A 54,021-nucleotide genomic window follows, 5' to 3' on the forward strand; every position below is an offset into this window, starting at 1 on the left:
TGACAGAGAAGAAATCTGGTACAATCGCGAACGCAGTGAAGAGCTGTTTTGGGAAATGATGGACGAAGTGCACGAAGAAGAAGAATTTGCCGTTGAAGGCCCCCTTTGGATTCAAGTGCAGGCCCTTGACAAGGGATTGGAAATCATTGTGACGAAAGCTCAGCTTTCCAAAGACGGCCAAAAGCTTGAACTGCCGATTCCTGAAGATAAAAAGCATGACCCAGCAGAGGAGACGCTCGACGCATTGCTGGAAGATTTTCATAAAGAAGAACAAACCGAGGAGCAGAAACTTCAGTTTGTGTTAAGGTTTAACGATTTTGAGGATGTCATCTCATTATCAAAAGTGACCATCAGCGGCTGTCAAACGTCTTTATATACTCACGAAAACCGCTATTATTTATTCGTGGATTTCAACGAAATGCCTGATAAAGAGATTGAAAATCAGCTGAGCATTTTGCTTGAATACGCATCAGAATCTAAGATGACGATTCATATGCTGAAGGAGTACGGAACGCTGATTACAGCGGATCATGCTCTTGATACGATAAACAAATACTTTTCATAAAAAAAGCCGATTTCTTTTCGAAATCGGTTTTTTTGTGTTATAAAATCCTTTTTTCTCAAGAAGAAAAGGAGACGGTGCAAAATGCGTGGAATAGTTACGGTACAGAAAGGAGAGAGACAATGTGTTCAGCGCGATGATCGAAGGAGGTCATCTGATTTGTTTGGCAGATGGATACAAAGCTGATGAACTCAAACGAATAAGAAAGGAACATGTATTTTATTGCCCGGCCTGCCGCCAGCAGCTTGATCTCAAAGTCGGCGATATCAGGCTCCATCATTTTGCACATAAGCCGGATTCGGTGTGCCCTGTCCCCCATGAACCGGAAAGCCGTTATCATTTAAAAGGAAAACAGCTTCTTTACGAGTGGTTTAAGAAAGAGGGACTAAGCCCCGTTGTCGAACCGTATTTGAAACAGATCAGACAGAGGCCTGATTTGCTCGTGGACGGAGGGGAGCGCAAAATTGCCGTGGAGTTTCAGTGCGCCAATCTCAATAATACGGAGTATCGGCAACGATCGGCCGGTTTTCTGTCATTGGGCATTGACCCGTTTTGGATCATTGGCGGGAATCGGTTAAAGCGTTTATCAAACGGCTTTTTTCAGCTTTCCGGCTTCCATTGGCAGTTCAGCAAAGGAGATGTGATGCCCCCCAGGCTCGTATTTTTTTGCCCCGACCAAAAAGCCTTTCTCATCCTTGAGCATTTGATTCCGTTTTTGACAAATAAGACGTCTGCATCCATGCGGTTTCTTCCCCTGCAGCAAACAAAGCTGTACGGATTGATATCTTTAAAAAGTCGTTCTCCTCTTCAGTTTAATGGCTGGAAAAGGAACGTCCTCAGCTTTCGGACTATACCCCGGCGCTTTTTATCTAAAGAGTCAAAACAGATAGCTGCTCTGTTTTATGAAAGATTTCACATCCCACTTCCTCTTTTCCCGTCAGAAGTATTTCTCCCCGTATCTTCAGGCTATATTTTTGTCCAACCCGTTTATGTGTGGCAAGGCTACCTGTATTTGTTTTTCATGAAGCGCCCTTCCTTTCGCCTCCAATCAGCCGTCGCATATACGAATCAGCTGATCCGGAGCAATCGCCTGAAGCTGAGGTGGAATAAGCGTGAGAAAGCGGCGGACGCCGTCGGTGAATATGTCCGGTTATTGCATGAAAAAGGTTTTTTCATTAAAGAAAAAGACGTGTATTTTCCGCGCTGGCCGGCGCCTGCCGAGCAGCGGCTTGAGGAGCTGCTGAAGAGGGATGCCCGCTATTTTTCCGAATGATCATCAAGCCTTTCGTTCAATCTAAAGAAAGGAAGGTGGTGGCCGGTCTGTTTCGGATCAAAAGATTTGCATTTTGTTTTTTGTTTGCGGCATCCAGCACGTTTTTTTTCGCAAATGATTTGACAAAAGGCGGTGAAAAAACAGAAGATAAACACAACACAAGTTTATTGTACACCAATGGACTTGAAGCAAAGAAAGCGAGGGGATTTACAGTGGCTGAAGAAAATCAAACGAAAAAACTGCCTGCAAGAGATGAGGTGAAGCAAGAAGACACGTGGAGACTTGAGGATATCTTTTCATCCGATGAAGCTTGGAACAAGGAATTTCAAGCGGTCAAAGAGCTGCTGCCTAAGCTTTCCGAATTCAAGGGAAAGCTCGGTCATTCCGCCGACGATCTATATGAAGCATTGACATATCAGGACAAAGTCATGGAAAGGCTCGGCAAGCTGTATACTTACGCCCATATGCGCTATGATCAGGACACCGGCAATTCGTTTTATCAAGGGTTAAATGACAAAGCGTCCAACCTTTATACACAGGCTGCCAGTGCGACGGCCTACATGGTGCCGGAAATTTTATCGATACAGGAGGATAAGCTCCAGCAGTTCCTTTTGGAAAAAGAGGAACTGAAGCTCTACTCGCATGCGCTTGAAGAAATCAACAAAGAACGGCCTCATGTGCTGAGCGAAGAGGAAGAAGGGCTGCTTGCCGAGGCATCGGATGTTCTGTCATCGCCGTCCACAACATTCGGCATGCTCAATAACGCCGATATGGAATTTCCGGAAATTACCGATGAAGACGGAGAAAAGCGCCAGCTGACTCACGGGAACTACATCACCTTTTTGGAAAGCGAGAACCGCGACGTCCGCCGTGAAGCTTTCAAGGCGGTATATGATACGTACGGCCGTTTTAAAAACACGCTTGCATCGACTCTCAGCGGCGCTGTCAAAAAAGATAATTTTTATGCGAAGGTAAAGCACTATAAATCGGCGAGAGAAGCTGCGCTGTCGCGCAACAGCATTCCGGAAGAGGTCTATGATAATCTCGTCGAAACGATTAATAAATACTTGCCGCTTCTTCACCGCTATGTGGAGCTCAGAAAACAAGTGCTCGAACTGGATGAAGTTCACATGTATGACCTGTACACGCCGCTTGTAAAAGATGCCGGCATGAAAGTTACGTATGAACAAGCGAAAGATTACATGCTGAAAGGGCTCGCTCCTTTAGGGGAGGAATACTCGTCCATCCTGAAGGAAGGCTTGAACAACCGCTGGGTCGATGTTTACGAAAACAAAGGAAAGCGGAGCGGGGCTTACTCATCAGGAACATACGGAACAAATCCGTACATTTTGATGAACTGGCAGGACAACGTCAACAACCTGTTTACGCTTGTCCATGAATTCGGCCATTCCGTCCACAGTTATTATACGAGAAAGCATCAGCCGTATCCGTACGGGAACTACAGCATTTTCGTCGCTGAAGTCGCATCAACGACAAATGAAGCCCTTTTAGGGGACTACCTGCTGAACACAGTCGACGACGAAAAGCAGCGGCTGTATATTTTAAACCACATGCTTGAAGGCTTTAAAGGAACAGTTTTCAGACAGACGATGTTCGCCGAATTCGAACATGCGATTCATGTCAAAGCCCAGGAAGGCGAACCGCTGACTCCTGAGCTGCTGACAAGCATCTATTACGATTTGAACAAAAAGTACTTCGGAGAAAACATTGAAATCGATAAAGAAATCGGTCTTGAATGGGCAAGGATTCCTCATTTCTACTACAATTATTACGTATATCAATACGCGACAGGCTACAGCGCCGCACAGGCCCTGAGCCAGCAGATTTTAAAAGAAGGGAAGCCGGCTGTTGACCGCTATATCGAATTCTTAAAAGCCGGAAGCTCCGATTATCCGATTGAAGTACTGAAAAAAGCGGGTGTCGACATGACATCCTCAGAACCGATTGAAGCTGCATGCAAGAAGTTTGAAGAGCAGCTGAATGAAATGGAAGAGCTTCTCTTGAAATAACGAATAACTTTAGGGCTGCCGCCAAAACCGGCGGCCTTTTTCCAACAGGCGTCTAAAACCCTTTAAACGTTTTGCGGTGATTGAAGCGGCTGATCGTGTAAAGGATCGATATGAACAGCAGGGGAGACGTAATGTAGAGAGGGAGCATCTGCATCAAGCCTAAAATATTCAATAAGAAAAAAATAAAAATCAGTATTACCCCTATCACGATATGGAGCATAAAACCCCTCCTATAGACTGATAAATTTTTGAGAAGCAGAAAAACGCAAAAAGCAGTTCGAAACATCGTGAAAACCCGCGTTCTGACGCCATTTTTTCACATATGGACGGTCCTGTTTTCATCATATGTAGGACATCTACTTTTTATGTTTTGTGACAAATATGTGAAAAGTAATAAAATCAGTTGTCAAAAGTCGACATGATTTGATATTATAAAGATGTGAAATTGATCACAAACAAACATTTACCCCTTTGTTTGACCGTGAAAAATTTCTCCCATCCCCTTTGTTGTCGTTAAGACATAATAGAAACCGCGCTTATCCCGGCGCGGTTTCTTAATGCCTTTCGAAAGAACGTATGTTTGTGTTTTGGCCATAAAATAAACACGGGCAAGCCCGTGCTATTTTTATCATTTACAGAGCGGTCCGGCCCCGGCGTCTTCGTTTACAAAACGCCAAAACATGCCGTGCTTTGCCTCAACCCTTTTGACCTTTCCGGCAAAAGCGAGTTTTTTCATTTCGCGTTCCACTTGTTCGAGCGTCCAATCGTAAACCACGGCGATTTCTTTGTCGGCGACAAATTGAAAATATTCGACAAATATTTCAAGCGGCGGGGTTTGCGATGGCTTCGGCTCATCTCCAAGCATTTCGAAAAGTACTTCTTCGTAAATGTCATATGAATAATGTCCGGTTACTTTCAAGCCTTCTCCTTCGCGAACGCTGTTGAAAAAGGTGAGCGTCGGAACCGACGTGACTTCCATTTCGGCGGCGATTTTCATGTCGCATTGCAAGGCTTTCACCGCGCTTTGGGAATGAAGATCTTTTTTAAATTCCTCTGCATCGAGCTGCGTGCTTTCGGCGATATTGAACAGCACCTCTTCATCGGTAATATCCTGTTTGCTGAGGAATAGGCGCTCCTGCATGCTTCTTAAAAACTGCAATCCGGCTTTTCTTCCCTGAAGCTCCGCCGCTTTCAGCGCCAATGACGCCAGATATGGAGCGGAGAGGGGGTTTTCAAGCCAGAGGGTCCCGTCACAGGACATGCCCGACTTGCTTGCGATCTTTTCCCATGCTTCTGCGAGAAGGTGCTTTTTGCGTTTCTGAACATTTAACGCCGTAATGCTGCATACGGCGATGATGCGCAATGTAAAAAAACGTCCGTAGCGGATTTTTAATTTTTTGATAGCAGGCTCCAGAGCCCAGCATTCCGGGGATAAAGGATCGACAAACATATAGATTTCCATCGGCTTTTGCGGATGTCCATGGCAATGGGAGAAAAATTGGTCACGTTGATTAAGTGTCAATGCGAACCATCCTCCATTTTAGGCTGGTTTACCATATGCCTGGCTGTCAACGTCAATCTCTCGAAAAGAAAGTCCCTGATATCGCCCTGCAAACCGACATGATCCATTGCCTCTTTCATACACGACAGCCAGGCATCCGCCCGTTCCGGAGTGATCGGAAACGGAAGGTGCCGTGCTCTCAGCATCGGATGTCCGTGCTCTTCCGTATAAAGCGGCGGGCCGCCCAAATATTGCGTTAAAAATTGTTTTTGTTTTCTCGCCGTTTCCGTTAAATCGTCCGGAAATATGGGGTGTAACAGCGGATGCCGTCTCACGCGCTCATAAAAAGTATCAACAAGTTGCGATAGAAGTTCTTCTCCAATCGCTTCATAAGGTGCGTTAAACGATTGTCCCATGTTGACTACTCCTTCTAATATGGCTAATAGGAAAAAAAGACGGTTCCTATTGCAAAAAAATATTTATGTTGTTCATCATTTATTATTTCACGATTGTATATACTTATTTTAGCAACCCTCAGCTCATTCTACAAACAAACCGACTCAGAGCGCATGAGGGAATCATTGTTTTTGTACCAAATATCATATCATAACCGCTTGTTAAATGTGTATTATTTAAACGGGGAGGATAAATTTGAAAGTTTTAAGAAGCTATAAAAAACCGGAAAGGAATCCTTTCCGGCTTATGCGTAGTAATTTGCAGTGATGTTTTTTACATAATTTTGCGTTTCTTTGAATGGAGGAATGCCGCCGTACTTTTGGACGTTTCCGGGACCGGCGTTGTACGCCGCCAGTGCGAGAGAAACGTTTCCGCTGTAGCGGTCAAGCATTTGCTTTAAATATTTTGTTCCGGCTTCAACATTTTGTACGGGATCCAAGGCGTTTGTAACCCCGAGCGATTTTGCGGTTGAAGGCATGAGCTGCATCAAGCCCATGGCGCCGGCCGGACTGACGGCCTTCTGCTGATAGCCGGATTCCTGTTTAATGACCGAGTGAATCAGCTTTTCATCTACGCCGTATTTTTCAGCGGCTTTTTTGATGATGTCATCGATATTTTTGTTCTGTCCGCCGAAAGACACCGAACTGGTGCTTGCTGATGGCGATGGGTCGCTTACTGTTTTGTCCGAGGTCAAAGCCTGGGAAGTCCCGATTTGAGCCGAAGGAATCGATTCCGCATGTACAGCCGGAACCGTTCCTGTCCCTGTCTGCAAAGTTCCGGCATTTGTTAAGTATTGATTTAAAATCGAACTGAAATCAAAGCCCGTATCTTCTGAACCGCTGTCAGACGCTTGATAAAACGACCGTAATGCCTGAAGTTCCAAAAGGGCGGTCAAATTGTTGATGTTCATTATGTTCCCACCTTAATTATTTTTCACTTTTTGCTCATAAAAACGGACGATTTTGTTTTTCGTATCGCGTTTCGGGATGCCGAATGTTTTCAAAAGTTTTGCGAAATCAAGCTTTCCCTGTTCATAGTCTGCGACTTCGAATTCAATTTCGTAGTCCTCTACTTGTAAGTATCGGCTGTGATCTAAAACAATTAAGCCCTCAGGCAGTTTTTTTTCTGCTCGGTCTGTCGTAAGCGTCCCGAAATACCCGAGATCTCCCGGTTCGATGCCGAGATCTTGCAGACGGTCGAATACGTGCCCTTTCGGAATGTGAAAATGCTCAAAGTCCGGTTTTGACGGCAGTGTCTGGTGGGTTTCCGTCAATCCAACAGGCGCCGGCTCTTTCAGCGTTAACACGTGCCGGCCCTGCTTTTCGCGAATTCTTAAAGCAGCTCCCTTTTCTTTCAGCGAAAAGGCCGCTGTATCGTAATAATGATTATGCTGCGCGACAAATTGATCCTGAGTGAATTGATAATATGATTTTAATTGCTCGAATTCTTCTTTTGTCAGCATGTTTTTAAATTCTATTTCAAGTTCCTGGCTCATCTTTTCGTTTTCATCCTCTCAGCCGCTAAAAAATCATTTTTCTTATTATCTCTTGGGCATGAACGTTTATCAATATCGAACTTGATATGATAAAATAAATCTGTACTTTTATCGCAAAGGAGAACATTATGCAGAACAGAATTGAGATAACAGAAGCAGATCTCTTGGATGACCGGCTCGTATTGACCAGCGGAATCAAGGATGAAGAGAAGCGGAAACCGACCGGACGCATGCTTGCGGACTCTGATTATTTTGCATTTGTATACATACTGGAACAAGGCGATTCTTTTCAATACGCCATTTTAAATGAAAGCATATGGCCCGATATGAAATCGGCCCTTGATCGACATATTCCCGTGTTTTTGAATATCGGAAAGGAAGAGCTGGAGCTTGAGGGGTTCCATGCAGAGCTACAGTATCTGATCGATAATATTAAAGATAATGCAAATTATGGCGAAGAAATGGAAGAGAGAGTGAAACGGGCATTCCTCTAGAAAAAAGGCGATGAAATTGGGGGAAGGTTTATGGATGAAAAACAATGGGAGCGTTTTTTAGCACCGTACAGGCAGGCTGTTGAAGAGCTGAAAGTAAAGCTGAAAGGGATCAGGGCGCTTTACGAATACGAAGAAGAGCATTCGCCCATAGAGTTTGTGACGGGAAGGGTGAAGCCTGTTCCGAGTATTTTGGAAAAGGCGAAACGGAAAAACATCCCGCTCGATGATATCGAAAGCATGCAGGATATTGCGGGACTCAGGATTATGTGTCAATTCTTTGAGGATATCCACATCGTCAAACAGATGCTTCTGGCGAGAAAGGATTTCACGGTCGTGGATACGCGCGATTATATTGCGGAACATAAAGAGAGCGGCTACCGTTCCTACCATCTTGTGATTTTATATCCTCTGCAGACGATAAACGGAGAAAAGCAGATTTTGGTTGAAATTCAAATCAGAACGCTGGCCATGAATTTTTGGGCTACGATTGAGCATTCTTTAAATTATAAATACAGCGGCAACATCCCGGAAAAAGTGAAATTAAGGCTCCAAAGGGCATCTGAGGCGGCTTCAAGGCTCGATGAAGAAATGTCTGAGATCAGGGGTGAAATCCGGGAAGCCCAGGCGGCTTTCTCGCGAAAGAAAAAGGACGAGGATGACGGCTAGGGGAAAGGAGAAAAAAGATGAAATTTGCGGTATCGTCAAAAGGAAATCCGGTCTCTGATACATTGAAAAGCAGAATTCAAACGTACCTGCTCGACTTCGGCCTTGAGTGCGACGAAGAAGAGCCCGATATCGTCATTTCCGTCGGAGGGGACGGAACGCTTTTATACGCGTTTCACAAGTACAGCAGCCGCCTCGATAAAACGGCATTTGTCGGGGTTCATACCGGCCACCTCGGCTTTTATGCAGACTGGGTTCCGGACGAGATTGAAAAACTGGTGATCGCGATTGCGAAAACGCCGTTTCAGATTGTCGAATATCCGATCCTGGAAGTGATCGTCCGCTATAATAACGGTGGAAAGGAAGCAAGGTACCTGGGGCTTAATGAGTGTACGATTAAAAGCATCGAGGGTACGCTCGTCACAGACGTCGAGATAAAAGGGGAGCTGTTTGAAACGTTTCGCGGCGACGGGCTCTGCCTGTCGACGCCTTCAGGCAGCACGGCGTACAACAAGGCGCTCGGCGGGGCGATCATCCACCCGTCGATCAGGGCGATCCAGCTCGCTGAAATGGCGTCTATCAACAACCGCGTGTTTCGGACGGTCGGCTCGCCGCTCATTTTGCCTGAGCATCATACATGCGTGATCAAACCACTTAACGATGTGACCTTCCAGGTTGCGGTTGATCACTTAACATTGCTGCATAAAGACGTCAAATCGATTCAATGCCGCGTCGCGAGCGAGAATGTCAGGTTTGCGAGATTCCGTCCGTTTCCGTTTTGGAAAAGGGTGCAGGAATCCTTTATCGGCAAGGGAGAATAGGAAGGTTTGCCGTGAGCGATTTTTCTTTGAGACAAACGATAACAGCAAAAGAAGACGGTATGCTGTTGAAAGAGTATGTACAGCGCATGGGCATTTCAAAGAGGATGCTTGCAGATATCAAATTCGGTGGCGGGGATCTTCTCATTAATGGGGAGCATGTCACGGTCAGGCATGTCCTTCAGGAAGGGGACAAGCTCGCAATTTTGTTTCCGCCGGAGAAGGTTAGCGAATCTCTGCGGCCGGAAGCGATCCCGCTTGACATCTTGTTTGAAGACGACCATGTCCTCGTGCTTAATAAACAGCCTTACCTGTCGTCGATTCCTTCGCGGGAACATCCGACGGGAAGCCTTGCGAACGGGCTCATTTATTATTATCAGCAGACGGGCTGTGAAGCGACCGTTCATCTTGTGAGCAGGCTGGATCGTGACACATCAGGGGTCATGCTCGTCGCCAAGCATCGTTTTGCACATTCCCTTTTGTCACATTTGCAAAAAGAGGGACATGTCAAACGGCAGTACCGCGCCGTCGTTCACGGCGAAATCAGGGAAGACCGCGGAACGGTCGACGCCCCGATCGGCAGAAAAGCGACAAGCATTATTGAGCGGGCTGTCGTCCCGGATGGCCAAACAGCGGTCACCCACTTTAAGGTGAACATGCGAATCGGACAGATAACAGACGTTTCGCTGAGCCTTGAAACGGGAAGGACCCATCAAATCCGCGTTCACATGAGCCATATCGGACACCCGCTGTGCGGTGACACGCTTTACGGGGGCACGCGCGATCTCATCAATCGGCAGGCGCTTCACAGCGAGAGGCTGGCGTTTATTCATCCGCTGACAAGGGAGGAGCTGGCGTTTTACGCGCCGCTTCCGTACGATATCCGGAAATTATTGGAGAGCTGAAAAACAGCTCTCTTTTTTTATGGCTCTGTGCGAAATCTCGTTTCATCGAAAGGCATTGAGGAAGGGACCGATTCTGTTGTGAGTTCCGGAAACCTGAAGGCGGTCAGCCGATTGCCGAACACGCATCCCGTATCAATGTTAATTGTATGGTGAACCATCCGCGGAGCCTTGACAGGAGTGTGGCCGTACACGACCCATGCCTCGCCCTGGTAATGAGCGGCCCAGTCCCGCCTGACGGGCCTTCCGTCAGGCAGCGTCTCTCCCGTAATATCCCCGTACAAAACAAACTGTTTTACCTTACCAACGGGCTTCTTTCCGATATATTCGGCTTTTATCCCGGCATGGGCGACGACGAGCTCGCCGTTATGCAGGATCTCATAAAGCGGAGCGCGTTCATACAGGTGCATAAACAGATCTCTGATATGGTCTTGTTTTTGCGGTGGGAGCCGTCTGTATTCGGCGGCTGTCGTTTCAAGGCCGTGCATGAGCTTGACCGGGTTTCCTTTGAAAAAGCGGTAGAGCTTGTTGCAATGATTGCCCGGGACATAGCGGGCTGCGCCTTTTTCAACGGCATTCGCCACGAATTCAACGACGGCGAGCGATTTCGGCCCCCGGTCTGTCAAGTCTCCGAGAAAGACAGGGGTTCTCTTTTCAGGGTGAGCGGGCAGCCCTGTATCAAGGGAATAGCCGAGCTTTTCAAGCAATGCGGTCATTTCATCATAACATCCGTGAATATCTCCGATCACATCGTATTTCATGTCTTTCATCTCCTAAACGTTAACTAACAGCGATTATATTTATGATAACCTTCACCGGCTTTGTTTATTGGATATCATACCTTGTTTATGTTCTATTTTCACCTTCAAACATTTCCTGCGGAGAAAATCAGGCATATCACTTTTATTTCTCGGCGAGCATTGTTAAAATCGACTTTTACACTTGGGAGAAAAGGACGATCATCTGAACTTTTCTTTCGTTGAATTGTAATTATGGTCCTTTTTGACTGTGGAAGGGGACACTATATACTAAGGAAACCGGTTTTTAGGAGGTAACATCTATGGAGCATACATCTGTTTCATCTTTAGTTGTCGTACTCATTGTCGCATTTTTAACCCCCATCCTGCTGAACCGCTTAAGGCTTGTCATACCTGTCGTTGTGGCGGAAATCATCATGGGTCTTGTTATCGGAAAAAGCGGTTTTAACCTTGTCGAAGTGCATGATGCGTGGCTTGAGACGCTATCGATGCTCGGGTTTATCTTTTTAATGTTTTTGAGCGGACTGGAGATCGATTTTTCCGCGTTTGAAAGAGGAAAGAAAAAGCAGCTGCTCCCAAACGGAAAAGCTGCGCCAAACACGTTTAAAACGGCTGCCATTATATTTATCGCGATTTTCATTTTGTCGCTCGGGCTTTCTTACAGCTTTGTCCTGGCCGGGTTCATCGACAACGCCTTTTTAATGACGCTGATCATTTCGACGATTTCACTCGGTGTGGTCGTTCCGACGCTGAAAGAAGAGCGCCTGATGAAGACGAACATCGGACAGATTATTTTGCTTGTGGCGGTGATCGCCGACCTTGTGACGATGATTTTGCTCGCTGTCTTCGCCTCGATTTATGGAGACGAAAGCAGCAATATGTGGCTGTTGATCATCTTGTTTGCCGCAGGCGTCGTCCTTTATCTCTTCGGAAGGGTGTTTAAAAACCGCTCTTATATTGAAGTGATGTCAAAAGGAACGATTCAAATCGGCACAAGGGCGATTTTTACCCTGATCATCGTGCTTGTCGCGCTTTCGGAATCGCTCGGCGCGGAAAACATACTCGGCGCATTTTTAGCCGGGGTTCTCGTGTCACTGCTTTCTCCGAATAAAGAACTGGTCCAGCAGCTTGATTCTTTCGGCTATGGATTTTTGATTCCGATCTTTTTTGTGATGACGGGAGTCAAGCTTGACATATGGTCCTTGCTTGAAGACCCGAAAATTTTAATGATGATCCCGCTGCTGTTTGTGGCGCTTTTAATCAGCAAGATCGTTCCTGCGCTGATGTTGAAAAAGTGGTATGGTGTGAAAACGGTGCTGGCTTCAGGGCTTTTATTGACGTCGACATTGTCGCTCGTCATTGCCGCCACAACAATCGGCGAACGGATCGGTGTCATCGACGCGAAAATGTCCGGTGTGCTCATTCTTGTCGCTGTCATCACGTGCATTATTACGCCGACGGGTTTCAAAAAGCTAATGCCGAAAGCACAGATTGAAACGGAGCAAAAAACGATCACCTTTATCGGCGCCAATCAAATGACACTGCCGGTTACTCTTGAGCTGTCTTCTGAGGAATATCACGTCAGAGTTCTGCATGTCCATCAGGAAAAGAAAGAAGAAAACCTGTCAGAGCCGGTTTTTGACGTGGAAGTGCTGCCAGATTATGAATTCGGGACACTCGAATCATTCGGCGTTTTTGAGACAGATATTCTTGTCGTAGCGACCGGGAATGAAGAGCGGAATACCGGAATTGCCCTATTTGCAAAAGATAAACAAGTCGATAGGATTATCGCAAGCGCAGATTCGCCGTAAGCGGAAGCCAAATTGAAAGAAAACGGCATCGATACGATTTCCGTCCTGCTGTCGACGAAAACGCTGCTTCGCGCGCTGATCGAGGCTCCGGGCGTCATGAAGCTTTTGACGAATCAGGATGCATCATTATACGAAATCAACATGAGCAACGAGCGCTATGACGGCGTGCTGTTAAGGGAATTTCCGTTTATGGGGGACGTGATCTTTGTGAGGATTTTCAGAGGTGTCGACAGCCTTGTGCCTCACGGCGATACAAGGCTGCAACTGGGCGACAGGCTGATCGCCACCGGCTCGCGCGAATATATCGCCGAGTTGAAAAAAACGCTGGAAGACTGATGCTTGACCATTTTTAATTTCGTGTTAAGATAAAAATATAACTGAATGAATGAAATGTTTTCCACTAGGGGAGTCCTTCATAAGGGCTGAGATAAAAGTGTGACTTTTAGACCCTCATAACCTGAACAGGTTCAGACCTGCGTAGGGAAGTGGCAAGGTATTTGACTATTATGGTATTATGCAAATTCCAAACCACTTTTCCTGCGGGGAAAGTGGTTTTTTTCATTTTCTAACATTAAAGGAGGGCTACTTAGATGAAGTTTTCGGAAGAGTGCCGGAAGAGCGCCGCAGAATGGTGGGAGGGCAGTTTTGTACACCCGTTTATCAAAGGAATCGGTGACGGGTCTTTGCCGATCGACTGCTTTACATATTATGTGCTGCAAGACTCCTACTATTTGAGCCATTTTGCCAAGGTTCAGTCCTTTGCCGCGGCATATGCGGCAGATTTATACACGACGAGCCGGATGGCGGATCATGCAAAGGGAACGTATGAAGCAGAGCTGGCTCTGCATAGGAAGTTTTCCGAGCTGCTCGGTATTACCGAGGAAGAAAAAAGAGCGTTCAAGCCGTCACCGACCGCGTATGCCTATACGTCCCACATGTACCGCTCTGTTATGAGCGGCAATTTTGCAGAAATTCTTGCCGCTTTGCTCCCTTGTTACTGGCTTTACTACGAGGTCGGGGAAACGTTGAAAGCGTGCAAGCCTGAGAATGGCATTTATCAGGAATGGATTGCGACATATGGAGGAGACTGGTTTAAAGAACTCGTGACCGAACAGGTCGACCGTTTTGACGGGCTGGCCGAAAAAAGCACCGCTGAAGTCAGAGCGAAAATGAAAGAAAACTTCGTCATTTCCAGCTTCTACGAATATCAATTTTGGAATATGGCGCACAAGAAAGAAAGCTGGTCCGAGGAGCGGGGTGAACAGCTTGAAGCTTCACGCGATCACCGATGACCGGCACTCCGTTGACGAGCTGGCCGCCAAAATCGTATCCATCAAGGATACAGCGGATTTTATCCATATCAGGGAGAGGTCAAAAACGGTATGCGAGATTTCCGAATTAATCGAACGCCTGCTGGCAGCTGGCGTTGACAAGCGGAAGCTCATCATCAACGACAGGGTGGATGTCGCCTTGTTCCACAATATACATCGCGTTCAGCTGCCTTCCCACGGCTTTTCCGTCAAATGTGTAAGACACCGTTTTCCGCATTTGAAAATCGGAAAGTCTGTCCACTCTGCTGAAGAAGCGGTTCAGGCTGCAAAAGAAGGAGCGGATTACGTGCTGTTCGGCCACATTTTTGAAACCGACAGCAAAAAAGGGCTGACAGGAAGGGGGACGGAAAGCCTGTGGAATGTGAAACAGGCTGTCGATATTCCCGTTATTGCCATCGGAGGGATTACCGAAAAGCGGCTGCCTGAGGTAAAGCTGTCCGCGCCTGACGGCATCGCGGTGATGTCGGGGATTTTTTCTGAAGACAGGTCTGCCGAAGCTTGCGAACGGCTTCTGCGCCTGGTGAAAGGAGATCTGTATGAAAAAGCGCTATGAAACGATCGTGATCGGCGGAGGCATCATCGGTGTCTCGATTGCCTATCATCTTGCAAAAGCGGGAAAACAAACGGCGGTTTTCGAAAGCGGCGAGGTCGGGAAAAAAGCGAGCCGTGCGGCCGCCGGTATGCTCGGCGCTCATGCCGAATGCGATAAACCGGGAACATTTTTCGAATTTGCGAGGGCAAGCCAGACTGCATATAAGCGGCTGACCGCTGAACTAAAAAGCGTAAGCGGCATTGATATCAGGCGGCATGACGGCGGTATTTTAAAACTCGCATTTACCGAAAGCGACCGGGCGCGCCTTATGGAAATGGCCGCGCTCGATTCTGCCGAATGGCTGACGCCTCAAGAGGTGTATGAAAAAGAGCCGCATGCAGCAAAGGGGATACTCGGTGCGAATTTTATCCGGGATGACGTTCATGTCGAACCGATCTCTGTTTGCAGAGCTTTTGCCAAAGGAGCAAAACTGTTCGGCGCAGACATCTTTGAGTATGCGCCTGTTTTCTCAATAGAAGCGGCGGCAGGAGGCGGCGTCCGGATTCAGACGGCTTCAGGCGCCGCAGAAGCGGATCATGCCGTGATCGCGAGCGGTGTCTGGAGCGGCGTTTTCTTTCAACAGCTCGGTTTAAACAAGCGATTTTATCCGGTGAAAGGGGAGTGTCTGTCCGTGTGGAATGACAGCATTCCTTTAACGAGAACGCTGTATCACGATCATTGCTATATTGTTCCGCGACACAGCGGAAAGCTTGTCATCGGCGCGACGATGAAAGCCGGAGACTGGAATGAGCAGCCTGATGCGGACGGCATCGAAGCCGTCATGAAAAAGGCGAAAACGATGCTTCCGAGAATCGGCGGGTTGAAAATCGACAGATGCTGGGCCGGATTAAGACCGGAAACAGAGGACGGCAATCCGTATATCGGCAGACATCCTGAAAACGACAGCATCTTGTTTGCGGCCGGCCATTTCAGAAACGGCATCCTTCTCGCGCCGGCGACGGGGGAGATGATCACAGATATGATTCTTAGCCGGCCGATCGAGCCCGCCTGGGAGGAAGCGTTTAAGGTTGACCGGAAGGAGGCTGTTCACAAATGATGATTCAGCTGAACGGACGAAAGATAGACTGGAAGAATGACGGAGGAACGATCTATGACCTGCTTGCATCCTATCAGCTGGAAAACCGAGTTGTCATCGTTGAAAGAAACAGAGAGATTATCGGAAAAGAGAATTATCAAGAAGTGAAACTTGAAGAAAACGATGTTATCGAAATCGTTCATTTTGTCGGAGGGGGATAAAACATGTTAAAAATCGCTGATCAGCAGTTTTCATCAAGACTATTGCTCGGAACCGGGAAGTATCCGTCATTCGAGATTCAAAAAGAGGCGGTGCGCGTATCAGAGTCGGAGATTCTGACCTTTGCCGTCAGACGGATGAATATTTTTGAAGAATCCCAGCCCAATTTTCTCGAACAGCTTGATCTGAGCCGGTATACGCTTTTGCCGAATACAGCAGGGGCAAAAACGGCGGAGGAAGCGGTGCGCATCGCAAAGCTTGCCAAAGCGTCCGGCCTTTGCGACATGATTAAAGTCGAAGTGATCGGCTGTGACCGCTCGCTTCTGCCTGATCCTGTCGAAACATTAAAAGCATCCGAAGCCCTGCTTGAGGAAGGCTTTATCGTTCTTCCGTATACATCGGATGACGTCGTGCTGGCAAAAAAACTTCAAGAGCTCGGCGTTCATGCGATTATGCCGGGCGCCTCGCCGATCGGCTCAGGACAGGGGATTATCAATCCTCTCAATCTTTCATTTATCATCGAACAGGCTGAAGTTCCGGTGATCGTCGACGCCGGAATCGGTTCTCCCAAAGACGCGGCATATGCAATGGAGCTTGGGGCTGACGGCGTTTTGCTGAACACGGCCGTAGCCGGCGCAAAGGATCCGGTCAAAATGGCGCTCGCCATGAAACTTGCCGTCGAATCAGGAAGGCTCGGATATCTCGCGGGAAGAATTCCTGAAAAAGATTATGGCATCGCTTCCAGCCCTGAAGAAGGGATGCTGACGACTTGAACGGCAGATATTCAAGACAGGAGCTGTTTTCGCCGATCGGTCCAGGCGGCCAGAAAAAGATAGAACGCGCGCATGTACTGATCATCGGAGCCGGGGCTCTCGGATCGGCGAGCGCTGAAATGCTTGTAAGAGCGGGAGTCGGTTCGCTTACGATCGTTGACAGGGATTATGTCGAATGGAGCAATCTCCAGCGTCAGCAGCTATACACGGAACAAGATGCGAAAGACAAGATGCCGAAGGCGGCGGCTGCCGAAAACAGGCTCCGCCTGATCAACGGCTCTGTCCGGGTTAACGGCATCGTCACCGATGTCACGGCGGAAAAAGCGCTCAGCCTTGCAGAAGGCGCATCCTTGATCATTGATGCCACAGATAACTTTGAGACCCGTCTCGTTGTAAACGATGCGGCTGTCAAATCGGGGATCCCTTTTCTGTATGGGGCGTGTGTAGCAAGCTACGGGATTACCTATACAGTCATTCCTGGTAAGACGCCGTGTCTTCATTGTCTTTTGGGACATCTGCCGGCGAACACGATGACGTGCGACACATCCGGTGTCATCAGCCCGGTCGTTCAGCAGGTTACCGCTTATCAAGTGACAGATGCCCTTAAGCTGCTGACGGGGCATGAAACCTCCGGTACGCTCCGCTCATTTGATATATGGACAAATGAAAGGTCCGAGGTTCGCGCGGACGCTCTTAAAGATCAAGCATGCCCGACGTGCGGCACCCGTGAATTTCCGTTTCTTTCACCGGAAAACGAAACAAAAGCGGCCGTTCTGTGCGGGCGGCAAACGGTCCAAATCAGACCTGCCGGCAAACAGCCGCCAATACTTGAGGAGCTGGCCGTCCGCTTCAAAGAAGCGGGCTTGGATGTGACAGGGAATCCGCACTTGGTGTCATGCAAATCCGAAGACTTCAGATTTGTCATTTTTCGGGATGGCCGGGCTTTCATTCATGGGACAAATGACGTAAAACGGGCAAAAACGATATACCACAGATGGATTGGCTGAAGGCTGAAAAAAGGAGTGCAAACAACATGAGTATACGAAAAGCATTGACAATCGCCGGGTCCGATTCAGGCGGAGGTGCGGGCATACAGGCTGATATTAAGACGTTTCAGGAGCTTGGCGTGTTCGGCATGTCAGCTTTGACGGCGGTAACCGCGCAAAATACGCAAGGCGTACACAGCGTTTTTCCGATGTCTCCGGGAGAGCTCGGCAAACAGATCGAAGCGGTAGCCCTTGATTTAAGGCCTGACGCGATTAAAACGGGGATGCTTTGGAGTGCGGAAATGATCGAAGAAATCGTTCAGCAGCTTGAGGAGCACGATCTCAAGGTTGTGATTGTCGATCCCGTCATGATTGCCAAAGGCGGGGCATCGCTGTTGAATGACGAAGCCGTGGAAACGCTGAAACGGCGGCTGTTGCCCCGTGCTTTTGCGGCGACGCCTAACATTCCCGAGGCAGAGGTGCTGACTGGAAGAAGGATTCAGACGATGGATGACCGCAAAAAAGCGGCTGAGGATTTGCACAAATTGGGCGTTCGTTATCCGATCATTAAAGGAGGCCACCTGCCGGAAAAGAAAACAGTGACAGACCTGCTCTTTGACGGCGAAACATTTATCGAAATCACCAATCCTTTTATCGAAACGAAGCACACTCATGGCACAGGCTGTACGTTTTCAGCCGCTTTGACGGCGCAAATTGCCAAAGGAAGCGATATTCACGAGGCTTTCGAAATCGCCGAATCATTCGTGCACATGGCGGTGGCAAACGGTCTGAATATCGGCTCCGGACACGGGCCGACGAATCATTTTGCGTATAAACAGCGCTCTATGCGGGAGGGCTGATCCCTTTGCATACTGTGCGTCAGCAAAGCGGCGGCGTCCATTCCAGGAACGCCGCCGCTTTTTTTGACTGAAAATTGTCAGCCTGACGCAAATTGTGATACTATATATTATGATCAGGTACTAATAAAATGTTAATCATTAGGAGGATTTATACATATGAATGTATCACTTGAAGGCCGTAATATAGTCGTCATGGGTGTTGCGAATAAACGAAGCATCGCTTGGGGAATCGCCCGTTCTCTTCACAATGCCGGTGCAAGGCTGATTTTTACATACGCCGGAGAGCGGCTTGAAAAATCGGTCAGGGAATTGGCTGATTCTTTGGAACGGAACGACTCAATCGTTCTGCCTTGCGATGTCACAAACGATCAGGAAATCGAAGAGTGTTTTGCCAAAATCAAAGACGAAGTCCAAGTGATTCATGGAATTGCACACTGCATCGCATTTGCGAACAAAGAAGAGCTTACAGGAGAATATTTGAACACAAACCGTGAAGGCTTCCTTCTCGCTCACAATATCAGCTCATATTCGCTGACAGCGGTCGCTAAAGCCGCGCGCGGCATTATGACCGAAGGCGGAAGCATTGTCACGCTTACGTATCTTGGGGGAGAGCGCGTCGTTTCAAATTACAACGTCATGGGCGTCGCAAAAGCTTCCCTTGATGCGAGCGTGAAATACTTGGCAAGCGATCTCGGAAAAGAAGGAATCCGCGTTAACAGCATTTCTGCGGGACCGATCCGGACGCTGTCTGCAAAAGGAATCAGCGATTTCAATTCGATCCTGAAAGAAATCGAGGAGCGAGCTCCGCTTCGCCGCACGACTACTCCGGAGGAAGTCGGCGACACAGCTTTATTCTTATTCAGCGACCTTTCCCGCGGAATGACAGGCGAGAACCTGCATGTTGATTCCGGCTACCATATTATCGCCCGATAAAAAACGTATGAAAAAGCGATCCGTTTCAAGGATTGCTTTTTCTTTTCTTCTGATTTTCCCTCCTCCGTCATATAGATATACCATGAACGGATCGGAGGGATAAAAGATGCCTAATAAGAAACACGATGCAGAGCAAAAGCCGCTCATGTATATTGTACAGCCCGATTATGCTGCGGCTGAAGCAAACATGCAGGACATCCTCATCAAAAGAAAAAAACCGCTAAAACAACGCGCTTCTGAAGATAAGGCAAAGCAAAAGGAAGAACAGCCGGAAGCGCAGAGCCAGCAGGAAAAAGAGATTCCTGAAGCGGTTCGTAACAAGGAAGCGGACAGACCGTCCAAAGGAATAAAGCCGATTAAGAAGCCGCTCAGTAAAATGACGATTATCGAAAAAATCAATTTTTTAACAAGTCTCCCGGGAAATATGCCGAAAACGCTGTGCCTTATTGAAGCAAACGGAAAAACGTACAGAGGAACGCTCATCGCAAAAAAAGGCGAGTCCGTCTTCGTCCGGACTTCAAGCAAGGGCGAGCCGGCTGAACTTGCGATCGACAGCATCACTTCGCTGCACCCGCTCGGCTTTTAATACCGACAAAAAAAGTCCCGTTTTAGGGACTTTTAGTTTGTGCGGTTGATTAATTTTGGATTTAAACATTCGATTGCACAGAAGCATTCCAGATCTACTTCAATACAGAAATTTGTTTTTTCCAAACGGAACACATCGCATATTTTGTCTTTATCATCCGTGAAATCGAGGATGCGCCGATTTTCGTCAAAGGCGATCAACAGCCTTAGCGTCGCGCAGCCGTCATGAACGTTTTCAACTCTGAAAAAAATGGTGCTAAAGCAAGGGCCTGCTTGAAGTTCCCCAATGTTTCCAAAAGCGACGAACGGCTTTGATTTAGACGTAAATATAATAAACGGAATGGTGTCGCCGAGATTGCGCGTAGGAGAAAGCAGATTGCCGAAGCAGCTTGTCGAGCAGCTTCCTTCCTCTTCAATGGCGTTCTGCAGCTCATGAATGCTTTCAACTGCCTCCAATACGCAATTTTCGCCTGAAATGATCGTCATGTTTAAGATCCCTCCTATATCAGGAATTTTCATTTCGTTTCAAAACGGGCCGGACTCTTCTATTGGTAAAAGGAGCTGCCGAGAGCCGGCAGCTTTCGTGAAAGGGGTTTGCACCAAGCCGCTTTCCGGTCATGCGGCTTTCGGTGCACTTCTTGCAATGTTTATCCGTGATTGTTTTTTTGTTCTGCTGCGCGATCTACTAGATCAGGTGACAGACACTGAATCGCGCAGAAACAAGTCAAGTCAACTTCGATGCAAAAGTCCGTTTTTTCAAGCCCGAAAAAGTCAGGATCACAAGGGTGGCAAACGCTTAACGTGTCGCCGTTTATGTCCACAGGCCTCAGGATTGAAAGAGTTGCGCAGCAATCTTTTAAACTTTCTGCCCGGAAGAAAATAGATTCAAAGCACTGCATATCATCTGAAAATCCCCCGACATTTCCAAAAGTCGAAAACAGCCCGCCCTTTTTGTCATAAATAAGGAACGGAATCGTGTCTTTTCCGGAAACAGTCGGATTCAGCAGGTTGCCGAAGCAACTTGTCGAGCATGCCGCTGTTTCTTCGACTGCTTCCTGCTCTTCAATAATCTGCTCAACCGCTTCACAAACACAATTTTCATGCCGGCCATGGTTTTTTCCGCAGCTCATGGATTTCAGCTCCTTTATATTAGGATATTTGACTTTAGTCTTTAACAAGATATGTACCCGTACCCTTGTTGGTGTGGGTAATCGTCTATAAAAATGAAGAAAAGCAGAGCGGGTTGGCTCTGCTTTTTATATTAGAGAATACCGACAATAAGCGTTGCGATGATAACTGTAAGAGTTTGAACTGCTGTGCTGACCAATGTTGCGACGTCTGTATCTTCTGTTGATACCGTAACATCGCGGGAATTGTCGATCACGAGTTTTTGACGATTCGTCTGTTTATTTGCTGTTACTTGTAATAAATCTTGTGAGACAAGCTCTGCCAATTCAAAGTCATCGATGATTGCGAGAACGACCGTCACGATCGCCGTCTGAATCGCTGTCAGCACTGATGTGACGACTTGAGTATCCTCTGTAGAGACTCTGATGTCGCAAGAATCTTTAATGATGATGGTTTCATCTGAAAGCTGCTTATTCAGGTTGAGCTGATCCAATTCCTGGTTGATGAAAGCTTCGTCTTTACCGCATTTGCAATTATAGTCATCACAAATCTGCTTCTTAGGGAATCTCGGATAATACTCGGTTCCCGGATGCTCGCATTCAGGATCAAGCGCTACCCAAGAATATGGTCTTGTTTCCATTTGTTTTCCTCCTTCCATTTACTATTATTAAATGTTTGAAGCTTCGAACTTGTATATGGCAAATACCCTACTCCAAATCCCCATTTTTTTCTTCATTTTCGCCTTTATTTTCTTGCTGTCTTCTTTGTTTCAGCTTTTCTCGCAATTTATTTTTATTTGAACGGTTTCTTTTTCGATTTGCTCGGTCTCCGGAACGCGATGAGGCATCCGGCTGGCTCTTGTTTTGATTTTTCTGCTTTTGCTGTTTAACGACGGCTTCGGACTGTGCTTTTAAGTCATCGAGCATTTTTAGAATGTTGGCTTTTTCATCCTCAGACAGCGTCCGGACATTATCTTTTGAGACCCCGTGTTTTCTAAGGATATTTGACACCAGCGTGTTCATTAACGGGTTGACTTCTGATTTTAGTTTTTCCAGATCTGACAATTCATTCTCACCTCAATTTCTAAAAAATATTAGAAAGAAAGAAGGGGTTAAAGTATGTCAAGTTCTGTTAACAGAGCGATCAGGACGTCGGTCAAGATTTGGATAGAAACTGCGATTTCCACTGAAGAAAGGGTAATGACGATATTTTTGCTGCCAATTACTTGAATGACCGTTTTTTTTCTGTTTTGCAATTTGTGTACGACAAGAATTTGTTCCGAGATGAGAGCGGCTGTTTCCGGATCTTCGATTGCCAGCTGCACCGCCAACATAATGATTGTGATCACAATTGCTTGCAGAGAGAGAGCGGCTGTTATGTTTGTCGTGTTTACCGTAACATGTTCCGAATCTACGATTTCAATGAGCTGTTCATAATCCCTGGAAATTTCCTCGAATGTTTCCGTATATAGCGCTTCGGCTTTTTCATGAAACGACATAACTTTCACTCCTTTCTTATCTACACTTTATTAAATGCAAATTGGTTCCATAGCGGAATGAGGAAAACATACAAATCCGCACCCAAATTTGCACAGCGGGACGTTCTGTGATTCATGTTCGCCTCAGGAAGCGCATATATTAGAAATCAGACGATTTTTAAGAGGGGGAGCCCTGTGATACAAAGCTGGTTTTTATTCGTTCTATTTTCACTTGCGGTGTTTCGGCTGACGCGTCTCATCGTTTTTGACACGATCATGGCTCCATTGCGCGGCTTTTTTCACGATGAGGTTGAAGAAAAAGACGAAAAAACGGGGCAGATAGAAACGTACATTGTCGTGAAAGGAGAAGGCTTTAGAGCCTGGATCGGCGAGCTGTTAAGCTGCTATTGGTGCACGGGGGTGTGGTGCACGGCGTTTTTGCTTATTCTGTATGCACTCATCCCGACCGTAGCCGAATGGCTGATCCTGCTCCTTGCCATCGCAGGTTTTGCCGGGGTGCTTGAAACGCTCGTGTCGAAGTGGCTTTAGCTGATTGGGGGTTTATCACAGCAACTTATAAAAAGAAGAGTCATACAATAGGGATATACGAATGAGAAAGGAAGGAATGGACATGAGACAAGTGAAAAGGCGGCAGCAAGGCCGGACAACGAGTGCTTCCAAAAACAATCAATCTTTCTCAAAAAAAGTGAAGAAAAAAGGCTGCGGATGCGGCAAAAAGAGAAGTGCCCAATAATTTTTTCAAAAAAAGCCGGAAAAGATCCGGTTTTTTTGTTTCCGATTTTCCTCTTTTCGCATACATAATCATGAGGAGGAGAATCCAGAGTGAATATGTTTGAACAGCTGATGGAATCGATTCACCGCAAGCATGATCAACATCAGGCGGAACATGATCGGATCATAAAGAAACAGCAGAAGGAATTGAATTGTTTTGACCGCAATGCAGAACAGTTTGGAAACCAAATCGAACAGTTCTCAGAACAGGCTGAAACATGGATGGAAGAGGACGGGTGGTTACCGGGCGTTTTTAAATAATCCACACAAGCCCTATGCATTTATCCAAGCGAAACCTTATCAGCTAACATATGGTGTAGGGAAGAAAAAGGAGGTGCTTTTGATGGGTTTTTCTTGTGGAAGCTGCTTCGGATTTGGAAGCTGCTATGGCGGTTATGGTTATGGCGGCTATGGCGGTTACGGCTCGACCTTTGTCTTAATCGTCGTTTTATTCATTCTTCTCATCATTGTCGGGGCTTCTTTTAGGTACTAATTTTTGTAAAAGAAGGGAGCGAAGGGTCTTCCGCCCCGCGGCTCTCTTCTTTCAAAAGAAATGAATGGATAGGCACAGAGCGTTTCCGAAGGACATATGATAGCGTATGACTCCACAAAAGGAGGAAGGAATATGGACAATCAATTTTTCAAAAACATTGAAAAGAAAACGGGCGTCAAAATGGCAGATGTGATGCAGCTGGCAAACTCTTTGCAAAACGCCAACTTCAAGGACGAAAAAACGGTTCGCGGCGTCATTAAACGCGTCGCCCAATTAGCCAACAAACGGGTTCCAAAAGAAATGGAAGATAAAATTGTCAAGTCGATTGTCAGCGGAAAAGAAAAATTGGATTTCAATACGATCTCAAAAATGATGAACAATAAAAAATAAACACCGCGCCTTCCAATCAAGGAGGGCACGGTGTTTATTTTTATTGGAGAATTACGGCTTTCGGCTGCCGTTTTTTCAGAATCGGCTGCAAAAACCTTGAGCGGTATGCGGTTCTGCCTCTCCTGACCGATGGAACGCTGATGTACAGGTTTTCTTCAGCTCTGGTCATCGCGACATAAAGGAGCCTTCTTTCTTCTTCCAAAGCGGACTCGTCTCCTTTTCTAGCCGTTTCCAATGCGAAATCATGGGGAAGCGAACCGTCGGCCGCTCCTAAAAGGTAGACGGTATTGAATTCAAGGCCTTTTGCGCGGTGAATTGTCAAAAGCTGAACCCCGCTTCCGTCAGGTTTATTTTTTTCAGCCGCTCTCATATGATCAACATGCGCGAGAAACTCCGGAATCGTCTTGAACCGCTTTGCAGCTGTTTTCAAATCGCGCAGGTCATCTGAGCCTTTTTCAAGCTTGTTCCCCTCGTTGCCGCGTTTTTTCAGATATTCGGAAAAACCCATCTTTTCCTCGGCAAACGTGATCGCTTCAACAGGTTTCATCGTTTTTAAACCGTGGAAAAAGGGAACGATTTTTTTGATTTTTTCAAGCTGGAATGATTTGATGCCGGTCAATTTTACAAGCGCCTGAACCATCGTACAGTCCTCTGTGATCGAGAGCGCCTTGAGCGTATTTAAGGCGGACTGCTTTAAAAAGAGAACGGGCAAAAGCTGTTTGACCGCATCCGGATCGTCTTCATTCTGGCTTAAGTACAAAAAGCTGAGGATCTGCCTGACGACTCTCCTGCTGTAGAATGACTGAACGCCCTGTTCCGCCGTATAGGGAATCGCTGACTGGTGAAGGCGTTCATAGATGGCGCGGCCGCCGCTGTTTGTCCGATACAGAACCGCGAAATCCTCCGGTTTTGCGCCCATCTTGATTTTCTCCTGGATGTCGGAGACGACCATGATCGCTTCCTCTTCTTCATCATATGGGTAAAATAAGAGCGGTTTTTTGGAATCGTCCTTTACGGCTTCCAACCTTTTGGGCCGGCGTTGTTTGTTTCTTTCGACGACTGCCTCGGCACTTGCGACAATCGGGTGGCTCGATCTGTAGTTCGTCGTCAGGTGAACCGTTTTGGCGTCCGGAAAATCCTTTTCAAAATCAAGAATAAAAGACGGACTGCTGCCCCTGAACGCATAAATCGACTGATCATCATCACCGACGCAGGTGATGTTGTTCTCCGGGCTGGCAAGCAGCTTGATGATCTCGTATTGGACAGGATTGATATCCTGAAACTCATCGATTAAAATCGCGTGAAACCGCGCTTGATACACTTGCAGCACATCAGGCCGTTCCTTGAACAGCTCATAGCATGCTGATGCCATATCGTCAAAATCGAATTGGCTGCGGGATTTCTTTTGCTGCTCATAATGCAGGTACAGCCGGTGCACGCGCTTTTCCCATTCGTCCTCAAGCGGGATGCGCTCTCCGGGCAGATAGGCGTTTTTCCAGTAGCCGATCTGCTGGAGCGCCTGGTCGATTGGAAAATCCTTTTCATCAAGACCTTCTTCGGCAAGCGCCATTTTGAGGTACTGCTCTTTTTGCCAGTCCCATTTCAGCAGGTGTTCCCCGTTCCATTTCGCCGGGTCGTGATGATAAAGAATTTTATAAAAAAGGCTGTGGAATGTCCCCGTTACCAGGCGGCTTACGGTCTGCCGCGCCAAGCCGTATTGCGAAGCCATCCGCTCCTTCATTTCCTTCACCGCTTTTGTGGTAAACGTAACGAGCAGGATAGCTGACGGCGGTACGTCGAAATGTGACATCATATAAGCGGCCCTTGCCGTTAATACGCGTGTCTTCCCGCTTCCTGCGCCGGCCAGCACGAGAAGGGGACCTTCTTGTGCGGAAACCGCTTCAGACTGTTTTTCATTTAAAGGGACATTCTGAAAAATCGGCTCAGGTTCCGTTTCCGTTTGCGGAGAAAAGCATTTGTGAACTGCCGCTTCCCGCGGAGGCATCCAAGCATCAGCCGTTTCCCGGACTTTACCGGCGATCGATTTTCCTTTTGGCAGGCGAAACACGCCGCTTTCCGTGTAGTCCGTTTCTTGTTTCGGCTGCTCATCTCCGCACGCCGCTTCGCATTTGGAAAAGTCTCCGCTGTCCCTGTGAAAAAAATGCGGTTCTTCATGAATCGTCAATTTCAAGCGCAGCGGCAGACCGCAATGTTTACATGTGATCTGATCTTTTTTTGCCTCTTCAAAAAGGAATTGAAGGTGTTCTCTCGAATATGTATGTATATGAATGTCTTTGTTATTCAATCGGGCGCATTTCAAAAAGAAGTCCCTCCGGTAATAGGTAGTTGTCTTCTTGTGAGACAACGTCTATCATATCAAATGAAAACCATTTAAAACAGTAGATTTTTGGGAATCGGAGCGCAGGGAGGAGATAAGATGGGTTATCTGCCGCCGGTTTATCATGATCAGTATACGCAGTACGCCAACCGCAGCGTCAGCCGGAAAGCCGATTATGCATCTATTCAAAAAACGGCTCGGGTGCCGAGCGAGAGGGCTTACCGCGAAGTGGAAAAAAGAGTCGAAAACGAGGCCTCTGCAGAAAGAAGCATGCAGGAAAAGAAACGGAAAAAAAGGCTGAACCGCCGAATCGCAGACAAGAAAAAGAGGGGCCGTTATGTAAATGAATCGGTGTGATGTATGTTCGATTTAAAGCTGAAAACCCCGGCCGCCGCCGGGGTTTTCATTATTTTTTACGCAGCTTTTTGAATCCGAAATATAAAATGATTAATGCTGCTGCGCCAAACATGATCGGCGTCGTATACGTTTTGGCCACATTTTCGACATGATCCCAACGGCTTCCAAGCTGTATCCCGAGATAAACAAATAAAATCGACCACGGGATGATCGCGAGTACGGTCAAGCCGACGAATTTCAAAAGCGGCATTTTGGCGATGCCCGCCGGAATGGAGATGGCATGGCGGACCACCGGGATAAAGCGGGCAGAAAACACAACTCCGGCTCCGTATTTCTCGAACCATTTTTCCGCCGTTTCGATGTGATGTTTTTGGATCAATAAGTATTTTCCGTATTTATATAAAAACGGACGTCCGCCGTAATAACCGATCCAGTACAGAAACATCTGGGCGATCGTTCCGCCGATGACGCCTGCGATGATGGCTCCGGTAAATGTGATGGAGCCGTTTGATACCATATACCCCCCGTATGCCAGCACGATTTCGCTCGGGATGATTTCAATCATTAAACCAATCGCTATCCCGAGGTAGCCGAGATCGGTCAGCCACATTAAAATGTCGTTCACTATGCTTCCCATTTTCGTTTTTTCACCCTGCCTTTACGATTCATCAGCCGAACTTTTGAAATAACGGCAGGGACTCCTGCCGTTTGCGACGGGAAACAAGCGAATGTCAAAACCCGCTTGGATGCGTCGTATGCCACGCCCACGCGCTTTGAATAATGGTTTGTAAATCGCTGTATTTCGGCTTCCATCCGGTATGCTCCTGAAGCGCCCTGCTGTCCGCCACAAGCACCGGCGGATCGCCCGCTCTGCGCTTGTCCGTTTGCTTTGGTATGTTTCGTTCCGTGATCGTTTCAGATGTTTCAATCATTTCTTTCACGGAATGTCCGGCCCCTGTCCCTACATTATAAACATTTTGCACCAGTCTGTCTTCATACAGGGCACCTAATGCCGACAAATGAGCCGCGGCCAGATCGAGAACGTGTATATAATCCCTGATGCAAGTTCCGTCAGGCGTCGGGTAATCGTCTCCAAAGATTGAGATTTTTTCCCTGCGGCCCAATGCCGTCTGCAGAATGAGAGGAATGAGGTGGCTTTCTGGATTGTGGTCTTCGCCGATGATTCCGTCCAGAGCTGCGCCGGCCGCATTGAAATAGCGAAGAGCTGCCCACTTGACATTATGCCTTTTTCCGACCCAGTGCAAATATTTTTCGATCATCAGCTTCGATTCGCCGTAAGGGTTAACCGGTTCAAGCGGGGCGGTTTCCCGAATCGGCTTGTCCCCTGTGATGCCGTAGACGGCTGCTGTCGATGAAAACACGATGTGCTTAACGCCTTCCTGTATGATCGTTTCAAAGAATGAACAAGATTTGATCGTGTTTTCCCTGAAGTAGAGTTCGGGTTTTTCGATCGATTCAGATACGAGGCTTTTCGCCGCAAAATGGATAACGGCATCGATGTTGTGCTTTCGGATGATCGATTTGACCAGGCCGCAGTCGCTGATATCGCCCTCGTAAAAGTGAGGAGTATGGACGGCTTCCCGGTGTCCCGTGGACAGGTTATCGAGGACGACAGCCGTGATGTTGCGATTTTTCAATTCAAGGACGGTATGGCTTCCGATATATCCGGCTCCTCCGGTCACGAGCACTGATTTCATTGTAAAGCTCCTTTCTGCGTTTCTTTCATAAGGACATTCTCGAGATAAGTTAACCGTTTTGGCCGCAGTTCGTCCCGCATGAGCCCGATTTCCATGCTTGCTTTAAAACACCGAGTTTGTCGCCGATATCGAATCTGCTGTCTTCCAATTGACGGGCATAAATGCTCCGCTCCCGGCAAATCGTCCTTCATGCGTCTGTCAGCTGTATTTCATTTCCCGCGCCTTTTGGGATCCGCTCAAGGACCCGGAAGATGGAAGGCTCCAAAACATAGCGGCCCATGACGGCGATATTCGAAGGTGCCTGCCGGACATCCGGTTTTTCCACCAAATCTTCAATGTCATATACTTTATTTTTTTGCGTGGATGTCTGAATGATCCCGTATTTCGAGACATCGGCCGCGTCGACAGTCTGAACGCCGATGACTGTTGTTTTGTATTCCTGATAGACGTCGATCCTGCTGCAATGCCGGTTTTTCCGATACCATGATGTCGTCGCCGAGCAGGACGGCAAACGGTTCATCACCGATGAAATGCCGTGCCGACAGCACCGCGTGTCCGAGTCCGAGGGGCTCTTTTTGACGGATATAATGGATGTTGGCCATATCGGCAATCGTCTGAATTTCTTTCAGCAGTTCGTGTTTTCCCTTGCTTTGCAGATTTTGTTCAAGCTCGACAGACCGGTCAAAATGGTCTTCGATCGAGCGTTTGTTTCTCCCTGTGATAATCAAAATATCCTCTATGCCGGACTGGACGGCTTCCTCCACGATGTATTGGATGGCCGGTTTATCGACGATCGGCAGCATCTCCTTAGGCTGCGCTTTTGTCGCCGGCAAAAATCTTATTCCTCATCCAGCAGCGGGAATGCCGGCTTTTTTTATTTTCATCATTATTCACTCCTATACATTTGTATTCTTATGAATCTATTTCCGGCTCCTGAAACACCCAAAGGCGGTTCCCGATAAAATTGATCACCATTCCTCCGACCGTTGCGGTCACTTTGCTGGAAACGAGGGACAGGCCCGCTTTTTGAAGGCCGTACAGCAGCAGAAAGGTGATTCCTGAAGCTGCCAGGTTGATGATGAGGAAGCGGATGATCTCCTGCCCGCGGACTTTTTCTTTTACCCGAAATGTCCACGTCCGATTCCAGATATAGCTGTTTAAGATGCCGGCCGTATATGAACAAACCTGTGCAAGCAGGTAGGGGACGTTCAGCGCCGTAAGCAGGAAAAATACTCCGAAATCTATGAGCGTGTTTCCGACTCCGACCGTACCGAAACGCAGCAATGTGACGAGTTTCTTTTTCATAACGGCATTCGATGTTTACCTCCCAACCGAAGAAACGGGCTGTTTTTAGGCCGTTTCTAAAACTTACAAATAACCTTAAATGATAATGTTGAATAAACGTTAAACAAAAGATGAACAAACTATGAAAAATGGGGAGAGGAGAAAAGAAAAAACCGCTCCATCTCGGATGGAACGGTTCTTTAATATAGCGTGCCCGGCGCTTACAGAGGCTGGCCTTTAACCATTTTGACGTGCGGAATATTCGCGTCTAAAAATTCTCCGGAAACGACACGGTAGCCGTGTTTTTCGTAAAAAGGAACGGCTTGTGTCTGGGCGTTCAGCATAAATTGGGAGGCGCCGAGCTTTTTCGCTTCGTTTTCGAGCGCCTCCATAATCAGGTTGCCGACGCCCGAAGAGCGGTAGTTTTGCAAGACGCAGATTCTTTCAAGCTTTCCATAGCCGTCGACGATGCGAAGGCGGCCGGCACCGATCGGCGCTTTTCCGTCATAGATGACGAGATGTGAAGATTCCTGATCAAGATGATCCATTTCTTCTTCAGGTGATACGTTTTGTTCTTTGATAAATACTTCCGTTCGAACGAAAAAAGCGTCTTTTAGCTGCTGATCATTCTTGACGATGACAGATTCCAATTGTTTTCTTCACACTCCTAAAATAAATGTTTCATAGACGGTCCAAGAGCCGTTATCCAACTGATAAAGCAGGTGAAAGCGGTCGATGACTTCTTCATGGGCCGCGTCTTGCATCTTAAGCGTTCCAAGCACATCGGAATGCTCGTCATCGGAAAGGTTTTGGGCAATCGTCACATGGGGAACAAACGCATACTCCGGCTTGCCTTCCAAAACGCCGCTGTACATTTTTTCGTGCAGCTCCGTTAATTCCCGTGTCGGTTCCGCTTTCATATAAATCACATTATGAACCGGGGCAAAAGAGCTGAACTTTGTAATTTTCAGCGTGACCGGCGCCATCTCTTTTGAAAGCTCCCTCAGGTGTGCAACGACTTTGCCGATGTCTTCTTCAGATGATTCAAACGGCGCTCTTAATGTGAGATGAGGCGGGATTAAGGCGTAATTCGGATCATAGCGTTTCCGGTAGGAATTTGCAATGTCCTGAAGTTTTTTTGATGGAAATAACACAATACCGTATTTCATTTTGTTCCCTCCTTAGACAATTTGTATGGTCTTAGTATAACAAAGATAGGCTTTTATTCGGAGAGCTAGAGCATTTTTTTTAAAGCGGGTGTGATTAAAGGCTGCCAGTATGTCCATTTATGGTCTCCGTCGAATGCTTCAAAGTGATAGTTCGTGTTCTTTTTTTGAAGCAGTTCTTTCAGCTGTTCATTAGGACCCGTGAAATCGAGTATCTGGTCGTCCGTCGTTTTGACCTCGGTCTCTTTTATGCCGATTTGATGATAGATCGAAATGAGCTGCAGGGAATCGGCGTCCGCAACTTTTTCAAGCACATGATTGTCGACGTAAGGTGACTGCATGATGACGTTTCCAAACATATTCGGATACTCGAGAGCTGTCATGAGGGAGACCGTCGCCCCGAGGGAATCTCCGATCAGCGTCCTGCCCGATCCGACTTGATATGTCGGATACTCGCGGTCTGTGAAAGGAACCAGCTCATGAGCCAAAAAGCGTTTATAAGCTTCAAATTTCGTTCCCTCCGGATGGTATGTACGCCTTCTTTCCTGCACGTTTTTGTAAGGGACGCCGATCACGATGCACCGTTCGATCTCGCCGTTTTTTATCAGCTCTTCGATCTGCCGGCTGATGCGTCCGAGCCGGAAATAGTCGTGACCATCCTGGGCGATGATAACGTGATATTTGTAGAGCGGGGAATAGCTGGCTGGCAAATAAACCAAAAGCTCCATTTCTTCGCCAAGCTCTTCCGAAAAAAGCGTTTTTTCCTGAATGACTCCTGTTTTTATGGCCAAGATGAACTCCTCCAAAAAGTAGGTTGTTAACGTTTCCATACATTGTAACACGAATGGCGCGAAAATTCTCTTTATAAGCGTCTTTTTCGGCAGGTTCCAATCGGTCTGGATCTGCTCAGCATAAAGAATTGAAAAAGACTATTGAAAATTCTCCTGAATTGGGGTAAAGTAAAGAACAATCAGAAAATTAAACACATTCTTATCACGAGAGGTGGAGGGACTGGCCCTTTGAAACCTCAGCAACCTGTTGCACTTGACCATGTCAGTGCACCAAGGTGCTAAATCCAGCAAGCGTTATGCTTGGAAGATAAGAAGAAGCGAATAATACCCCTTCTTCTTATGAAGAAGGGGTTTTTACTTTTTAAAGGATGGTGTCATATGACTGAACATGTACAAACAACACTGGCGCAAATCGGAAACCGCAGTGATGAAATAACAGGAACCGTCAATCCTCCGGTTTATTTCTCCTCCGCTTACAGGCACAGAGGAATCGGAGAATCCACGGGGTTTGACTATATTCGTACGAAAAATCCGACAAGACAACTCGTCGAAGACGCGATCGCGAAGCTTGAGGGAGGGACGCGCGGATTTGCGTTCAGCTCCGGCATGTCCGCCATTCAGACGATTATGGCGCTGTTTCAAAGCGGAGACGAACTGATCGTTTCCTCGGATTTGTACGGCGGGACGTACCGCCTGTTTGAAAACGAATGGAAAAAATACGGGCTGCGCTTTTTGTACGATGATTTTTCAGAAGAAGACTGTATCAAGTCAAAAATTACGGAAAATACAAAGGCCCTTTTTGTAGAAACTCCGACAAATCCGTTAATGCAGGAAACCGATATCAAAAAAGTCGCGAAAATTGCCAAGGAGCACGACTTGCTGCTGATTGTCGACAATACGTTTTACACCCCGGTTTTGCAGCGGCCGCTTGAGCTAGGCGCTGATCTTGTCATTCACAGTGCGACAAAGTACCTTGGCGGCCACAACGACCTTTTGGCAGGGCTCGTCGTCGCGAAAGGAGAAGAGCTGTCAGAGGAAATGTTTCAGCATCAAAACGCGATCGGCGCGGTTTTGTCACCGTTTGATTCGTGGCTCTTGATGAGAGGCATGAAAACGCTCGCTCTCAGAATGAAGCAGCACGAGGAAAACGCCCGGGAGCTCGCTTCATTTTTAGAGAAGCAGGAAGAGGTGGCAGACGTTCTTTACCCGGGAAGGGGCGGCATGCTATCATTCCGCGTTCAAAAGGAAGAATGGGTCAACCCGTTTCTGAAAAGCTTACAAACGATTTGCTTTGCCGAAAGCCTTGGCGGGGTGGAAAGCTTTATCACGTATCCGGCGACGCAGACCCACATGGATATCCCGGAGGATATCCGGATCGCCGGCGGCGTCTGCAACAGGCTGCTGCGCTTTTCCGTCGGAATCGAACACGTATCCGACTTGAAGCATGACCTGAAGCAGGCATTGCAAAAAGTAAAAGAGGAGGCGGTGCAGGCATGACTCACCGTAACTGGACGCTTGAAACAAAACTCGTACACAACCAGGCGAAAACGGATGCGGCGACCGGAGCCGTCAGCGTGCCGATCCAGCATGCATCGACCTTTCACCAGGCGTCTTTTGACCGGTTTGGCGAATACGATTACAGCCGTTCCGGCACCCCGACGAGAAAAGCGCTTGAAGATGCGATCGCAGAGCTTGAAGGCGGGACGCGAGGCTTTGCTTTTTCTTCGGGAATGGCCGCCATCTCTACCGCCTTTTTGCTTTTGTCAAAAGGGGATCACGTTCTTGTCACAAAAGATGTGTACGGGGGCACATACCGGATGATTACAGAGGTGATGAGCCGCTTCGGAATTGAGCATACATTCGTCGATATGACCGATCTGAATGAAATTGCCTTAAACATCAAGGAAAACACAAAAGTCATCTACCTTGAAACGCCTTCAAACCCGACGCTCGGGATTACGGATATCAGAGGCGTCGTCAAGCTTGCCAAAGCGCACGGCTGCCTGACATTCCTTGACAACACGTTCATGACCCCGGCGCTTCAGCGGCCGCTTGAGCTTGGGGTTGATGTCGTGCTGCACAGCGCGACAAAATTTTTAAGCGGGCACAGCGACGTCTTATCAGGGCTTGCCGTCGTCAAGGACAAAAAACTCGGCGAAACGCTTTATAAGCTGCAAAATTCGTTCGGAGCTGTTCTCGGCGTCCAGGACTGCTGGCTCGTGCTCAGGGGATTAAAAACGCTCCAAGTCCGCCTTGAAAAAGCAAGCAGAACGGCCCAGCAGCTTGCCGAATTTTTTGAGAAACATCCGGCTGTCAAGCGGGTGTATTATCCCGGACTTTCTTCACATCCGGGCGCCTCTGTGCATAAGCACCAGTCAAACGGCGCAGGGGCGGTGCTCTCCTTTGAACTCGAGAATGCCGCAGCCGTCAAAACACTTGTCGAACATGTCACGCTCCCGGTCTTCGCCGTCAGCTTGGGCGCAGTCGAGTCGATTCTTTCGTATCCTGCGAAAATGTCGCATGCCGCAATGCCGAAAGAAGAGCGGGAAAAACGGGGGATTACCGACGGTCTTTTAAGGCTCAGCGTCGGCGTGGAACACGCGGACGACTTACAGGCGGATTTTGCTCACGCCTTGCAAGCCGTATCAGGTACGCTCGCCCATTCGTCATAGCTTTGAAAGCCGGAGAAAAACCCCGGCTTCTTTGCCGTTTTCAGAGGCCGGAAAATCGGTTTCCGATCAAGGTTCCGACATATTGTCGATGAGATAGCCGAACGCTCCGACAAGCATGATCGGATCGACAGCCTTTAGCGATCGCCATCGCCGTCGCTCTCGTCGGACCTCCGACCGATGCGTTGCAGGCTAACAGGATCTCTTCGAGCAGAAAACGGAGCACCTTGCCGGCGGCGAATGAAACGAGTGAGATTCGTCATGGCAACGACAAAAACAAATCCCAAAAGGAGCGGGGCATTCATCAGAATGATCTGGAGACGGCGGCTGATCCATACAAAATAAACATTTTGAAAAAAGTAGTTGACGAAGCGATATAAACTGCATATAATAGAACTTGTCAGTAAGATAAATACCCAGTGAAACACATCATGATTCCGTAGCTCAGCTGGGAGAGCGCTACCTTGACAGGGTAGAGGTCGCTGGTTCGAGCCCAGTCGGAATCATACGAATAACCCTTGCGCAGCAAGGGTTATTTTTTTTTCTGAAAAATAGATCAAAAAATTCAATTGTTGGCTTCAGCAGTTCCTCAGGTTAACATGTTAAAAGCCCTGAAGAGTATAAAAAAAGAAAATAAACAATACAACAAATGTTACGACAATGACCACTTCTTTAGTATAGTTTTTGTCATTTTCCTGCTCTTGTCTCCGCTTTCTCACCTCCATCCTATACTTTTTTTGTATCTCTTTTTTCTTTTCATCTATTTTCACGATTACTCCCTCCTGACTCATTCCAGTCGATCAATCCATAAATTCACCTTTTTACTCAATTCCCCTTCTGAATAACTGAATTAGAAATGAAAAAGTTATTTTTGTTCATATTCATTCGGGAGGTCGGATTGTTGAGAAAAACTTTTTTTGTTGCTTGTATTTGCATCGTGCTCTCATTTCTGAATTCTGTTCATCTGGAAGCTCAGAATATTAACAACAAAGATATGTATGATGCATTTCTCACCTTATTAGATCCTTATGCAAGTAAAGCCATTAAACAAGGCTATGGGTTATATGATGCAAAAGTAATATCCATTGAACGTGTGAACATGGGAAGAACAGAAGCTGAGAAAAGAATAAATGATGGTTCATTCGATTTTATAGTAAAGGTTCAATACAGAACTTTAACTGGTCCTCATCACCCAGCTGAAACAATTGAGGAGCTGACCTTTAGAATTAAACCTAGTGGTGTGAAATATTGACAAGCAGAGCGGCTTATATAGCGAGGGAAATGCGACGGGTTATGACAACAGTCAGGAAGCGGAACGTATATCGTCTAGGTGTTCTGTTTTAAGGATTCAAAAAAGAAAATCGATTGGAAGCTTTAATTCTAAAAAGGTTCGGATAACGGAAGGGATTTAAATAAAAGAGGGCTTCTTTTTGAGATAAAGCCCTCCTTTAAGGTTCTCTAGGACTTGGAAACTCCATAGGGCGGACCATTAGACAAATTTCGTCATTGTTTTCATTTTTCGAGAAGATGTTATAATGAGAAGCCATGAAATGATTTGAAGAGGAGGAATTTCGATGCATTACATAACTGCATGCTTAAAAATCATCAGTGATAAAGACCTGAATGAAATAATGATGGAATTCAAAAAACTTGAGGAAGAAACTAACAAAGAAGAAGGGTGTATTAAATTCCATGCTTATCCGCTTGAACCATCAGAACGCAAAATAATGCTTTGGGAGATTTGGGAAAACGAAGAAGCTGTCAAAGTCCATTTCACAAAAAAACACACAAAAGACGTTCAAAAACAAGAATTAACGGAAGTAGAATGGTTAATGAAAAGCAATGTAAATGATTAAAAGGCTCCTTAAAATGCGACATTCAATAAGGGTGTTAAAGGTGGATTAAAATCATAAAAGGCTCCCTCTTTAATAAAGAGAGAGCCTTTTTAGTTCATAATTTATAAACCAACTTAATTGTTGTTGTATCTTCTGTTATATTAATCGTGTACTTATGGGAATCATTCTTAGATTCTAAGTTATATAGAATGACATCATATTTTCCAGTCTCTGTCTCCCGCTTTATATTTCCTGTCTTATCAGTAGTGCCGGTTTCATGCCCAATGGTCGCTCTCATATTCTCTTTATCGGATCTCAGATCTTCTACAGCTTTTATATTTTTTAGTGGTTTATCGTTTTTATCACTTACTTTAACAGTAACTGTAGTCATAATAGGTTTGTCCTTCGTTGTAGGTATATCTTTGTTATTGGCGCTGCCACAGCCGGAAATGAATATAGAGAACAGAGTGATGAGCAGACAATTCGAGATGAATTTTAACATTATAGACACTTCCAGTAGCTTATATTATCAAATGCTGACTGTGTAATTCGAGTACCGCTGTTGTAAATAAAGTTGTTTTTATCCCCTTGCCAATGTTCCCATGCATGAATACCAACTGCGTTATTATTTGACTTGTATACAGGGCCTCCACTTTGACCAGGTGACATATCAATAGTGTACCTAATGGAAAGAGGTTCAGTTAGCAGTATGCTCCCGGAGTCCTTCCACATAGTTCCACCAGGTTTACTCCCTGGATATCCTTGAACAGTTACTTTAGTTCCGGAAAGGCTTGCAGCTTGCCACTCATAACCTAACCATCCAACTCTATCCCCTAATTTACTTTCTACTTTAATCGCACCATAATCAAAGTTAGGGTCTTGATGTTCTGTCCAACCTTTAACAGAATGCGCGGTTTTTTCCCAAGTATGGCTATATGGATTGCTCTTGCCGTTTTTTCCTGGAACAACTTTTATAGATTTTGCCCAGCCACCTTGGCTTTTGTTATGTAAGCAATGGCCGGCCGTAGCGATTGTATCAGGGCCTAGCACTAAGAGATGTATTTACACCCCCTCAAATTAAGCATTTAAAAAGAAAACTTCGAATAAATAATCAGGTTTCTGTTGCGACTTTATCGGAACAGCATTGGGGACTCATATTTGAAACAATGGTGAAGCATGTTCCAAAATTCAGATGGCCAAAAATAAAAAAAGCGAAATTAAACCATATAAAGTGATACCACATGCCAAAATCGTAAATGACAAGTTGTAAAATCAGCAATAAAGACCTTGAAGATTCTCCTTTAGTATACCTGAAATTCCCGATCATATTTTTTTTGAAGAAGAAAATGATAATTTGATGAAAGGAGGATTTTTTAAATGACAAAAAATAAGCAGCAGCAAAAACAAAAACAAAAACATTCCCAATTACTTGGTTCAAATATTACGGATACTGAGTTTGCACAAGAACTTGGAAGCCTTCAGCAACAGCTTGCTCAATTAAACCAAAATATATCCCAATTAGGAGCATCTCAACAACAAAGCGGCCAAGGCCAAGCTCAGCAAGGTTCTCAATTGAATCAAATGAATCAACAGATTCAGCAATTTGGTTCTCAATCTCAACAGCAAATCCAGCAGACTGACCAACAAATTCAGCAAAATATCCAACAAGCTGACCAACTGCTTCATCAAGCGCTTCAAGGCATTCAAACTAATCAGGCGATGAACAAAGTGAGTCAAGCGGTTCAACAGGCTCAACAATCATTAAATCAGCAAGGACAGCAGGGGCAGCAAGGGCAGCAAAACCAACAAAACCAACAGTTCCAACCGCCGTTACAATAAAGCTGCACAAAAAAGAGCCTTTAAAACGGCTCTTTTTGATCGTTCGTTCCAAGCAGCTTTATCAACAAGCCGCTCAACAAACCCAGACGCTTGTTGATTCGCTTGAACCGCGTCTTCAGCAAGTTTGAACAAGAAGAACAACAACATAAACAGCAGTAAGGGTTGAAAAGGTTGGTAATCATCATGACCAACCTTTTTTAAATGAGGTTTTGACTGAAAATCGTAAGGGGCGAGCTGTTCCAGTATTCTCCAAGAGCAGAATACAAGAATTCTCATTGGAAAATGTCCTGAAACATACCAGCATAAACAATTACGATGCGGCGAAAAATACAGTTGAATGATTATATGAAGGAAGTGGTGGAAATTGAATTTTCAATGGATTACAACACTGTTTAGAAATAGAGATCTGATCGGCAGGAGAAGAAACAGAGGGGCCATGTGGATGTCTTTATTAGGATTAGGAATTAGCCTGGCTGCATATCTGTTCAGAAGGAATGGAAACAAAAATAAACAACAAAACAATTTGCCAAATGTAGCTTCAGCGCTGACCAGTGAGTTTTCAAATGAATTAAAGCCTAATCAAAATGCGTTTAACACTAAGAAGAACTAACTTTAAAAAGTAGTGCCATCCCTGTCATTACAATCGTTTTGATTGTGAGCAGCCATTGATTAAAGACAGACAGTTCTATAAAGACCTGTCTGTCTTCTGCTTACCCTTTTAAAGAAATTCGTTGCCGTCTTCATCGCTGAATTGCGCATATGACCCTTCCATGTCTTCTATTTGGGCCATGTCAAGCACCGGCCTTTTCTTCACTCTGTTGTGGTTCGTTTCCAATTCTCGAAGCAAACTGACCGGAAAGCATTTGAATCCATCCTAATAAACCCTAAGTTCAGACAAAAACACTTGAGCTTACCCGAAATCAGCCTAAACGCTCTTATCGGTATCACTTCAATGGTAAAGAAGAGGTCAACAGTTTGAGTTTGTTTGGGAACTTAAATCCGAACGATGAAGGTAAGTAATAAAATGGAAATCCGTTGGCGTCCAATTTTGCCAACAATCATCATTTTTATTAGAAGTCATCAGATGTACGATTCAATTTTAATAAAAGGGTTTATCAGAATCAAATATACTTGTTCAGAAGGCGACAGGGGAGAGGCCGTTGAAGTCAGTAAAAAGCCATTCTCGAATCTCAAGAATGGCTTTTTACTTTTCTTACGAAGGTATTCACGATTCAATCGAGGTTAAAAAAGCCGATCGTATATGGTCAAGTTCCCATTAAGTAAATATTTTTTTATCTATAAACAAGACCGCCATCAGTCAATATAGCTTGTCCAGTAATATAATCCGAATCATCTGAAGCTAAAAAAGATACTAAATTAGCAACATCTTCAGGCGTTTGATATCTTTTAAGTGCTATTTCTGAGGAGAATTTTTCAAAAGCTTCTCCTGATTTAAGATCATCGCTGTATTTTACCATTTCTTCATCAATTCTATCCCACATTTTTGTTTTTGCAACACCAGGACAGTATGCATTTACAGTTATTTTATATTTAGCCAGCTCTTTAGCGGCTGAATGTGTGAAAGATTTTACAGCATGTTTAGTTGCAGAATAAGTAGCAAGCATTTCAAATGATTCGTGACCTGCTATGCTGCAAGCATTAATGATTTTTCCTTTTGTTTCTTGCATAATAAATTGTTCAGCGGCAGCTTGAGTGCCAAAAACTACGCCATTCACATTAATTTTGAATAATCTATTAAGCTGTTCTTCTGTAATTTCCAAAAATGGAGAAACTGCATCGATACCTGCATTGTTTACAAAAACGTCTAAACGGCCAAAGGCGTCTACTGATTCTTTAACTAAATTAAATTGGTCTTCTCGTTTAGATACATCCCCTTTAACACCGATAACATCAAAGTTCTTTTCTTTCAATTCTGAAACAGTTTCGTTTAGTAATGCTTCATTTATATCATGTATTACGACGCTAAATCCATCGTTGCATAGTCTCTCTGCTATGCCTTTCCCCAATCCTCCAGCTGATCCGGTAACAATAGCTACTTTTCTCATAGAGCTCTCCCCCTTTTGTTAGGAAATTATGATAAGTTTTGTCTATTTTAGTATAACAAACCATATGGGGCGAGTTCAAAGCAAAGATAATGTATAACTTGACATTGAAGTGCTTATTGCTTTGCTGCAATGATTAAGTCTCTCTCTGTTTAGCAACAAAAAGAGGAGACGTATTTTTCTCCTTTTCAGCTTCTTCAGGAACATCAATGCACGACTTCTTTTTATCCCGTGCATAGTTAAGTAACTTTTGTTAAGCATTGGCCCAATTATACATAGACAATCTACAAGAACACAAACAGTCAAATATAATCTTAATAATATAAAAAAGGAGTGATAGGCTTGTTTCATCGTCAATATCCTGTAACGCCATATTCTTATTATATAAACCCAGTTTTTCCTATAAACCCATATCTCGTTCATGCCAGTGGCCGTCCGTGTCCCGTATTGCCTCCTGGGGCCTGCCAATATATATTGAATGATGAAGGCTATTGTGAATTAGTTTGCATCCAGTAGAAACATGCTCTTTAAATGGGGGGGATTGCAACTATCTCCAATCCTCTTATTCCTTTCTCCCCAAGTGATCAGCTATCGGAGACGGCAAAATTGCGTATGTGACCCGCAAAGATTGCGCTTTTGTTGCCTCTTTAAACGCCGAGAAGCGTTGTCCGGACACGATCGCTTATATCAATAGAAACTGAACAAATGGCAGACTTTATGAATCCTTCGGCATGCCGAAGGAAATGGCGAAACCATTGGCTTCCTTCGATACACCGAGGCAAAAGGGAAGTAACCTTAGACGTCCATAGCGCTTCAAGAGTTGACTGGCAATTCTCGACAAGCTTGAAGAGTTTTTTAGAAGAGAGTACACGAATGCCATTGATAAAGCAAGAAACAGACAGATCTAAAAAGAACCTGTCTGTCTTCTGCTTACCCTTTTAAAAGAAATTCGTTGCCGTCTTCATCGCTGAATTGCACATATGTGCCCCATTGCATTTCCTGCGGCTCTCCTTTAAACTCCACTCCATTTGTTTTCATCTTTTTATATGTCTCGAGAACATGGTCGCATTCAAATACAATGGATGCCTTCATGTTTTCAGAGCTTTTCATCATTGCCTTCGGGTAAATGACCAAACGAGTCTGGGCATTTTGCGGGGCGACTTCAAGCCAAAATGCTTCCGGCCCCATCGGGTGCTCTGCCACTACCTCAAAGCCTGCTTTATTGATCCAAAAATCCTTTGCCTTTTGCTGATCTTCAACGTATACTGCAACAGTTCCTACATTTGTGATCATCAGAAATCCTCCTTCAATCAATGTCAGTTCCTATAGTAGTAAAATCCGGTTTATTCATCTTGTAAAAAAACGACGTTCTCCTGTTTATTTTGTCCTTGGTTCTTTTTTTCTAATATCCAGTTTTTATACTCTTTCGGAGTCAGACCTATACATTCTTTAAAGTCTTTCGAAAAATGAGCATAGTCGTAGTAGCCGAATTCGTGCATACAATCATGAAGGTCTGTTTCGGGAGCAAAGAATATTTTCAACCGAACTTGATTAAACCTCGCTACTTTGCTCAACTTTTTTGGAGACAGCCCCGTGAGCTCCAGTACTTTTCGTTCAAATTGCCTTTGAGAGTAATGACTCCTTGAAACCAAAGTTTGTATGTCTTGTTGAACAGGGAATTCATACAGTTCAGTTAAAATTCGAATAAAATGTTTATCAACAAAATGGTTTTGTTTGAATGAATTTAACATAAATTTATGAAGAAGCGTCATTCCTTCTTCCAATTCAAGATCCTTTAATCGGCTCTCAATATGTTCAATGGTGTTTTGTTTAAATAGTGTGTCAAGAGGTACAAATTTGTCCCTGAGTTCCTTTATATCGGTATCAACCCAAAACTTTAACCCCCAGGGTTTTAGACGAATCCCGAATAAGCGGATGTTGCCGTGTGCGGTTAATCGGTGGTAATGCGTTAATGACCCTATTAAAAAAGAAGTGTCCATCAATTGATTTTGAACTTTGTATTTCGTGCCAAAATGAAAGATCATTTCATAGCACCCATCCGGCCAAAGTATTTCCTCGTTGTCGGATTCATGATATTCCCTATTTAAATACCAGAAGCATTTGATATACGGTTCTAATTCAGCTGGCGGTTTCTTTTCTTCATACTTCATTTGTTTTACTCCATTATGTATGATTGTCATTCAGAATTATTATAACCTACGAACGCTCATTTTTATTTTATCCAGCCTTGTACTGAAGCATCTTTATATGGATGGGAAATTTGTGTAATAAACTTAACGAAAGGAGGAAGAAGGATAAGAAAGAGGAAAGGTAAAGGAAAACAATCAAAATCCAAAAGCTTTATCCATTGCGTATTCAAGGTACGGAAAATTTACAAATTCAGCTCCAAGCGGAATCAACATGAAAGACGGCGCTCATCCTTTAATTGTGTATGACAACGCGCGTCTCTGTTAATTGATGATGGGCGATCATGTAGCCGACGGCGCTCAGCCGTTAATCGGTTGGAATGGTTTGACTTTGGCCGCAAGGAATGCCTTACATAAAACAAATTCCGGAAAAGCAAACGTTCTTTTTTTCGCGAATAATTTAGGAGAAGCTTGGAGAAAAGATGATGGCGGTATGAAGACGATTCATACAGGCTTTTTTGTGACTAAATATAGTATACCCCATCAGCCTTCTTCATTATCACATCCTTCATCATCCTGAAATTTCCTTACATCGTTTTTGTCAGTAAGAAAATGATAAAGGATGTGATCAATTAAAAAGGAGGATTTTTTCTGATGACCAAAAATAATCAACAGCAAAATCAGCAAAAGCAAAAACAAAAGCACGCCCAAATGCTAGGGGCAAATATTACGGATACTGAGCTTGCCCAAGAGCTCGGCAGCCTTCAGCAGCAGCTTGCTCAATTAGAGCAAAATGTATCCCAGCTTGGAATGTCTCAACAGCAAGGCGGCCAGGCTCAGCAAGGTTCTCAAATGAACCAGGGAATCAACCAATTAAAGCAGCAAATTCAGCAATTCAGTTCTCAATCTCAACAGCAAATGCAGCAGACTGATCAGCAAATACAACAAAACATCCAGCAAGCTGTTCAACAGCTTAACCAAGCTCTTCAAGGGATTCAAACCAATCAGGCGATGAACCAAATGAGTCAAGCACTTCAACAGGCTCAACAATCATTCAGTCAACAGGGGCAGCAAGGTCAACAAGGGCAACAAGGGCAGCAAAATCAGCAAAACCAACAGGCATTACAATAAAATCTTGAAGCCCTTTTCTGGAAAGAGAGGGCTTTTTTCCTTTTTTAATTTGAAAAAAATGGATCGGTTAGAATCCGGAAAGTAATTCATTCTAGATGTAGATACATCAATTTTACAAGCGAAGGAGGAAGAAAACATGACTGTCGTCAATCAAGTGAAACAGGCCATTGCAAGTCTGAAAAGCGCCCAAGCCAGCTTTGAAACATTTTCTTTGAATACTGATAATCAGAATGCAAAGCAGCTTTATCAGCAAGCTGCTCAACAAACCCAGACGCTTGTTGATTCGCTTGAACCGCGTCTTCAGCAAATTCAACAAGAAGAGCCGCAATATAAACAGCAGTAAGTTGAAAAAGGTTGGTGAAGAGCCAACCTTTTACTGTAAACATACATACGAGAAGGAATGAGAATGACGACCCTTTGAGAGATCAAGGGGGTTTTTTTGACCCGCAGCATTCACCTAGGTTGATCCGCCCGAGTATCTTAATGTGAAAAAACGTTTTTATGGAGGGATATGGCGTGGGCTATTTTATTGAAGTCGAATCAGGGGTTCATTTATATGTGGAGGATATAAATCCTGAAAGCAGCGAAGCGGTCGTTTTTTTGCATGGCTGGCCGTTAAGTCATAAGCAATTTGAGTATCAGTTTAACGTTCTCCCGGCGCAGGGATACCGCTGCATAGGCATTGACTGGAGGGGATTCGGGCATTCGGATAAGCCGATGGACGGCTACCATTACAACCGGCTGGCTGATGACATCCGCATTGTAGTTGATGCCCTTCAGTTAGAGAGCTTCACGCTCGTCGGCCATTCTACAGGGGGATCTATCGCGATCAGGTATATGTCCCGGCACAAAGGCCATGGAGTATCTAAGCTCGTCCTGATCGACGCTGCAGCTCCTGTAGGCTTTACGAAAGAGAATGCTGATCATTTGCTTAATACAGCGCGAAATGACCGACCGAAGATGATGCGGGAAGTAACGGAAACATTTTTCTTTCAATATATTACACAACCGTTCTCAGACTGGTTTTTTCATCTTGGCTTGCAGGCAGCAGGATGGTCGACCAAAGCCGTCATCGTTCTGCTGAGGGATGAGAAGTTGTATGCCGATTTGCCGAAAATATCGGTTCCTGCTTTAATCATTCACGGGATTCATGACAAGGTCATTCCGTTTGCACAAGCCCGTGAGCTGCATCAAAACATAAGGGATTCAGAGCTCGTTCCGTTTCAATACAGCGGCCACGGGCCTTTCTGGGAAGAGCGGGAAAAGTTTAACCGGATCTTGACACAGTTTGTTAAAGAAAGCCTTTAACGTTTGAGGCAATTTGTGGGATAATATCAACGACCTCTAAAAGGAAAACAAAGCCGTTTTTGTTTTGCTAAAAATCGGCGTCCCGCCCGGTAACCAATACGGCGGATCAATTTCTCCTGAGGCGGGAAGGGCGACCGGTAAGAATAAATAACAGCTCAGTATCAGTCAAAGCGCTTATTTATAGATTGAAGGAATTAATGGCAAAACGCCTGGATGAATCGATCGCAAATGGAACGCCGCGAATTGATGAAGCTGCATGACGACTGCAGCAAACGTTTTTGAATACGGTTTTCTTTTGGGTGAAGGCCTGCTTCCGAAAGAGGAAGAAAAAGAAACGACTCTTGCTGCTTCATCAAATCATTTAAAGCAGCGGCGGCTTTTGAAGAGGAATGACTGGGTGAAAAGGGAGGGAAAGACCGAATCATTCTCATTTAAAAATGAAGTGAAAATCGAGGAAAAGATATGAAAAAGTTCTACAAACGATTACTGTACGGATCTGTTTTCTTATGTATCATAGGAGGAATCATCGCCGGCTTTCTCGAAGAGGGAATGAAAAAAGGGGATGAACTGAAACTCGGCACATCGATTTACGGTGCGGACACGATTGATAACTGGAAGGAAGCCAAGAAAAAAGGGAGATTTACCGTATTTAACGAAGATGGCGTCACCATCAAATCAATCCCGAGGTATCAACGGGTAAAAATCGTGAAACTCATCAATAAAGAGGATATGGCTTTGCTGCAAATACTGGACGGCACTTATAAAGGAACAAAATGGTGGGTGAATAAGTCAGATATAAAAAAGGAAAAAAGCACAACAGGCAGCCATACTCATAAATACCGAAAAACCAGCCACAGCCATCATCATTGATGTATAATAGTGAAAAGAACACACTCTCTCGTTTTAGATGGATGATTACATATAGTCAGGTTATAGGAGGTTTATCATGACTGAAGATTTTTATTGTGATGAAGTGCTAAGCGGGAAAACAAAGGTCAATAAAGTGATGGAAACAGAGAATGTATTAGCCTATTATCATACAAGACCTTTTTATCCTGTTCATATTGTGGCCATCCCTAAGAAGCATATCCCTTCTTTGATCACGTTAGAAGAAGAGGATCAAGAATTATTACTCGAATTACTGGATGTTATTAAAAAAGTGGCTCGAATGGTGACTGAAGAAAACGGTGCTTGCAGGGTGATCACAAATTTGGGCGCCTACCAGGATTCAAAACATCTTCATTGGCATATCGTTTCAGGAGAACCTTTGAGATAACGGTTTGGGAAGTGTGAAGGCTGCCCGGGCAGTGCTTATCATCGGCTGGATGAACTCGATTCTGCGCCTTTGGTTCAAACTTCCCTCAAAGCCACTTGCAGATCTCACAAGGACAGCCAGACGGAAAACCGGCCATGATATTAGACCGCGGCATGAATTATCTTTATCCGGAAGTGCTTGCAGACGATCGGATAGGTGGAGGCCATCCTGAAGGCTTGTTCGAAGTGTGGTCAAAGACCGTTTTGTGCCAAAGCCATCGCTGCGGCCGATCGCGAGAGATTGGCGCGAAGACCTTTGGTACCCGGGAATTGAGGCGGGAACAGAAGGCGCCCGGTGGGTTGAGAACTGTGTACGATCTGCAGATAACGGCGCTGTGTGGGTTGAATATCAATAATGAGAAAAGGCGCAAAGTAAACAAAAAACCTTACGACCTGCAGATCGTAAGGTTTTTTCGTTACATTTCTTTGGATGCAGCAGCTTCTGTTTGCGCTTCCTGCAGTTCTTGATTCATTTTTTTGGCATCTTCCAAATATTCGGTTCTGAATCCGCTCTTAACCGCCCAAGTATAAAAACCTAAAGAAACAACGGCGATCAACAGCATGTCCCAGCCGTAATGAACCACATTTAAGCCGCCGAATTTGTCGCTGCCCAAGAAGGAAATGAGCATCATCGCCAACAGGTAGAAAGCCATCCACATGCCGGCCTTGAAATGCTGGCCAAAGCCTTTCCAGCTTGCTTTTGCCTGATAGTAGAAATATACGGGCAGACCGATCAGGATAATGAATAAAACTTGTCCTGTCAGCGGCCAGCGCGCCCAGTACAAGACAAGCGACGCGAAAATAAATCCAAGCGGCGCGATTATGCTTAATCCTTTCAGGCGCAGCGGTCTGTGTAAATCGTGTCCAGTCCGTCTCAACGTCATGACGGTCACAGGACCTGTAACATAAGAAATCAATGTTGCAACTGAGATGACTTCTGCCAAGGTACCCCAGCCTCTAAATAAAAACAGGAAGATAAACGATACAATCAGGTTGAAAATCATCGCCTGGCGCGGTACGCCATAGATCGGATGAAGTTTGCCCAATATGCTTGGCAGGTATTTGTTCTTTTCCATTCCGTAAATCATCCGCGACGTTGTCGCCGTATATGTGATGCCCGTTCCCGACGGGGAAACAAAAGCGTCTGCATACAGAACCAGGACGAGCCAGTTAATATTTAAAGCGATTGCCAAATCTGCAAATGGAGAGTTGAAATTCAAATGGCTCCATCCGTTTACAATCATCGAAGGATTAACAGATCCGATAAATGCGACTTGCAGCAGCACATAGATCACGGTGGCGACCAAAATAGATCCGATCACGGCAATCGGAATCGAGCGCCCGGGGGTTTTCGCCTCGCCCGCCATGTTAACCGGGCTTTGAAATCCGTTAAATGCAAACACGATACCTGACGTTGCTACGGCAGTCAGCACGCTTGCCCATCCGTTTGGCGCCATGCTTTCGCCGGCAGTGAAATTGCCGCTGTGAAAACCGGCAAATAAAAGAGCGCCAATCGTAAGACCCGGAATCACGATTTTAAAGACGGTAATAAACGTGTTAGCTTTGGAAAACAGGCTGACCGTCCAATAATTTAATAAAAAGTAGATGATGAGTAAAACAGAAGCAATGGCCAGCCCTTCAATCGTCAGCTGTCCTTTATCGACCAAATGGCTTGTCCATTTTGCCCATTCCCAAGGCCAGGAGCTCATATATTGAACAGAAGCGACAGCTTCTACCGGAATAACGGATACAATCGCGATCCAGTTCGCCCACGCAGAAATGAATCCGACAAATGAACCGTGGGAATATTGCGTATATTTCACCATTCCTCCCGCTTCCGGGAACATCGCACCAAGCTCACTGTAAGAGAGTGCGATAAACAATATGACAATCATGCCGATAATCCATGAAAATATTGCGGCCGGACCTGCGATCTGCGCGGCTCTCCACGCTCCGAACAGCCAACCTGAGCCGATCATTGAACCAAGACCGACCATCATAAGTGAAAACGTTCCCATCTTTCGTTGTAAATTCATATTGATGTCACCCTTCATGTCGTGTAATAAAATATAACATTCATTTTTATTATTATCTTTCGAAATCTTCTGCCTTGTCAATATCTTTTTTTGGATGAAGAAACATGATCATTTCAAAGTGTGAAAAAGAACGGAAGGGAAGCGATTTGAGGGGAATTTTAGTATATCAATATATCTTAAAATTGATCGGAATTTTGGGATATAGATATTTGGCAGATGCCGTGTTTAAAGCCGGGAAATAGTCGGATTGTCAAAGATTTGTATTTCAGGCGATGGTTCTATTTGGGTGGAAAGATGGATCGGGGCTTGGACAACAGTGCGGGAACTTTTCTTTAGCCATTTTGAATTACAATGGTGGTGTTTCTCCTTTTATTCCTATGTTGTTTAAGGCGGGATCCATACATTAATCCTTCTGAATTTAAATTTTGTCATACGTTTGTCCACTCTATATGAAAGACATTTCTTTAAATGAAATTTGAGAAAGGAGTAATGTTATGGCGAAATTCGGGGTGAACTTTGCTTTAGGACTAGTTCTGTGCAAATGATAAGCCACTATCTTGAGGCTGAAAGTGAAGAAGAGGTGAAAAAGATCATAGCTGAGGCAATCGGAACATACAACAATAAGACAACTGTCAACTTGGACTATGTGAGATCCTACAGTATTTTTAATACGAAATAAAATTTTCCTTCCATAGCTAAAGGTTTTGGTTTTTAAGAACAGCGTAAATGCACGTTAGGCCATTACACTTCAAAAAGACTTATTTTTGAAAGTAGCAATAGGATGATAAGCAAAGCACCCGGATGAACCGGGTGCTTTCTCCCTTTTTTAGAGCTCCATAACAAAATACTCTTCATTATTCTCCTGTTTTTGCCCCATCAGTTAGCACAGCTTTTTACCGGATTGTTTTTAAATATTTCACTTTTTCATTAAAGTTGAGTAGATTTGTCCAGCGCATTGATAAACGTCTTTACGTTTTTCTTATCCTGCATAATGGGGGAATAAATATAGGAAAGCGTCCTGTTGAACGTTTGGTTTTTCAGCTTGATTACGGAAAGGTTTCCGTGCTGGACGTCTCTGTCGATGACGCTCGCAGACAGCAGGGAAAGCCCAATGCCCGTCATCAAGGTTTCTTTTATGCCTTGATTGCTGCTGATCGTAAGAAACGACTTCACTTTTAAACCGTTTGACCGAATGACATGATTAAGGTATTCGCGGGTTCCTGATCCGACTTCCCGCGTCACCCATGTCTGATTCTGGAGATCGGCCATCGTCACTTCCTGTTTTTTTGCGAGCGGATGATCGCTTGAAGCGGCGATGTACAGTTCGTCCTGCATGAAAGCATGGACTGAGAGATCCTTTTCGTTTGTCTGCCCTTCAATTAATCCGATGTCAACCTTATACAGACGGACGGATTGCACGACTTCTTCCGTATTGCCGATGACGACTTGAAGTTCAAGCTCCGGATAGCCGTTTTGGAGGTCAAACAGCAAAGCGGGCAGAATATACTCGCCGATCGTAAAGCTCGCCCCGATTTTCAACTCGCCTTTTATGGAATTGTGATGGTCGAGAATGTCCTGTTTTGTCTGTTCATATATCGTGATCATTTGTTTTGCCCGGTCGTATAGAATTTCACCTGTAGGGGTGATCTTTAACAATTTCGGTGAGCGTTCAAACAGCTTTGTCTGGAATTCTTTCTCAAGGTTTTTAATGTGCATGCTCACGCTTGGCTGCGACATAAGCAGGATTTCGGCGGTTTTTGTAAAGTTTTTCACTTCGGCAAGGGTGACAAATGTCTTTAGCGCATCATAATGCAAAAGAATCCCACCTTATAATTAAAAATATTAATAGCTGCAATAATTAATATATATTTTACTAATGCTGTGTATTCCAGTAAACTTTAAATTAGAATCTTTTTTAGGAAATGTTCATCAGACCGCAGGTCACGAGTTTCATACGAAGATACGCGTTGAACATTTTTGTGTCATTAAAACCGATTTGATTGATGGGAATAGTGGTGCTTGTTATTTTTTTATTCCATAGCGAGGTGGATATCGTTGCAACTTCAGGTAATGAACAGTCCGTTTAATCAGGAGCAGGCAGAGCTCCTCAACCGTCTTCTGCCGACATTGACAGAATCGCAGAAAGCCTGGCTGAGCGGTTATCTGGCGGCGTCCCGGTCCTTTGAGGCAGCGGCCGCGCTGGAGGTGCCGACGGCGGAAACTCCGGCGGCTCTACCGGTGCAGCCTGTTTCAAAAGAAGTGACCATTCTTTACGGATCACAGACCGGAAATGCCCATGGACTTGCAGAAAATGCCGGCAAAAAACTAAAGGAGCACGGCTTCGAAGTAACCGTTTCATCCATGAGCGACTTTAAGACGAATCAGCTGAAAAAGATCCAAAACCTGCTGATCGTCGTCAGTACGCACGGGGAAGGAGATCCGCCGGATAACGCGCTGTCCTTCCATGAGTTTCTCCATGGCAGACGGGCGCCGAAGCTTGATGATCTCCGTTTTTCCGTACTGGCTCTCGGAGATACTTCGTACGAGTTTTTCTGCAAGACGGGAAAAGATTTCGATCAGCGGCTTGAAGAGCTCGGCGGGAAAAGGCTTTATCCGCGCGTTGACTGTGATGTTGACTTTGACGAACCTGCGTCCGCCTGGCTTGAAGGAGTTCTCGGCGGCCTGAGCGAAGCCGGGGGACAAAGCGGAAGCCCGGCACAAAGCCAGGCTGCAGCACCTCAAGCGGCTGAAACGGTCTATTCGAGAAAAAATCCGTTTCGGGCAGAAGTGCTGGAAAATATCAATCTTAATGGTCGCGGTTCAAACAAAGAAACACGGCATCTCGAGTTATCGCTCGAAGGATCAGGTTTCACATATGAGCCGGGTGATGCGCTCGGCATTTATCCTGAAAATGACCCGGAGCTCGTTCAGCTTGTGATGAAGGAGCTCAACTGGAATCCTGAGGAAGTCGTCACCGTTGATAAACAAGGGGAGCGCCTCCCGCTTAAAGAAGCGTTGACTTCGTACTTTGAAATCACTGTTTTAACGAAAAAGTTTCTTCAGCAGGCCGCAGGATTTTCTGAGAATGAAAAGCTGCAGGAACTCACGTCACCGGGAAACGAAGCTCAATTAAAAGAGTATCTGCAAGGGCGCGATTTGCTTGATTTTGTGAGAGATTTCGGACCGTTCAGCGCATCAGCGCAGGAGTTCGTTTCGATTCTCCGGAAAATGCCTCCGCGTCTTTACTCAATCGCGAGCAGCTTTCAAGCGAACCCTGACGAAGTGCATTTGACGATCGGCGCCGTCCGCTATCATGCACACGGGAGGGACCGGAAAGGGGTATGCTCCGTTTTGTGCGCCGAACGCCTTCAGCCGGGGGATACGCTGCCGGTATTCATCCAGCCGAACAAACACTTTAAGCTTCCGGAAAATCCTGATGCGCCGATTATCATGGTCGGACCCGGCACAGGTGTCGCGCCGTTCCGCTCGTTTATGCAGGAGCGCGAAGAAACCGGGGCAAAAGGGAAGTCATGGATGTTCTTCGGAGACCAGCATTTCGTTACAGATTTCCTCTATCAGACGGAATGGCAAAAATGGCTGAAAGACGGCGTGCTGACAAAAATGGATGTCGCATTTTCCCGCGATACGGAAGAAAAAGTGTATGTACAGCACCGGATGCTTGAGCACAGCAAAGAGCTGTTTGAGTGGCTTCAAGAAGGGGCGGTATTCTACGTTTGCGGCGATAAGAAAAACATGGCGCATGACGTTCAAAACGCTTTGCTGGACATTATCGAAAAAGAAGGCGGCATGAGCCGTGAAGAAGCGGAAGCCTACTTAGCCGAGATGAAGCAGCAAAAACGCTATTTGCGTGATGTATACTGATTTTGACTGAAAGGGGTTTTTCCAACATGGGGAATCAAATATTAAAAGCGCCTGAAGGCCCGCCAAGCGATGTTGAACGCATCAAAAGGGAAAGCGACTATTTGCGCGGCACCTTGAAGGAGTCGATGCTGGAGAAGATCTCAGCCGGAATTTCCGATGACGATAACCGTCTGATGAAGCATCACGGCAGCTATTTGCAAGATGATCGCGACCTTCGCAATGAGCGCCAAAAGCAGAAGCTTGAGCCCGCGTATCAGTTCATGCTTCGCGTACGCATGCCGGGCGGAGTGGCCACGCCTGAACAATGGCTTGTCATGGATGAGCTTGCCCGCCAGTACGGTAACGGCACACTGAAGCTGACGACGAGGGAAACCTTTCAAATGCACGGCATTTTAAAATGGAATATGAAAAAAACGATTCAGAAAATCAATTCGGTATTGCTGGATACGATCGCGGCATGCGGCGATGTCAACCGCAATGTGATGTGCGCTTCAAATCCGTATCAGTCTGACGTCCATGCCGAAGTCTATGAATGGTCGAAAAAATTGAGCGATGACCTGCTGCCGCGGACGCGCGCGTACCATGAAATTTGGCTTGATGAGGAAAAAGTCGCCGGTACGCCGGAGGCGGAAGAAGTCGAACCAATGTACGGACCGCTTTATTTGCCCCGGAAATTCAAAATCGGAATCGCCGTTCCGCCGTCAAACGATATCGACGTGTTTTCGCAGGATCTCGGTTTTATCGCGATCGTCGAAGACGGCAAGCTTATCGGCTTCAACGTGGCGATCGGCGGCGGCATGGGTATGACGCACGGGGACAAAGCGACATATCCGCAGCTTGCCAAAGTCATCGGCTTTTGCAAACCGGAACAAATCTATGATGTAGCAGAAAAAACGATTACGATTCAGCGCGACTACGGCAACCGCTCCGTCCGCAAAAACGCCCGCTTCAAGTACACGGTTGACCGCCTCGGGCTTGAAACGGTCAAAAACGAGCTCGAAAGCCGTCTCGGCTGGAGTCTCGCTGAAGCAAAGCCGTTTCAATTCGATCATAACGGAGACCGCTTCGGCTGGGTGAAAGGCGTAAAAGGAAAATGGCATTTAACGCTGTTTATCGAAGGCGGACGCGTCACAGACTACGATGACTACAAGCTGATGACCGGCCTGCGCGAAATCGCCAAAGTCCATACAGGCGAATTCCGGCTGACTGCGAATCAAAACCTGATCATCGCCAATGTCTCAAGTCAGAAAAAGAAAAAAATCAGCGAGCTGATCGAGCAGTACGGCTTGACAGACGGCAAGCATTATACGGCGCTCCGCCGCAACTCGATCGCGTGCGTCGCGCTGCCGACGTGCGGACTGGCTATGGCAGAATCGGAACGCTATTTGCCTGTTTTGATTGACAAGATCGATGAGATTATCGAAGAAAACGGACTTCGCAATGAAGAGATTACGATCCGGATGACCGGCTGTCCGAACGGCTGCGCCCGGCACGCGCTCGGCGAAATCGGCTTTGTAGGGAAAGCGCCCGGCAAGTACAACATGTATCTCGGGGCTGCGTTTGACGGCAGCCGCTTGAGCAAAATGTACCGGGAAAACATCAGCGAGGAAGAGATTTTAAACGAACTTCGCACGATTCTTCCGCGCTATGCAAAAGAGCGTGAGGAAGGCGAGCGCTTCGGCGACTTCGTCATCCGCGCCGGCATCATTAAAGAAACGACAGACGGCACGAATTTTCACGATTGATAAAAAACCGCCTTGGCTTATTTGAACTGACCCGTTAAAA

At 45.8% G+C, this 54,021-nt stretch carries 63 protein-coding genes, 1 tRNA gene, 5 pseudogenes and 2 riboswitches (1 of these 71 cut by a window edge); of the genes and pseudogenes, 40 read left to right on the top strand and 29 right to left on the bottom strand.

Annotated elements, in window-relative coordinates; translation table 11 throughout:
- The 3 genes from mecA to pepF all read left to right on the top strand — a co-directional run.
- Positions 1-565, top strand: the 3' portion of a protein-coding gene (gene mecA / locus AB447_RS14625; RefSeq protein ID WP_048355059.1) for an adaptor protein MecA. Its footprint begins 74 nt before the window's first position; only the last 565 of its 639 coding nucleotides appear in the window; its start codon lies beyond the left edge, outside the window; the stop codon is at positions 563-565.
- Between the two features lie 121 nt (positions 566-686).
- On the top strand, positions 687-1,835 hold the full coding sequence (locus AB447_RS14630; RefSeq protein ID WP_048355058.1) for a competence protein CoiA: 1,149 nt from the start codon (positions 687-689) through the stop codon (positions 1,833-1,835).
- 212 nt (positions 1,836-2,047) lie between these two features.
- Positions 2,048-3,865 (top strand): oligoendopeptidase F, encoded by a 1,818-nt coding sequence (gene pepF / locus AB447_RS14635; RefSeq protein ID WP_281503742.1) that lies wholly within the window; start codon positions 2,048-2,050, stop codon positions 3,863-3,865.
- Positions 3,866-3,917: 52 nt separating this feature from the next.
- Here pepF and AB447_RS26315 read toward each other — a convergent pair whose 3' ends face one another.
- The 5 genes from AB447_RS26315 to AB447_RS14655 all read right to left on the bottom strand — a co-directional run bounded on the left by AB447_RS26315 (position 3,918) and on the right by AB447_RS14655 (position 7,317).
- Positions 3,918-4,085: a hypothetical protein gene (locus AB447_RS26315; RefSeq protein WP_046131207.1), complete on the bottom strand. Its 168-nt coding sequence runs from the start codon at positions 4,083-4,085 to the stop codon at positions 3,918-3,920.
- A gap of 408 nt (positions 4,086-4,493) precedes the next feature.
- The gene (locus tag AB447_RS14640) at positions 4,494-5,327 is read right to left on the bottom strand and encodes a ClpXP adapter SpxH family protein (protein ID WP_411801466.1); all 834 of its coding nucleotides are present in this window, start codon (positions 5,325-5,327) and stop codon (positions 4,494-4,496) included.
- 56 nt (positions 5,328-5,383) lie between these two features.
- A complete protein-coding gene (locus AB447_RS14645; protein ID WP_046131205.1) occupies positions 5,384-5,782 on the bottom strand; it encodes a globin domain-containing protein in 399 nt (132 codons plus the stop codon).
- Positions 5,783-6,066: 284 nt separating this feature from the next.
- Positions 6,067-6,732 carry a lytic transglycosylase domain-containing protein gene (locus AB447_RS14650; protein ID WP_048355690.1) on the bottom strand — a complete coding sequence of 222 codons (666 nt, stop codon included), beginning with the start codon at positions 6,730-6,732 and terminating at the stop codon, positions 6,067-6,069.
- A gap of 12 nt (positions 6,733-6,744) precedes the next feature.
- Positions 6,745-7,317 carry a CYTH domain-containing protein gene (locus AB447_RS14655; protein ID WP_046131203.1) on the bottom strand — a complete coding sequence of 191 codons (573 nt, stop codon included), beginning with the start codon at positions 7,315-7,317 and terminating at the stop codon, positions 6,745-6,747.
- Between the two features lie 128 nt (positions 7,318-7,445).
- On the opposite strand from AB447_RS14655, the gene AB447_RS14660 reads away from it, so the two are divergent.
- Genes AB447_RS14660 through AB447_RS14675 form a run of 4 tightly spaced genes read left to right on the top strand, consistent with a single transcriptional unit; the run spans position 7,446 to position 10,197 of the window.
- Positions 7,446-7,811, top strand: coding sequence for a UPF0738 family protein (locus tag AB447_RS14660; protein WP_048355691.1), 366 nt, complete (start codon positions 7,446-7,448; stop codon positions 7,809-7,811).
- Positions 7,812-7,841: 30 nt separating this feature from the next.
- Positions 7,842-8,477, top strand: a complete 636-nt coding sequence (gene yjbM, locus AB447_RS14665) for a GTP diphosphokinase (RefSeq protein WP_046131201.1) — start codon at positions 7,842-7,844, stop codon at positions 8,475-8,477.
- Positions 8,478-8,494: 17 nt separating this feature from the next.
- On the top strand, positions 8,495-9,295 hold the full coding sequence (locus tag AB447_RS14670) for an NAD kinase (protein WP_046131200.1): 801 nt from the start codon (positions 8,495-8,497) through the stop codon (positions 9,293-9,295).
- 59 nt (positions 9,296-9,354) lie between these two features.
- Positions 9,355-10,197: an RluA family pseudouridine synthase gene (locus AB447_RS14675; RefSeq protein WP_396335445.1), complete on the top strand. Its 843-nt coding sequence runs from the start codon at positions 9,355-9,357 to the stop codon at positions 10,195-10,197.
- A gap of 17 nt (positions 10,198-10,214) precedes the next feature.
- On the opposite strand, the gene prpE is transcribed toward AB447_RS14675, so the two are convergent.
- Entirely contained in the window at positions 10,215-10,955 is a 741-nt protein-coding gene (gene prpE, locus AB447_RS14680; RefSeq protein ID WP_048406098.1) for a bis(5'-nucleosyl)-tetraphosphatase PrpE, read from the bottom strand.
- 299 nt (positions 10,956-11,254) lie between these two features.
- Here prpE and AB447_RS14685 point away from each other — a divergent pair.
- The 10 genes and pseudogenes from AB447_RS14685 to AB447_RS14730 all read left to right on the top strand — a co-directional run bounded on the left by AB447_RS14685 (position 11,255) and on the right by AB447_RS14730 (position 20,079).
- A pseudogene (locus AB447_RS14685) lies at positions 11,255-13,099 on the top strand (monovalent cation:proton antiporter family protein).
- Between the two features lie 56 nt (positions 13,100-13,155).
- A riboswitch (TPP riboswitch) is annotated at positions 13,156-13,264 on the top strand.
- 89 nt (positions 13,265-13,353) lie between these two features.
- A complete protein-coding gene (tenA, locus tag AB447_RS14690; protein WP_048355692.1) occupies positions 13,354-14,055 on the top strand; it encodes a thiaminase II in 702 nt (233 codons plus the stop codon).
- Positions 14,030-14,647 carry a thiazole tautomerase TenI gene (tenI, locus tag AB447_RS14695; RefSeq protein ID WP_046131195.1) on the top strand — a complete coding sequence of 206 codons (618 nt, stop codon included), beginning with the start codon at positions 14,030-14,032 and terminating at the stop codon, positions 14,645-14,647. The genes tenA and tenI overlap by 26 nt, the downstream gene beginning before the upstream one ends.
- The gene (gene thiO / locus AB447_RS14700) at positions 14,631-15,743 is read left to right on the top strand and encodes a glycine oxidase ThiO (RefSeq protein ID WP_048355693.1); all 1,113 of its coding nucleotides are present in this window, start codon (positions 14,631-14,633) and stop codon (positions 15,741-15,743) included. The genes tenI and thiO overlap by 17 nt, the downstream gene beginning before the upstream one ends.
- The gene (gene thiS, locus AB447_RS14705; RefSeq protein WP_046131193.1) at positions 15,740-15,943 is read left to right on the top strand and encodes a sulfur carrier protein ThiS; all 204 of its coding nucleotides are present in this window, start codon (positions 15,740-15,742) and stop codon (positions 15,941-15,943) included. Before thiO ends, thiS begins: the two co-directional genes overlap by 4 nt.
- 3 nt (positions 15,944-15,946) lie before the next feature.
- Entirely contained in the window at positions 15,947-16,714 is a 768-nt protein-coding gene (locus AB447_RS14710; protein WP_006636858.1) for a thiazole synthase, read from the top strand.
- Complete coding sequence (locus AB447_RS14715; RefSeq protein ID WP_046131192.1) at positions 16,711-17,721, top strand: thiazole biosynthesis adenylyltransferase ThiF; 1,011 nt, start codon at positions 16,711-16,713, stop codon at positions 17,719-17,721. Before AB447_RS14710 ends, AB447_RS14715 begins: the two co-directional genes overlap by 4 nt.
- 26 nt (positions 17,722-17,747) lie before the next feature.
- Positions 17,748-18,560 (top strand): bifunctional hydroxymethylpyrimidine kinase/phosphomethylpyrimidine kinase, encoded by an 813-nt coding sequence (gene thiD / locus AB447_RS14720; RefSeq protein WP_046131191.1) that lies wholly within the window; start codon positions 17,748-17,750, stop codon positions 18,558-18,560.
- 156 nt (positions 18,561-18,716) lie between these two features.
- Positions 18,717-19,493 carry an enoyl-ACP reductase FabI gene (gene fabI / locus AB447_RS14725; RefSeq protein ID WP_048355694.1) on the top strand — a complete coding sequence of 259 codons (777 nt, stop codon included), beginning with the start codon at positions 18,717-18,719 and terminating at the stop codon, positions 19,491-19,493.
- A 106-nt stretch (positions 19,494-19,599) separates the two neighbouring features.
- Positions 19,600-20,079, top strand: a complete 480-nt coding sequence (locus AB447_RS14730; protein WP_046131189.1) for a CotO family spore coat protein — start codon at positions 19,600-19,602, stop codon at positions 20,077-20,079.
- A gap of 32 nt (positions 20,080-20,111) precedes the next feature.
- Here AB447_RS14730 and AB447_RS14735 read toward each other — a convergent pair whose 3' ends face one another.
- The 5 genes from AB447_RS14735 to AB447_RS14755 all read right to left on the bottom strand — a co-directional run bounded on the left by AB447_RS14735 (position 20,112) and on the right by AB447_RS14755 (position 22,704).
- Positions 20,112-20,564 (bottom strand): CotY/CotZ family spore coat protein, encoded by a 453-nt coding sequence (locus AB447_RS14735; RefSeq protein ID WP_048355695.1) that lies wholly within the window; start codon positions 20,562-20,564, stop codon positions 20,112-20,114.
- Between the two features lie 161 nt (positions 20,565-20,725).
- Positions 20,726-21,208 carry a CotY/CotZ family spore coat protein gene (locus AB447_RS14740; protein WP_046131187.1) on the bottom strand — a complete coding sequence of 161 codons (483 nt, stop codon included), beginning with the start codon at positions 21,206-21,208 and terminating at the stop codon, positions 20,726-20,728.
- Between the two features lie 131 nt (positions 21,209-21,339).
- On the bottom strand, positions 21,340-21,846 hold the full coding sequence (locus tag AB447_RS14745) for a spore coat protein (protein WP_046131186.1): 507 nt from the start codon (positions 21,844-21,846) through the stop codon (positions 21,340-21,342).
- Positions 21,847-21,913: 67 nt separating this feature from the next.
- Positions 21,914-22,270: a hypothetical protein gene (locus AB447_RS14750; protein WP_046131185.1), complete on the bottom strand. Its 357-nt coding sequence runs from the start codon at positions 22,268-22,270 to the stop codon at positions 21,914-21,916.
- Between the two features lie 47 nt (positions 22,271-22,317).
- Complete coding sequence (locus AB447_RS14755; protein ID WP_048355696.1) at positions 22,318-22,704, bottom strand: spore coat protein; 387 nt, start codon at positions 22,702-22,704, stop codon at positions 22,318-22,320.
- 174 nt (positions 22,705-22,878) lie between these two features.
- On the opposite strand from AB447_RS14755, the gene AB447_RS14760 reads away from it, so the two are divergent.
- The 5 genes from AB447_RS14760 to spoVIF all read left to right on the top strand — a co-directional run bounded on the left by AB447_RS14760 (position 22,879) and on the right by spoVIF (position 24,358).
- Positions 22,879-23,232, top strand: a complete 354-nt coding sequence (locus AB447_RS14760) for a DUF1360 domain-containing protein (RefSeq protein WP_048355697.1) — start codon at positions 22,879-22,881, stop codon at positions 23,230-23,232.
- An 82-nt stretch (positions 23,233-23,314) separates the two neighbouring features.
- Entirely contained in the window at positions 23,315-23,437 is a 123-nt protein-coding gene (locus AB447_RS27280; RefSeq protein WP_269769332.1) for a hypothetical protein, read from the top strand.
- Positions 23,438-23,532: 95 nt separating this feature from the next.
- A complete protein-coding gene (locus AB447_RS14765; RefSeq protein ID WP_232517747.1) occupies positions 23,533-23,736 on the top strand; it encodes a hypothetical protein in 204 nt (67 codons plus the stop codon).
- Between the two features lie 82 nt (positions 23,737-23,818).
- Entirely contained in the window at positions 23,819-23,968 is a 150-nt protein-coding gene (locus AB447_RS14770) for a YjcZ family sporulation protein (RefSeq protein ID WP_052948531.1), read from the top strand.
- Between the two features lie 132 nt (positions 23,969-24,100).
- Positions 24,101-24,358, top strand: a complete 258-nt coding sequence (gene spoVIF / locus AB447_RS14775) for a sporulation-specific transcription regulator SpoVIF (RefSeq protein ID WP_048355699.1) — start codon at positions 24,101-24,103, stop codon at positions 24,356-24,358.
- Between the two features lie 40 nt (positions 24,359-24,398).
- Here the strand turns inward: spoVIF and AB447_RS14780 are convergent, their stop codons facing one another.
- Positions 24,399-26,678, bottom strand: a complete 2,280-nt coding sequence (locus AB447_RS14780) for an ATP-dependent helicase (RefSeq protein ID WP_048355700.1) — start codon at positions 26,676-26,678, stop codon at positions 24,399-24,401.
- Positions 26,679-26,795: 117 nt separating this feature from the next.
- Here AB447_RS14780 and AB447_RS14785 point away from each other — a divergent pair, with 117 nt between their 5' ends.
- Entirely contained in the window at positions 26,796-27,053 is a 258-nt protein-coding gene (locus AB447_RS14785; protein WP_048355701.1) for a hypothetical protein, read from the top strand.
- 49 nt (positions 27,054-27,102) lie between these two features.
- On the opposite strand, the gene uptA is transcribed toward AB447_RS14785, so the two are convergent.
- From uptA to AB447_RS14820, 7 genes and pseudogenes are all read right to left on the bottom strand, one after another.
- Positions 27,103-27,690, bottom strand: a complete 588-nt coding sequence (gene uptA / locus AB447_RS14790; protein WP_048355702.1) for an undecaprenyl phosphate transporter UptA — start codon at positions 27,688-27,690, stop codon at positions 27,103-27,105.
- A gap of 94 nt (positions 27,691-27,784) precedes the next feature.
- Positions 27,785-28,771: a UDP-glucose 4-epimerase GalE gene (gene galE, locus AB447_RS14795; RefSeq protein WP_048355703.1), complete on the bottom strand. Its 987-nt coding sequence runs from the start codon at positions 28,769-28,771 to the stop codon at positions 27,785-27,787.
- Positions 28,768-29,613: pseudogene (gene galU / locus AB447_RS14800) on the bottom strand (UTP--glucose-1-phosphate uridylyltransferase GalU). The gene galE and the pseudogene galU overlap by 4 nt, the downstream one beginning before the upstream one ends.
- Positions 29,614-29,683: 70 nt before the next feature.
- A complete protein-coding gene (locus AB447_RS14805; protein ID WP_048355704.1) occupies positions 29,684-30,076 on the bottom strand; it encodes a GtrA family protein in 393 nt (130 codons plus the stop codon).
- Positions 30,077-30,276: 200 nt separating this feature from the next.
- Positions 30,277-30,705, bottom strand: a complete 429-nt coding sequence (locus tag AB447_RS14810) for a GNAT family N-acetyltransferase (RefSeq protein WP_048355705.1) — start codon at positions 30,703-30,705, stop codon at positions 30,277-30,279.
- Between the two features lie 9 nt (positions 30,706-30,714).
- Positions 30,715-31,224 carry a YjcG family protein gene (locus tag AB447_RS14815; protein ID WP_048355706.1) on the bottom strand — a complete coding sequence of 170 codons (510 nt, stop codon included), beginning with the start codon at positions 31,222-31,224 and terminating at the stop codon, positions 30,715-30,717.
- Positions 31,225-31,289: 65 nt separating this feature from the next.
- Entirely contained in the window at positions 31,290-32,012 is a 723-nt protein-coding gene (locus tag AB447_RS14820; RefSeq protein WP_048355707.1) for an esterase family protein, read from the bottom strand.
- Between the two features lie 196 nt (positions 32,013-32,208).
- A riboswitch (SAM riboswitch) is annotated at positions 32,209-32,326 on the top strand.
- Positions 32,327-32,390: 64 nt separating this feature from the next.
- Between AB447_RS14820 and AB447_RS14825 the strand changes: the two genes are divergently transcribed.
- Positions 32,391-33,509 carry a methionine biosynthesis PLP-dependent protein gene (locus AB447_RS14825; RefSeq protein WP_057957622.1) on the top strand — a complete coding sequence of 373 codons (1,119 nt, stop codon included), beginning with the start codon at positions 32,391-32,393 and terminating at the stop codon, positions 33,507-33,509.
- The gene (gene metC / locus AB447_RS14830; protein ID WP_048355708.1) at positions 33,506-34,684 is read left to right on the top strand and encodes a cystathionine beta-lyase; all 1,179 of its coding nucleotides are present in this window, start codon (positions 33,506-33,508) and stop codon (positions 34,682-34,684) included. The genes AB447_RS14825 and metC overlap by 4 nt, the downstream gene beginning before the upstream one ends.
- A 40-nt stretch (positions 34,685-34,724) precedes the next feature.
- Here the strand turns inward: metC and AB447_RS25310 are convergent.
- Positions 34,725-34,992 (bottom strand): annotated as a pseudogene (locus AB447_RS25310) (DUF819 family protein); the annotation flags it as partial.
- A 122-nt stretch (positions 34,993-35,114) separates the two neighbouring features.
- Between AB447_RS25310 and AB447_RS14835 the strand changes: the two are divergent.
- Positions 35,115-35,187 (top strand) — tRNA-Val (locus AB447_RS14835).
- Positions 35,188-35,283: 96 nt separating this feature from the next.
- Here the strand turns inward: AB447_RS14835 and AB447_RS26320 are convergent.
- The gene (locus tag AB447_RS26320) at positions 35,284-35,451 is read right to left on the bottom strand and encodes a hypothetical protein (protein ID WP_096892090.1); all 168 of its coding nucleotides are present in this window, start codon (positions 35,449-35,451) and stop codon (positions 35,284-35,286) included.
- Between the two features lie 131 nt (positions 35,452-35,582).
- On the opposite strand from AB447_RS26320, the gene AB447_RS14840 reads away from it, so the two are divergent.
- The gene (locus tag AB447_RS14840; RefSeq protein ID WP_053071216.1) at positions 35,583-35,933 is read left to right on the top strand and encodes a DUF3888 domain-containing protein; all 351 of its coding nucleotides are present in this window, start codon (positions 35,583-35,585) and stop codon (positions 35,931-35,933) included.
- A 322-nt stretch (positions 35,934-36,255) separates the two neighbouring features.
- On the top strand, positions 36,256-36,537 hold the full coding sequence (locus AB447_RS14845) for a putative quinol monooxygenase (RefSeq protein ID WP_057957623.1): 282 nt from the start codon (positions 36,256-36,258) through the stop codon (positions 36,535-36,537).
- Between the two features lie 94 nt (positions 36,538-36,631).
- Here AB447_RS14845 and AB447_RS14850 read toward each other — a convergent pair whose 3' ends face one another.
- Together AB447_RS14850 and AB447_RS14855 are read right to left on the bottom strand one after the other, a co-directional pair.
- Entirely contained in the window at positions 36,632-37,018 is a 387-nt protein-coding gene (locus tag AB447_RS14850) for a DUF2606 family protein (RefSeq protein WP_057957624.1), read from the bottom strand.
- The gene (locus AB447_RS14855; RefSeq protein ID WP_053075449.1) at positions 37,018-37,566 is read right to left on the bottom strand and encodes a trypsin-like serine peptidase; all 549 of its coding nucleotides are present in this window, start codon (positions 37,564-37,566) and stop codon (positions 37,018-37,020) included. The genes AB447_RS14850 and AB447_RS14855 overlap by 1 nt, the downstream gene beginning before the upstream one ends.
- A 327-nt stretch (positions 37,567-37,893) precedes the next feature.
- Here AB447_RS14855 and AB447_RS14860 point away from each other — a divergent pair, with 327 nt between their 5' ends.
- The 3 genes and pseudogenes from AB447_RS14860 (at position 37,894) to AB447_RS14870 (ending at position 38,965) form a co-directional block, all read left to right on the top strand.
- Positions 37,894-38,355 carry a hypothetical protein gene (locus AB447_RS14860; protein ID WP_048356401.1) on the top strand — a complete coding sequence of 154 codons (462 nt, stop codon included), beginning with the start codon at positions 37,894-37,896 and terminating at the stop codon, positions 38,353-38,355.
- 44 nt (positions 38,356-38,399) lie between these two features.
- Positions 38,400-38,514 (top strand): annotated as a pseudogene (locus AB447_RS25870) (DUF1657 domain-containing protein); the annotation flags it as partial.
- A gap of 205 nt (positions 38,515-38,719) precedes the next feature.
- Positions 38,720-38,965, top strand: coding sequence for a hypothetical protein (locus tag AB447_RS14870; RefSeq protein ID WP_048356403.1), 246 nt, complete (start codon positions 38,720-38,722; stop codon positions 38,963-38,965).
- A gap of 156 nt (positions 38,966-39,121) precedes the next feature.
- Here AB447_RS14870 and AB447_RS26890 read toward each other — a convergent pair.
- The 4 genes and pseudogenes from AB447_RS26890 to AB447_RS14885 all read right to left on the bottom strand — a co-directional run.
- Positions 39,122-39,202, bottom strand: a pseudogene (locus tag AB447_RS26890) (YolD-like family protein); the annotation flags it as partial.
- Between the two features lie 445 nt (positions 39,203-39,647).
- Positions 39,648-40,421, bottom strand: coding sequence for an acetoin reductase (locus AB447_RS14875; protein ID WP_048356404.1), 774 nt, complete (start codon positions 40,419-40,421; stop codon positions 39,648-39,650).
- A 927-nt stretch (positions 40,422-41,348) separates the two neighbouring features.
- Entirely contained in the window at positions 41,349-41,711 is a 363-nt protein-coding gene (locus AB447_RS14880) for a VOC family protein (RefSeq protein WP_048356405.1), read from the bottom strand.
- Positions 41,712-41,761: 50 nt separating this feature from the next.
- Entirely contained in the window at positions 41,762-42,589 is an 828-nt protein-coding gene (locus tag AB447_RS14885; protein ID WP_048356406.1) for an AraC family transcriptional regulator, read from the bottom strand.
- Positions 42,590-43,219: 630 nt separating this feature from the next.
- On the opposite strand from AB447_RS14885, the gene AB447_RS14890 reads away from it, so the two are divergent.
- The 6 genes from AB447_RS14890 to AB447_RS14915 all read left to right on the top strand — a co-directional run bounded on the left by AB447_RS14890 (position 43,220) and on the right by AB447_RS14915 (position 46,280).
- The gene (locus AB447_RS14890) at positions 43,220-43,696 is read left to right on the top strand and encodes a hypothetical protein (RefSeq protein WP_048356407.1); all 477 of its coding nucleotides are present in this window, start codon (positions 43,220-43,222) and stop codon (positions 43,694-43,696) included.
- A 136-nt stretch (positions 43,697-43,832) separates the two neighbouring features.
- Entirely contained in the window at positions 43,833-44,039 is a 207-nt protein-coding gene (locus AB447_RS14895) for a DUF1657 domain-containing protein (RefSeq protein WP_046131163.1), read from the top strand.
- Between the two features lie 173 nt (positions 44,040-44,212).
- Positions 44,213-45,004: an alpha/beta fold hydrolase gene (locus AB447_RS14900; RefSeq protein WP_048356408.1), complete on the top strand. Its 792-nt coding sequence runs from the start codon at positions 44,213-44,215 to the stop codon at positions 45,002-45,004.
- A gap of 256 nt (positions 45,005-45,260) precedes the next feature.
- Positions 45,261-45,470: a hypothetical protein gene (locus AB447_RS14905; RefSeq protein WP_048356409.1), complete on the top strand. Its 210-nt coding sequence runs from the start codon at positions 45,261-45,263 to the stop codon at positions 45,468-45,470.
- Positions 45,467-45,874: a hypothetical protein gene (locus AB447_RS14910; RefSeq protein WP_048356410.1), complete on the top strand. Its 408-nt coding sequence runs from the start codon at positions 45,467-45,469 to the stop codon at positions 45,872-45,874. The genes AB447_RS14905 and AB447_RS14910 overlap by 4 nt, the downstream gene beginning before the upstream one ends.
- A 76-nt stretch (positions 45,875-45,950) precedes the next feature.
- Entirely contained in the window at positions 45,951-46,280 is a 330-nt protein-coding gene (locus AB447_RS14915; RefSeq protein WP_048356411.1) for an HIT domain-containing protein, read from the top strand.
- A gap of 454 nt (positions 46,281-46,734) precedes the next feature.
- Here the strand turns inward: AB447_RS14915 and AB447_RS14920 are convergent, their stop codons facing one another.
- Complete coding sequence (locus AB447_RS14920) at positions 46,735-48,372, bottom strand: APC family permease (protein WP_411801465.1); 1,638 nt, start codon at positions 48,370-48,372, stop codon at positions 46,735-46,737.
- 86 nt (positions 48,373-48,458) lie between these two features.
- On the opposite strand from AB447_RS14920, the gene AB447_RS25875 reads away from it, so the two are divergent.
- Complete coding sequence (locus AB447_RS25875; protein ID WP_156183641.1) at positions 48,459-48,596, top strand: hypothetical protein; 138 nt, start codon at positions 48,459-48,461, stop codon at positions 48,594-48,596.
- 685 nt (positions 48,597-49,281) lie between these two features.
- On the opposite strand, the gene AB447_RS14925 is transcribed toward AB447_RS25875, so the two are convergent.
- The gene (locus AB447_RS14925) at positions 49,282-50,169 is read right to left on the bottom strand and encodes a LysR family transcriptional regulator (protein WP_048356413.1); all 888 of its coding nucleotides are present in this window, start codon (positions 50,167-50,169) and stop codon (positions 49,282-49,284) included.
- 240 nt (positions 50,170-50,409) lie between these two features.
- On the opposite strand from AB447_RS14925, the gene AB447_RS14930 reads away from it, so the two are divergent.
- Together AB447_RS14930 and cysI are read left to right on the top strand one after the other, a co-directional pair.
- A complete protein-coding gene (locus AB447_RS14930) occupies positions 50,410-52,236 on the top strand; it encodes an assimilatory sulfite reductase (NADPH) flavoprotein subunit (protein WP_048356414.1) in 1,827 nt (608 codons plus the stop codon).
- A gap of 26 nt (positions 52,237-52,262) precedes the next feature.
- On the top strand, positions 52,263-53,981 hold the full coding sequence (gene cysI, locus AB447_RS14935; protein ID WP_057957625.1) for an assimilatory sulfite reductase (NADPH) hemoprotein subunit: 1,719 nt from the start codon (positions 52,263-52,265) through the stop codon (positions 53,979-53,981).
- Positions 53,982-54,021: the final 40 nt, after the last annotated feature.

Source organism: Bacillus glycinifermentans (genome assembly GCF_001042475.2).
In the GTDB taxonomy this organism is placed as follows: Bacteria; Bacillota; Bacilli; order Bacillales; family Bacillaceae; genus Bacillus; species Bacillus glycinifermentans.

Coding starts and splice junctions, on each gene's coding strand:
- AB447_RS26315 (WP_046131207.1), bottom strand. CDS start 4,085: ATGCTCCATATCGTGATAGGGGTAATACTGATTTTTATTTTTTTCTTA.
- AB447_RS14640 (WP_411801466.1), bottom strand. CDS start 5,327: ATGGAAATCTATATGTTTGTCGATCCTTTATCCCCGGAATGCTGGGCT.
- AB447_RS14645 (WP_046131205.1), bottom strand. CDS start 5,782: ATGGGACAATCGTTTAACGCACCTTATGAAGCGATTGGAGAAGAACTT.
- AB447_RS14650 (WP_048355690.1), bottom strand. CDS start 6,732: ATGAACATCAACAATTTGACCGCCCTTTTGGAACTTCAGGCATTACGG.
- AB447_RS14655 (WP_046131203.1), bottom strand. CDS start 7,317: ATGAGCCAGGAACTTGAAATAGAATTTAAAAACATGCTGACAAAAGAA.
- AB447_RS14660 (WP_048355691.1), top strand. CDS start 7,446: ATGCAGAACAGAATTGAGATAACAGAAGCAGATCTCTTGGATGACCGG.
- yjbM (WP_046131201.1), top strand. CDS start 7,842: ATGGATGAAAAACAATGGGAGCGTTTTTTAGCACCGTACAGGCAGGCT.
- AB447_RS14670 (WP_046131200.1), top strand. CDS start 8,495: ATGAAATTTGCGGTATCGTCAAAAGGAAATCCGGTCTCTGATACATTG.
- AB447_RS14675 (WP_396335445.1), top strand. CDS start 9,355: ATGCTGTTGAAAGAGTATGTACAGCGCATGGGCATTTCAAAGAGGATG.
- prpE (WP_048406098.1), bottom strand. CDS start 10,955: ATGAAATACGATGTGATCGGAGATATTCACGGATGTTATGATGAAATG.
- tenA (WP_048355692.1), top strand. CDS start 13,354: ATGAAGTTTTCGGAAGAGTGCCGGAAGAGCGCCGCAGAATGGTGGGAG.
- thiO (WP_048355693.1), top strand. CDS start 14,631: ATGAAAAAGCGCTATGAAACGATCGTGATCGGCGGAGGCATCATCGGT.
- thiS (WP_046131193.1), top strand. CDS start 15,740: ATGATGATTCAGCTGAACGGACGAAAGATAGACTGGAAGAATGACGGA.
- AB447_RS14710 (WP_006636858.1), top strand. CDS start 15,947: ATGTTAAAAATCGCTGATCAGCAGTTTTCATCAAGACTATTGCTCGGA.
- thiD (WP_046131191.1), top strand. CDS start 17,748: ATGAGTATACGAAAAGCATTGACAATCGCCGGGTCCGATTCAGGCGGA.
- fabI (WP_048355694.1), top strand. CDS start 18,717: ATGAATGTATCACTTGAAGGCCGTAATATAGTCGTCATGGGTGTTGCG.
- AB447_RS14730 (WP_046131189.1), top strand. CDS start 19,600: ATGCCTAATAAGAAACACGATGCAGAGCAAAAGCCGCTCATGTATATT.
- AB447_RS14735 (WP_048355695.1), bottom strand. CDS start 20,564: ATGACGATCATTTCAGGCGAAAATTGCGTATTGGAGGCAGTTGAAAGC.
- AB447_RS14740 (WP_046131187.1), bottom strand. CDS start 21,208: ATGAGCTGCGGAAAAAACCATGGCCGGCATGAAAATTGTGTTTGTGAA.
- AB447_RS14745 (WP_046131186.1), bottom strand. CDS start 21,846: ATGGAAACAAGACCATATTCTTGGGTAGCGCTTGATCCTGAATGCGAG.
- AB447_RS14755 (WP_048355696.1), bottom strand. CDS start 22,704: ATGTCGTTTCATGAAAAAGCCGAAGCGCTATATACGGAAACATTCGAG.
- AB447_RS27280 (WP_269769332.1), top strand. CDS start 23,315: ATGAGACAAGTGAAAAGGCGGCAGCAAGGCCGGACAACGAGTGCTTCC.
- AB447_RS14765 (WP_232517747.1), top strand. CDS start 23,533: ATGTTTGAACAGCTGATGGAATCGATTCACCGCAAGCATGATCAACAT.
- AB447_RS14770 (WP_052948531.1), top strand. CDS start 23,819: ATGGGTTTTTCTTGTGGAAGCTGCTTCGGATTTGGAAGCTGCTATGGC.
- spoVIF (WP_048355699.1), top strand. CDS start 24,101: ATGGACAATCAATTTTTCAAAAACATTGAAAAGAAAACGGGCGTCAAA.
- AB447_RS14785 (WP_048355701.1), top strand. CDS start 26,796: ATGGGTTATCTGCCGCCGGTTTATCATGATCAGTATACGCAGTACGCC.
- uptA (WP_048355702.1), bottom strand. CDS start 27,690: ATGGGAAGCATAGTGAACGACATTTTAATGTGGCTGACCGATCTCGGC.
- galE (WP_048355703.1), bottom strand. CDS start 28,771: ATGAAATCAGTGCTCGTGACCGGAGGAGCCGGATATATCGGAAGCCAT.
- AB447_RS14805 (WP_048355704.1), bottom strand. CDS start 30,076: ATGAAAAAGAAACTCGTCACATTGCTGCGTTTCGGTACGGTCGGAGTC.
- AB447_RS14815 (WP_048355706.1), bottom strand. CDS start 31,224: ATGAAATACGGTATTGTGTTATTTCCATCAAAAAAACTTCAGGACATT.
- AB447_RS14825 (WP_057957622.1), top strand. CDS start 32,391: ATGACTGAACATGTACAAACAACACTGGCGCAAATCGGAAACCGCAGT.
- metC (WP_048355708.1), top strand. CDS start 33,506: ATGACTCACCGTAACTGGACGCTTGAAACAAAACTCGTACACAACCAG.
- AB447_RS14845 (WP_057957623.1), top strand. CDS start 36,256: ATGCATTACATAACTGCATGCTTAAAAATCATCAGTGATAAAGACCTG.
- AB447_RS14850 (WP_057957624.1), bottom strand. CDS start 37,018: ATGTTAAAATTCATCTCGAATTGTCTGCTCATCACTCTGTTCTCTATA.
- AB447_RS14860 (WP_048356401.1), top strand. CDS start 37,894: ATGACAAAAAATAAGCAGCAGCAAAAACAAAAACAAAAACATTCCCAA.
- AB447_RS14875 (WP_048356404.1), bottom strand. CDS start 40,421: ATGAGAAAAGTAGCTATTGTTACCGGATCAGCTGGAGGATTGGGGAAA.
- AB447_RS14880 (WP_048356405.1), bottom strand. CDS start 41,711: ATGATCACAAATGTAGGAACTGTTGCAGTATACGTTGAAGATCAGCAA.
- AB447_RS14885 (WP_048356406.1), bottom strand. CDS start 42,589: ATGAAGTATGAAGAAAAGAAACCGCCAGCTGAATTAGAACCGTATATC.
- AB447_RS14890 (WP_048356407.1), top strand. CDS start 43,220: ATGACCAAAAATAATCAACAGCAAAATCAGCAAAAGCAAAAACAAAAG.
- AB447_RS14895 (WP_046131163.1), top strand. CDS start 43,833: ATGACTGTCGTCAATCAAGTGAAACAGGCCATTGCAAGTCTGAAAAGC.
- AB447_RS14905 (WP_048356409.1), top strand. CDS start 45,261: ATGACGACTGCAGCAAACGTTTTTGAATACGGTTTTCTTTTGGGTGAA.
- AB447_RS14910 (WP_048356410.1), top strand. CDS start 45,467: ATGAAAAAGTTCTACAAACGATTACTGTACGGATCTGTTTTCTTATGT.
- AB447_RS14915 (WP_048356411.1), top strand. CDS start 45,951: ATGACTGAAGATTTTTATTGTGATGAAGTGCTAAGCGGGAAAACAAAG.
- AB447_RS14920 (WP_411801465.1), bottom strand. CDS start 48,372: ATGAAGGGTGACATCAATATGAATTTACAACGAAAGATGGGAACGTTT.
- AB447_RS25875 (WP_156183641.1), top strand. CDS start 48,459: ATGATCATTTCAAAGTGTGAAAAAGAACGGAAGGGAAGCGATTTGAGG.
- cysI (WP_057957625.1), top strand. CDS start 52,263: ATGGGGAATCAAATATTAAAAGCGCCTGAAGGCCCGCCAAGCGATGTT.